Consider the following 57,671-nt stretch of genomic DNA (forward strand, 5'->3'; position numbering starts at 1 on the left):
GAATGATCACATATCCGGGAAGGGCTGTCAAAGTGAAAAGCCTTTGACAGCCCTTCCCGGATATGTAGATAAAAAGCCATGGAAGTTTCGCCCCAAAAAATGAAAGGGTATGGATAAAGATCATAAAAGGTAGAGCTGAAAACAATTGCTTTTGATTTTACACAATAATCAGGACTTGACTAAAAACCTTCACCGTCAACAACCCGAATGCTGATTTTGAAGCGCCAGTTTTAGATAGCGCCGTCATTACCCCAGAAAAAGCAAAAGTGGGGGACAAAATTACCGTTAAAATTAAAGCGCATGATGCTAAATCAGGGATTATGAATGCTTATGTCTTTTTATATAACCCTGAAAATGAGGAAAATAAATATATTACGCTAGATTATAATCAAAACACGGATGAATGGATTGGGACATATGTCGTTCAATTCAATGACAGGCCGGGAACATGGACATTATCCGATATCTATTTAGAAGATAGTGTTGGTAATTACGCCTATACATCATCTGAGGCAAACGTAAAAGTGGAGAATCCAAATGGGGACTTCACTGCCCCAGTAATCAGCAAGATTGAAGTTTCTCCTGCAACGATTCAAGTGGGAGAAAAAGTGACCATAACGAGTGATGTAACGGATGATAAATCCGGTGTAAGAGAAGTCATCGCCAATCTATCACATCCTTCAGGAGCATCAAAATATATAACGATGCGATACAATGCCACAACGAAAAAATGGACAGGCAGCTTTGAAGCGCTTGAAACAACGGCACCTGGAGAATGGTCGATCAATATTTCGGCATCGGATCAGTTCGGTAATTACTCTGATATGACTTCCGATCAGCCTTTTACTGTTGTAAATCCTGATGGAGATTATACTGGTCCAGTCATTCAAGGGGTAGATATCAATCCAAACGAAGTCAATGCCGGCGATCAAGTAACGATTACCGCGGCGATTGATGATGACAAATCCGGTGTTGGCTGGGTACAGGCGTATGTTTCCTATTTGGGTGAACTTACGTTTAAAAAGGACAGTACATCAGGAAAATGGGTGGCAACGGCCAAAGTACCGACAAACGTACCTGACAATGAGGAAATCATGATTTATGATCTTCTTGCTTATGACTTAAAAGGAAACCTTACACAGCAATGGGTAGGTCAATCTTTTATCGTTCATAACGAAACAGGTGACTACACGGCTCCAGTGGCTGATTCAATCGAAATCACTCCTGCAGAAGTAACCGCGGGCGAGAAGGTCCATATTAAGGCGAAAATAACAGATGAGCAGTCTGGAGTGAAGCAAGTCATTGGCTACTTTGGTAATGAATACGAAAATAGAGCTGTTGACTTTAGCTACGACGAAGCATCTGGCTTATGGGTGGCCGATTATACAACAAGTGTTAATGAACGGCCTGGAACTTGGGATCTCAACCTTGAGGTCTGGGATAATAATGAAAACTCTGATTTTATCCGTTCGGATAAATATGTAACCATCAATAATCCTAACGCTGATGTAACAGCACCAGTGATTGACGCGGTGGAAATCACACCATCAACGGCCAATGTGGGCGATGTCGTGACCATTACTGCTGACGTAAAAGACAATGAATCAGGTGTCCGTTACGTAAAAGCCTATCTAAATCCAGTGGCTGGCAATAACTATAATCAATTGTCCGTTCCATTAACTTTTAACGAAGAGCTAAATAAATGGGTTGGAACTTACAAAATCAGTGAGACAGTCCAAGACGGATTATGGAATGTAGATGTTATGGCTGTAGACCATTATGCGAATTCCGATTATTATAGCGGCGCAACCTTCAACGTCACTAACCCAGATGGAGATTTTGAAGCACCATATTTAAATTCGTTAAAGGTGTCCTCATCTACTGCTAATGTAGGGGATACGGTTACCTTTGAGGCAAAAATTGCAGATTCGAAATCAGGAGTCAAATCGGCAAGCATTAGACTTGGATTAGAAGAATCCAATAACGATATCACGCTGCCTTTGACCTATGACAAAGAAAAAGATGTCTGGTCCGCCAGCTATCAAATCCCGGCATATGCACGTGCGGGAGTCCAGTTTATCAGTGTCATGGTCGAGGATAATGCTGGAAATCAAAATGATATTAATCCATATCAATCATTAGTGATTTTAAATGATAATCCTGATAAGGAAGCGCCGGTAGTGGGAGAGGTCTCCTTAACACCAGACCAGGCGGCAGAAGGCGACACAGTCGAATTTAAGGTGAAGCTTGAAGATTCCTACTCAGGTGTTAAAAATGCAGCAATCGAATTATCCTATCCTGACAGCGCTGCTGCAGGGGAAGGCAACCCGGATCTAAGACATATTGATTTAACCTATGATGCAAATCAAAAGGCTTGGGTTGGAACGTACACCATTAAACCGACAGACAATCTTGGAGACTGGTTTGTGGATGTAATGGCAGAGGATATGGCAGGCAATTCGACATATGTATTGTCGCCTAAAAAGCTTGTTATTGTAAAAGCAGCGGAAGGCCCTGCTGCACCAGTTGTTAATGAAGTAACCGACAAGGACACTTCTGTAACTGGTCAGGCAGCTGCTGGATTAACTGTGGAAGTTGTGGCGAATGGCTCAAAGCTTGGCTCAGTGGAAGCAGGTACAGACGGCAAGTTCACAGTTGCGATTCCAGGACAGGCGGCTGGCACCGAATTAACGGTAACGGCAACCAATAAAGCTGGAAAAGTAAGTAAAGCAACAACAGTGGTGGTAAAAGATGCAACTGCTCCTGCAAAACCAGTGGTAAAGGAAGTTTCTGAAAAGGACACTTCAGTGACCGGTACGGCGGAAGCTGGTTCAGTGGTGGAAGTGAAGGCCAATGGCACAAAGCTTGGCTCAGCGGAAGCAGGTTCGGATGGCAAGTTCACAGTTGCGATTCCAGTACAGGCGGCGGGCACTGAATTAACAGTAATCGCTACCGATAAATCAGGAAATGTCAGTGAAGCAACAAAGGTAGTCGTAAAAGATACAACAGCTCCTGCAAAGCCAGTGGTGAATGAAGTAACTGATAAGGACACTACGGTAACTGGTACAGCAGAAGCTGGTTCAGCGGTGGAAGTGAAGAGCAATGGCACAAAGCTTGGCTCAGCAGAAGCAGGTACAGACGGCAAGTTCTCCGTCACCATTCCTGTCCAAAAAGCGGGTACTGAATTAACGATTACGGTTACAGATAAAGATGGAAACGTAAGTGAAGCAACAAAAGTAGTCGTAAAAGACGTTACCCCTCCAGCATTACCGGTAGTCAATGAGGTAGCTGAGAAGGATACGGCAGTAACGGGTAAAGCGGAACCTGGAGCAGTAATTGTTGTTACGCTAAGCGGGTCGACACAATTGCTTGGTTCTGGATCGGCTGGAGCAGACGGAAAATTCGCCATTACCATCCCGGTTCAAAAAGCAAATACCCAATTAGTAATCTCCATTTCCGACCAAGCCGGTAATTTTGGAGGTTCGGTGACCGTTACGGTCTCTTCTGCAAAACTCTCAGGCTGGGTGAAAGACAATAAATCTTGGTATTACTATGACCCTGCAACCCATGTCAAGAAAATTGGCTGGTTTAAGGATGGAGTAGTATGGTATTACTTTAATAAAGATGGCGTTATGCAAACTGGCTGGCAAAAAATCAGCACCGTCTGGTATTATTTCAATAGTGGCGGCGCCATGCAAACAGGCTGGTTAAAACTAGGCACAACCTGGTACTACTTTAACAGCGGCGGCGCCATGGTAACCGGATGGCTGAAGAGCGGTGCAACCTGGTATTATTTCAATACCAGTGGTGCGATGCAAATTGGCTGGCTAAAGAGCGGCGCTAGCTGGTATTACTTTAACGGCAGCGGTGCCATGGCAACCGGCTGGGTAAAAATCTCTGGAAAATGGTACTATTTTAATAGTAACGGAACTTTAAAATAAACGACGAGCTCCCTTGGTCATTTTGGCTAGGGGAGTTTTTTGCGTTGATTTGGAGTCCGACGGTCTACATTTTACCGGTCACTTCTGAGTTGGCTCACGTAGGGCCTTAAAAAATTGATGAAGGATAAAAACATTCAAGTTATGGAAAGATTAGATTTGAATTAATAATGTAAAAGGGTTGTGAAAGCATGTATAACCAATTAGTGGAACTACATAAAAGCCTTAACCAAATACAGAAAGAATATTGGCTTCATACTGATTTATTTTCCTTTCAATGGTGGGTTATTGCGGTTGTTAACTTCGGGCTATTTTTCCTATTCCTATTACTCATTGACCGACAAAGAATATTATCCATCACGATTGCCTTTCTTGTTGCCTTTATTTTAGTTGGTACTTTGGATGAAACAGGAGTTAAATTCAGCTTGTGGGAATATCCCCACCAATTATTGTTTTTTACAGCAAGATTTAATGCTGCAGATTTTGGAATCGTGCCGAGCCTTGCCGCACTGCTTTACCAATATTGCAGTAAATGGAAGCCTTATATCATTGGCAATCTTCTTTTATCTGCCCTAATTTCCTTCGTAGGGGCACCTATTTTTTCAAAAATAGGTATATATAAGCTCTTGCACTGGAACTATCTCTACTCCTTTCTAGTTAGTCTTGTAAGCTTGATGGTTATTAAGGCAATCGTGGATTTGATTGTAAAAAAGAGTAAAAAGTACAATTAACACGATTATAAAAAATGGCTTCATTAAAAATAAATAAGAAAGTGCAAATAGCTCATGAAAGGGCTTCCCTTTGAATATATTTTTTTCGTATGTAATTAAGAGGGGGCTGGGTCTTATGAGCTGGAATCAAGGAAATGCCAATTCAAATAGGAACAGGAAAAATTCAAATAGGCAGACAAGTGTAAGTCCGACAGAGAATACTGAAAACACGGTTCAAACCCACGTGCATGAATTCACCGCTAGTACGAAGTTAGCAGAGGAAGATGATGATCGGCATAATCACCGTTTTGCAGGCGTGACCAGTGAAGTGATTCCGATGGGAGATAGTCATGTTCATAATATAATGGTGAATACGGATTTTTTAGATCATCATCACGAAGTCGCGATTACAACTGGTCCTGCTATTGATATTGGCGGAGGAAAACATATACATGTAGTACAGGGAACGACCACACTTGATGATGGCCATGTTCATGACCTATTTTTCACTACTTTAATCAACTCGCCGCTTGTATGAAAAAAACCAGTCCCCAAAGGTTCAAGGGGACTGGCAATTGATTTAATTATACACATAATCATATTTAGAAGAATGATAATGATGGAACTTGTGGTTCGCATCGAAATAATCCATCGACACCTGGAACGCTTTCTTCGTGCTATCCCAAAACACGAGCACAATGACATCGGCAGATCCGTTCGCCAAATCTTCTGCGCCGAAATCATCAGCCGCCCAGTTCAACGCCTTATAGGTTCCAGGACCGCTGACCTTCAACGTATACAGCCAATACTTTTCGCCCTCAATTCCAACCAAATCATGATACCCGGCACCCAGCCGTGACTTCAGGTCAGACTGCGTCAACCCCACATCAATCCACTTTTTCAATCCCTCTATAGCTGAAACAACATCCGCATTGCCAGCCAGCGTCATCCGGCCGTTATCCATCAAATAATATCCATCAGCAAAATTCTGCCGCAACATCCCGCCATCACGCAAACTGAAATAATACCAGCCCGAGCCAATCCACTTCCAACCCTTCGCCATTGCGCCCTTCGAATCCAAGTAATACCAGGTTCCTGACACCAGCACCCAACCGGTCTTCATCTGTCCATGCTGATCGAGGTAATACCACTTACCGCCATCCAGCACCCAACCAGTCCTCATCACCCCATGCTGATCGAGGTAATACCATTTGCCGCTATCCAGCAGCCAACCGGTCTTCATCGCCCCATGCTGATCCAGATAGTACCACTTGCCACCATCCAGCACCCAGCCTGTCTTCATCACACCAGCATCATAAAAATGCCACGTTCCACCCTCAAGCTTCCAACCTGACGGATTCTCCTCCGCCGAAACCACACTCGGAAATACATGCAGCAGCACAAGAGCCGCTAGTACAACCAATAACTTTTTCATTTTAAGCAAACGAACCCACCTCACGTTTCTATTACTGGTTTAGTCTTAATATTAGTTCCAAGTCTCGTAATTCCTTCCAGAATCGTCAGACAAAAACTGCATCCTAAATTTAGCTAGAAACTAGCAAAATTAGATTTTTTCCGGGGAAATATTACAAAAAAGGTCAAAAATTAGGAATGATACATAGATGTTCTATGTATTTGTGTGATACAATTACCAAAAAATGTAGGGAAGAGTGATTTTAATGAAAAAAAGAATAAAACCTCTTTTAATAACATTATTAGTCCTATTTGCTGTGTTTATATCAGGTAAATATTTATTGGATTTAGTGTTTGCAGGTGCATGCGGGAATCAAATTCAAAAAAGCGTGCCATCCCCAGGCGGAGATAAAGTAGCTTATGTCTTTTTACGAGACTGTGGAGCCACAACGAATTATTCGCCGCAATTGTCGATTTTAAAGAAAGATGAAGATCTTGAAAATGAATCAGGAAATACATTTAAATCGGATAAAAGTTTTTCGATTGAATGGCTAAATGAAAGTACTCTACAGGTTACTTATAGTAAATCCTCCGAAACATTCGAAAAGGATACTAGTGTAAATGGCGTAAAGATTAAATATATCGAAGAATAAATATTTAAAAAGCCAGCCCTCACTTCGGGGCTGGCTCTGTATTCATATTGTCGCCTTTTGATAGATTAGAAAATACCTCAAACAGCTGTGTGATATAACTAGTAAGCTCGAAACCATCTTCTGTAGCAAACTCAGATAATAACAATTTATTCTCCTTCATTAGCCATTCCCCCTCGATTTCTGAACTATCATCAGTATCGACAAACTAGTAGTCTCTTATACATGGAGTTATTCTACAAAATAAGGGGCGCATTCTACAAAATTCACTGGGTATTCTACAAATTAAAGTGTTCATTCTACAAATTTCTCCCCTATTCTACATTTCCTCACCATCCGAATAAAAAAACCCCTCAAAATGAGGGGCGAAAAGGGAATAACTCTTGGTATCTATATGATTACCATTCTTGCAGAATTTTATACCAGCCATTTAAAGAAAATATAGGAAATATTGTAAAAATGTTGAATATATTAATGTGCTTGATAAAAACTTGTAAGGGGTGTCAGGTTGAGTAAACTATCTTTAAAACCAATAGACAAAAAGAATTGGGAGGAAGCGATTCAATTATCAGTCAAAGAAGAACAGCAATCATTTATGGCATCTAATCTTTATTCCATAGCAGAAGTTCAATTTCTGGATAACTTCTATGCGAAAGGTATTTATTTGGACAACCAAATAATTGGATTTACGATGTTCGGGATCGATCCTGATGATGATAATTATTGGATTTACCGCCTAATGATAGATAAGGAGTTTCAAGGGAAAGGGCTGGGGGTTAAATCGATCCTTCTAGTTATTAATGAGATTAAGCGCATGAATAGGGCAAACAGATCCTCTATCATGATTGGTTACCATCCTGAAAATCTAGCAGCAAGATTTGTCTATCAAAAGGCGGGATTTATCGAGACGAACCTTGCATCTTGGGGCGAGCAGCTTGCCATGTTTTCATTGTTAAAGGGGGAAAACTAGATGAAAAGGTTTTTACACTTGGGGTGGGTTCTATTGCTGCTATGTACCATTCTAGCAGGCTGCAACAATGAACAGGCAAAAGGAACCCCCAAAAAAGAGAAGGCACCACCTGCTGCCCAAACTCCTAAGGAGAAGAAGAGCAGTGAGCCAACGGTAGAAAAAGGGACGCCTGAATGGGATATGCAGCAAATCGTGAAGTCCGTGAATGACAACGATCAGGCTTTATTTATGAGCTATCAAAATAAGGAAAATGCTGTTTTTTACAAGGAGCAGCAGAGATGGATTGAAGAGGCTGTGTTTAAGAAAAAACAAGGCTACGAATTATCGGTACAATTATATAATTTTAATAAAGTGGACGAAACCAATGGAACAGTCAGTTTTAGTGTGAGAATGAGCCATCCGCAGCAGGGAGAAAATACGAACATCGTGATCTATCAAATGATGAAGGTTAACGATAAATGGATTCTTAATGATGTGCCATTTGAAAAAATTTCATCCGATTCGGGTAATCTGACGGTTCATTTCATGAAAGGACATGAAACTGAGGCACAACAAACGTTGAAGGATGCTTCTGATATTGTCACTTTTTATTCGAAAAAGTTTAACTGGAAACCAAAACCGATTTCGATAAAAATCTACCCATCTTCCGATGAAGCTTCAGCTACTGTTCCATGGATTGGTTTAAGCGGATGGAATGAGATTGGGGAGTCGCTAAAAATTACCTCAGACCGATCTGAAAACATTTTTCGTTTCTTAGCCCATGAACTGACACACAAAATGGTGGGGGATTTGACCAACGATAATGCGACGGTTTACATACAAGAAGGATTTGCGACTTATTTACAAAACACCGTTGTACGGGATAAGTCAGGCAATGTTACTTATGATCCAAAACTGGCGGCAGAGAATGCAGCTAAAGCCATTGAAGTCAAAAAGTCGGTAAAATCAATTGAAGAACTTGGAAAGATTGATTACACAGATCCTGATTTGTCAATGTACCGAGATGGATTCTTACTATCCCATTTTTTGATTGAAACAAAAGGACTGCCTGCCTTCATGGAAATGCTTCACTACCTAACAAAATTTGAGTATATCGATAAACGCAGTGAACATAAAATGGATATATGCCAGGTCCGGACTCTAGAGGCCATCGAGAATGTATATGGCCCTGCAGACAAGGTTTCAGCGGATAATAAGAACTATTATTTAAATGGACAATGATTAATGAATGAAATATTTAGAGGGCTTTTCTGCATCATTGCGGGAGGGCTTTTTTTAATAAACAGATATGGTAGTGTGAATAATAAATTATATGTTCTTAAGGGGAAATGTAAATACGGAGGTAATTAGATTGACTATGAATAACTATAGATTGGAATCCACGGAAATTACAAATTTGTTTATCCAATATATTATGGATACCGCATCCATTTGTGTTAGTAAACATGTGTTGGCAACAGTTAAGGATTCAGAGGTTTGTTCGCTTTTTGAATTTTCTTTGGAGGTATCTGAAAAGCATGTGAAAAAATTAAAGGATTTTTTCCATGAAGAAAATTTCCCTATACCGGATGGTTTCAAGGAAAAGGATGTAAACCTTGAAGCACCCCCATTATTTGTAGATTCTTTCTGGTTATATTATCAACACACAATGAGCCATATTGGATTAAGTAGTTACGCCCTTTCTTTTGGTAACACCGTACGTCAAGACATGCAGGATTATTATTACCAATGTAATGTGGATGCGATGGAAGTATACAAAAAATGTGTTGCCGCTCTTCTATCTAAAGGACTTTATGAAAATTCTCCTTATTATTCCACCCCTTCAGAAACTAAATATGTTAAAAATTTGGGCTATGCATTAGATGTGATTGGTAAGAAAAGGCCTTTAAATTCAGCAGAAGCTGGGAACATTTTTTTTAATTTAACAAAGACCCGTCTAGCAAAGGGAGTATCTCTTGGATTTAGTCAAGTAACTAAAAATAAAGATCTGCGAAAATACCTTGAAACGAACATACGTGATATAAATAAGAACTATGGGCTTTTTTCTTCATTGTTACAGGAAGAAAATCTTAACGTTCCCATATTATTGGATACAAATGTAACGAATTCAACAGTTGCCCCTTTCTCGGATAAATTGATGGCTGTTATAACGGGGTTTCTGACCCAATCAGCCATATCCTATTATGGTACTGCACTAGGTTCTAGTATGAGGATAGATTTAATAGGTCATTGTGAGACAGCCATTCTAGGATTATTGAAACAATTAACCAAATTCGGAAGTGTAGCCCTAAATAATGGCTGGATTGAAAAACTACCCGAGGCAAATGATCGTAAGGAATTACCTATTAATTAATGAAGACCAGGACTGTGTGGGAGTATCCAATTAAGTAGTGCATATTAAAAAAGACTGCTAAAGGGCAGTCTTTCTGTCTTCATAAATTTCAGGCTATGATTGTAATTTTTTCAATCCTTTCAATGCCTGTTCCCAGTCATTTATGTTTGATCCATCCTTTTGTGGTTTCTTAGGTGCCGATTCTTTGTTCAAGCGAACTTTACCGCTCTTCCAATATAGTTTACCCATCCAATAAACAAGCGTTCCGACCATCATAATCGGTAGAAGGGGAAGAAAGCCGATGGAGCTAATGATATATCCCAGCCATTTTTTCTTACCCAGCCTGCGAAGGTACCAGCCAACTACTAAAGTTAATAGAGTAATGGAAACGAGTAAAACACTGAAAAAAGTTAATTCAAAATCATTAATCCCCAACTTCACACTCCATTGAGAAACAATGGATCCTACATTACCTGGTACCAGCTCTTTCACATCAACTAGTTTTGCTTGCAGGCCAGACTCCAAGGTATTTATGAAACTAGTAGCGTTCATTACTTACTTTCCTTTAGCAAGGCAAACTCACGTTCTACAGCTTCTTGTAATTCCAAGTTTACCGTTGGGGCAGAAGGGATAAAGTAGGAAGCAGCCGAAGCCTGTGCCTCTAATTGTTGGACATAATCTTCTACTCGGCGGAATCCTTTCAAGGCGTTGTCCGTACTGAAGGAAGCGACCGCTTTTTGCAGCTGCTGTTGTGCCTTTGCCGCATGTGCACGTGAGATTAGCACCAGCCGTCTGTTCGATAATTCGTTGTATTTTTCAACCAATGTATCAATTTGTTCACGAAGAGCTAATGTCTGTTGCTTCATTGCCGCATGCTGCTCTTGAAAGAGTTTCAGTTTTGCTTCTTGCTGTAATTTTTCTTGAAGAGCCAGTCTTGCAATAGTGTCTTCACCTTTTTCAACTGCAAGCTCAGCTTGGCGAGTACGTTTTGCCACCACTGCTGAGGCCTCTGCGACAAGCAGCTCATGACGTTTTTCTAAGTACAGCTGATGGCCTAATGTTTCCTTGGCCTTCTCAACCTGCTCGTCCAATTCACGCATATACTGATTCAATAGACTGATTGGATCTTCCACCTTATCCAATAATTCGTGTAAGTCCGCCATTACGATTGTTTTTACTCTATTAAAAATACCCATTTTACTTTTCCTCCTTAGTAATATTCTTTTCCCATGCATCTAAAATTTGTGAGTTGCTGCTTGCAGGAGCTGCTGTATAGCCGATTGGGCTGTACCCCTTTTGTTTAGAGGAACCTGCTTTCTTAAACAACCAGTAAGCACCCGCCCCAATCGCCAGAACCGGAAGGGCTGCCTTTAAGGTTGCTGCAAGGCCGAGACCAATTAATCCGTAACCCGCCCACTTCTTCCAAACTTTATCTCCGGCATGTTTGCGAAGGGAGATACCGAAGAGTGTAATACCTACACCAACAAGGATTCTTGTCCAACCGAAATCAAAGCCATGCTCATGCATCCCGCCATGTCCCATCATGCGATGACCCCGGCCGCCTTGCATCATCCCTTGACCGGCGCCGTCCTGGACTATCCCAGGACCTTGACCGCTCTGCATCATGCCTTGTCCAGATCCTCCCTGCATCATGCCGTGACCGCCAAAGTGACCAAAGTGCCCGATGCCTGGAAGGAGATGCGAACCAGCCCAGATGGCAGCTGCACCGACTGGAAGCCAAAACAACCATTTTTTCTTCATTGTGTAATTCCTCCAAAACTGAAATGTATATGTTTTTTTGTTGTTATCTCGCTTACAAGGTTGATTATGCCTATCCACCCTTAACTTTTTCTTAATAAAAAATAAGTTTTTAAAGCTTCTGCTTTTTTTATAAAAAGGAATTCATGGTGAAATCTGTAAACAGCAGTAATTGTAGGAGGAGGGAATGTTTGAGGGACAGGGTTCAATAATATAAGTATTATTAATACAAAAAAGCGTGAAAATTCCACGCTTATCATTGTCTTTTTTTAAATTGTAAATTTCCTTTACTTAACAGAATAAGTCCATTAATCCGCTCTTGTTAAAGGGGGCAAGAGTTAAGATTCAAGAAATTTCGACTTGAATCATAATTTTGGTGACGTAATGTTCCTTATGATTCATTACAACGGTATCATAAATATATTCTTCATAAACATAATCACCTAAGGCTAAATTTAAACGTTCCATCTCTGAAAAAAGCAGCTTATATGTTTTATGTATTGTTTTCTCATCCCCAATATGAAATCCAATAAGAAAATCACCTTTCACAGCCTGAAAATAAGGATATCCCACCTTTGGATGCGGCTGCTCAATATATAAAAAGCTATAATTAGAGAATTCTCCCTTCAATACGTGCTCCCGTTTCGTAATACCACCTATTGGATATCCTGAATCAAGATGAGATACGTTCAATTCATTAATAAAATCTGAAATAACTTCTATAAATTCTTCATCTGTTACATTTTCAATGTTTTTGCTTAGATAAAGTGTTGCTTCCGGTAATTGTTTAAGCGTAATTCCTTGAAAATCAAGGTGTGATGCTTCTTCCATTAAGGCAATTTTTGCATCAATCATTCTTTCCTTCATTTCAATCTCCTTACGTTTTTTCACAATCTCTTCTTTTTTTTGATGCATTAATGATAAGAAACTTTCAGGAGATTTATTTTGTGTATATTGTTGAATATCGTTCAGCGACATACCAAGTTCCTTTAATAAATCAATCACAAAGAAAAGCTCTATTTGGTGAATGGAGTAATAACGATAACCTTTTTCATTTTTCCATATGGGAGACAAAAGTCCAATTTGATCATAATAAAAGATTGTCTGTTTGTTTACCTTACAAAGCTTCGCAAATTCCCCAGTAGTTAAATACTTGCCATGTTTTTTATCCATTTTTTAGAGCACCACCCTTGACTATATAGTTACTATATACACTAGCATGGATAGTGTAAACAACCGAAAATAACCCAAATTAATTTAAGTAATTTGTATTGTTAAGGAGAATGGAAAAGATGAAGACTCATAAAGTCACCTTAGGATTGTTATTAATGAATTTATTCATAGCCTTTTTGGGTATTGGTCTTGTCATTCCAGTCTTACCCACGCTGATGAATGAATTAGGCATTACTGGAACAACAGTGGGTTATTTAACAGCAGCATTTGCCATATCTCAATTGATTGTGTCACCATTCGCCGGGAAAGCAGCAGATCAATTCGGCAGGAAAATTATGATTGTTATTGGCTTATTTATTTTTGGTATATCAGAATTCTTATTTGGGATCGGAAAAGGAATCGAAATGCTATTTGTTTCCCGCGTTTTAGGGGGAATTAGTGCTGCTTTCATTATGCCGGCAGTTACAGCTTTTATTGCTGATATTACAAATTTGGATACCCGCCCGAAAGCACTCGGGTATATGGCAGCTGCCATTAGTACAGGATTTATTATTGGGCCGGGTATTGGCGGGTTCTTAGCGGAATTTGGAACACGTATACCATTTTTCTTTGCAGGAGCACTTGGTACCATTGCGGCTATACTTTCTATTCTTTTATTATCTGAGCCGAATCGTGGAGAAGATCACAATGAACAAGTCCCCGACGGTAAGATGGGTTTCAAACGGATTATTGACCCAAAATATTTCCTTGCGTTTATTTTAATTTTTATTGCCTCATTTGGTTTAGCAGCTTTTGAATCGTTCTTTAGTCTTTTTGCGGACCATAAATTTCAATTTAAACCGTCCGATATTGCCATTGTTATCACAGGTGGTGCAATTTTTGGTGCAGTTTCACAAGTCCTATTATTTGATTGGCTTACAAAAATTTGGGGCGAAATTAAACTGATTCGATATAGCTTAATATTATCAGCCGTACTTGTCTTTTTAATGACTGTTGTTCATTCATATTTCTCTATTTTACTTGTTACATTTCTTGTTTTTGTAGGATTCGATATATTCCGGCCAGCCGTTACTTCATACCTTTCAAATATCGCCGGGAACGAACAAGGTTTCGTTGGTGGAATGAACTCTATGTTTACAAGTTTAGCTAACATTAGTGGGCCAATTATAGGGGGTATATTATTTGATATAGATATTAACTACCCTTACTACTTTGCGACTGTGATCCTATCTCTGGGAATAGTTATCACATTATTCTGGAAGAAGCAGACAAGCGATTCTTCAAATGAAGTGAAGACTCGTGCAGCTAATTAAGCAAATTAAAATAATATTAGCGGCATCGAATTGGAATAATAAGCATGGTAAGGGGGTGAATAGGTTGGAAAAATTAAAAAAGAACTTGGAACGGAAAAACACGGCCGTCATCGTCGTGGATGTGCAAAATGATTATTGCCATCCAAGTGGAGCGATTGCCAAAAGCGGAAGCGACGTCAGCGCGGTCAAAAAAATGATGCCTGGATTGCACAGCTTGTTGGATGCGGCAAGAGAGCACTCCGTTCCGATCATTTTTTTGCAGACGAATCATGAGAAGGCGACTGATTCCGAGGTTTGGCTTTCTCGCTTTCCGGATGGTGTCAATCCGATTTGCCACACGGGGAGCTGGGGAGCGGAATTTTATGAAGTTACTCCGGAGCCGAATGACATCATTGTGAAGAAGCATCGTTACAGCGGGTTCGTTCATACTAGGCTTGAGTCCATATTGCGAACTCTTAAAATCGAAACCTTGATTTTAACAGGCGTCAGCACGAATCTTTGTGTGGAATCAACCGCCAGAGACGGGTTTATGCTGGATTATCGAATCGTGCTCATGAAAGATGCCTGCGCGGCTTTTTCACAGGAAGAACACGATATGACCTTAAAAACTGTGGATACCTATTTTGGAATGGTGGCAGATACGGAACAGGTTGTTTCCTTTTGGAAGATGCATGCAGCCCAATCTCCCCAACTTATGACTTAATCGGTTGATGGACAAAAAACGACCATGCTAATTTGACAAGCTCCAACCATTCACAGAAATGAAGACCGCTTTTCGCCTTAAATGCAATCATAAAGATATAAAAAAATGAACCTTAGTGGCAGAGACATTTTCAGTCTCTGTCTTTTTTTTTGTGGTCTGAAACCGGCTAAATCTGAAGTCTGATATAAAAATCAAGCTCCAGCACAATGATTGAAGCATTAGAAACAAAGTAATATGAAATCAAGAAAGAAAATACCCTGCGGGGGTACCACAAAAGTTTACGGTAATACCCAAAAAGAGTGCGGTTTTTATCCTAATCTAACTTAGTAAAATGTAACACATAATCAGGAGGAGGAATTTAAAATGAAAAGGTTTGTAGCACGTTTAGTTGTTTATGTATTGTGTTTCGTTGTGTTTGTGGGAGGGATCGGATTTTATGGCTTTAAGCGGCATCAAAAAGATTTTTACTTAAATGTCCGCCATGAGCCGGTGCCTTCGCTGCAAGCAGTGACTGTCCCTAAGTATGACTCCCATAAACCTACTGTGGCCGTTGTTATGGCAGATTCATCAATACCAACGGAAGATTTCGATTTTCTCATTCCATACACACTGTTTTCGATGACGGATGCCTACAATGTATATGCTGTTGCACCGGACAAAAACATCAAGTCTCTATCAGGTGGTTTGGATGTGGTCCCGCATTACTCTTATAAAGAATTAGATCAATTATTAGGGAAGAGTCCTGATATTGTCGTAGTCCCGTTCATGCCAATTGTTGATGAAAAAAAATATCAACCAACTCGTGAATGGATTCAGAAGCACTCGAATGAAAAAACCACTTTCTTGAGTATTTGCGGAGGTTCACAGAATCTTGCTGATGCTCACCTTTTAAAAGGAAAATCAGCTGCCTCGCATTGGCAAGCGATTCCGGGATTGAAAATCCAGTATCCTGATACACACTGGGTAGAAGACTTGAGGTATGTTCAAGAGGGGAATGTTTTAACCACTGCTGGTCAAAGCGCAGGAATCGATGGGGTGCTGCATTTGATAGCTAAACAGTTAGGGGAACCGATGGCAGCAAAAATCTCGAAAGAAATCAATTATCCTTCTTACCACTTTGTTCAAAATCCAAAGGTGAACGACCCTTTTTACATGGATATTAAATTTGCAACATATTGGCTAAATCTTGGATTCCATTGGAATAAGAAACAGATGGGTGTATTACTTTATAAGGGTATGGATGAATTAGCTTTATCTTCTATCTTTGATTCTTATGGAGACACCGGAACGACACAGATATCAACCATTTCAAATTCAGATGCTCCTATAGCCACTAAACATCATCTTAATATCGTGGCGCGGCATCAAATTTCGAATGCACCAAAATTAGATAAAATGATCATCCCTGGCAGCACAGTTAAATCACTCGCCGAGGCAGATATAAAACGTTGGAGTGAAAAAGGCAATGCGAAAAAAACACTTTTGATTCATAGTGATTCACCAAACCGATTTGTATTTGAAGCACCATTAGAAGACTTAGCTAAACAAGAAGACGTTATAACTGCCAAGCATGCGGTAAAACGATTTGAATATCATGAGAATGGCATCCATCTTGAGGGCAAACCATTTCCTCTTGAAACATACGGCGGTCTTCTTTTAACCGTTTTACTATCTTTGTTTACCGCTTTCTGCATTGACAGACGATTCATTATGAAGAAAACCATTTTCAAATCGTATAACAAGTCGGTTAATTGAACGGTTTCCGAAGGGATGAACCGGTGATCAGCTTATCCTATAGAAAGGGTAAGCTATTTTTTTGATCTCTTCCTAATTTAATTAAAGCAACAAAAGAATGGATAATAGTGACTGTTCATTCTCTTTTACTGTATGGGGTAAAGGTAGGTATAGCAGCATTAGCTCCTTATCATAAACAGGTCATAAGGGTTCTAGTTGAAGTAACATCATAAATATGCAGGAAAGAGGGAAATATAAGGAAAAAATAAGGAGCTCCTAATAATGATAAGGCCCTCTGACCATATACAAAAATTAATAAATGAACAGTATAAAACAATTGATGATGCTCATTCTAGATTAACCGAAATTTGGCTAAAGGACATTCTATTCTCTTTCGGTTGGATGACAACATTGCTTTTAACAGTGGTTCCGTGGATAGTATGGTTTATTTTCAGGGATAAAGAGAGTTCAACCCGCTTAATATTAGGTGGCTTGTGGGCAATGCTTATATCTTCATGGTTGGATTACGTTGGGGTAGCTCTGGGACTTTGGAGATACTATAATAAATTAATTCCGTTAATGCCTGACTATATTGCATGGGATTTTGCACTTATGCCAGTTACTATTATGTTCTTTTTACAAATCAAACCTCAGGTAAGTCCGATAATTAAAGGGTTAATCTTTTCAGGCATGACAGCATTTATAGCAGAACCTTTTTTCTTATGGTTAGGTTACTATAAATATCCTGGGTGGAACTCAATTTTTTCATTTCCATTCTTTTTTGTCATTTATCTTATTGCTCATAAATTGGCTCACAGTTCAGCAATTAAACCCCTTTTATAAAAAAAAAAATTATGTTACAACAGAGGATATAATTACGAGTGCAATAGTTAAGTTCTAAGCTGTCATTTTGACAGCTTTTCTTTTTGCACAAATGGTGCACATAAGTGGAAGAACTTAATAGAAGGTATTGGTATTGTAATACCAGAATATAAATATAACACTCTAAAAACTAGGGTTAAGGAGGATTCGTAATGGATAAAAGAGTTCTATTCGACTTTGAAATTGAGTTTACGAATGGCGGTGGAATTCAAGGGCAGGAATTCCGCCTTGATATTGATGGAGATGACATTTCTGATGAAGAGTTAGCTAGGTATATTGTAGAAGATATGCGGTTGTTAATGGTTGGTAAGGTAAGGATACTTAATAAGAAAATCATAAATGAAAAACATAAAAGAAGACCTGCTGACGACAAATAAATGTTGTCTCACTACAAGGAGGAAAAAAACTGTGTTTAATAACAAAAGACCTAGAAGAATACTTTTAGATCTGGCAGTTACTTTAGATGGATTTATTGAAGGCCCAAAAGGTGAAGTAGATTGGTGCATTATGGACCCTGATATGGACTTTCATAATTTCTTAAATCATATTGATACTATTTTTTATGGAAGAAAAAGTTATGATTTATGGGGGCAGTATACCCCTGATATGGAAGTTTCTGATTCAGAAAAAGAAGTTTGGGAATTGGTACATAGTAAAGAGAAGTATGTGTTTTCCAAAACACAAAAAAAGTCGGAAAATAACGTAACATTTATAAATGAAAATATTGTAGAAGAAGTAATGAAAATAAAGAATAAGCCAGGAAAAGATATTTGGCTTTATGGCGGGGCGAGTCTTATTACAACCTTTTTAAATCTAGGGCTTGTTGATGAATTTAGATTATCTGTTCACCCAATTATTTTGGGGGAAGGTAAACCCTTGTTTATTGATATAAAGCAGCGGGTGAATCTAAAACTGGTTGAAACAAAAAGGTTTTCTTCAGGTGTTGTTCAATTATGTTATCATCTTGATGAGAATCTAAAGTGAAAATTTATAGCTAATTCCTCTTTCGGGTGTTAAAGCTAAAGATGGTGCTGCCAGTCATGGCAGCACTTTTGTTATTTATCCCTATTATTAAAACTCTAATTTTAAAATAACTACATAAAAATGGTTCTTTTTGGTTGATTACGGTTGTTTTAAAACCATTTATTTGTCTTATCCATTTTGGAACTAACGTGATACTAGGCACTTTTCTGGCGTCTAATTTTGGCATAATTCTTGAATATATGGAATTGTACAAAAAATAACCGAGGGGTGTGATTAGATGAATAGCTTCATTATCTCCATTTTATCGTGCTGGCTGGTATTAGCTTCTCTTAATATCGGAACAGTGGTAAAAGCAGAGGAATACAAGGGCGTAAAAGGAAATTTACTCATTGTTGGCGGAGGCTTGGGTGAATCCAATCGTGAAATCTATCAAAAGTTTATTGAACTGGCTGGCGGAGAGACAAAGGCAAAAATCGGAATTGTTCCAGTTGCGAGTGCTGCATTGAAATCTTCGAGGGATTTTAAAAACAGCTTGATGAAGTATGGAGTACCTGCTGAAAGGATTAACATCCTTCCGATTTCGAATCACGATTTTAGTGATACTTCGGAGGATGAATCGAAGTGGAAAGACCAATTGGATAGCAGAGAACTGGCTGAGGAAATTAGTCAGTTAACAGCTGTGTGGTTTGTGGGAGGCGATCAACTTCGAATCACTGAAACTCTTCAAAAAAAGGACGGAACCAACTCCGGGGCATTAGATGCCATATGGGATATATATCGTAACGGTGCTGCCCTGGGCGGAACGAGTGCTGGTGCAGCGATTATGAGTAATGTAATGATTGCTGGAGGTGATAGCCTAGGGGCATTGAAGCAGGGGGTTGTAACAGAGGAAGCTAAAACAGGGAATCAGGAATATGAGCCCTTATTGATTAAAAAGGGGCTGGGCTTTTTTCAGCATGGAATTGTCGATCAACATTTTAATGAGCGTTCACGCCTTGGCCGCCTTATAGTAGCTGCCTTAACACAAGAAAAAGAAACATCGACTAACTTTGCTTATGGTATAGACGAAGATACAGCCATGGTAGTGAATAATCAACTGAACACAATCGAAGTGGTTGGACGAAACGGTTTAGCTGTTGTGGATACTGGTAAAGTCAAACAAAACAATGACACGGGACTAGAAAACATTCGTTTTAGTTACTTGGCTCCGGGTGACAAGATTCATTACGACACGAAAACCTTTGATGTCTTAGCAAGTAAAGATACCACGAAGGGATATGAGTATTACTCTTTTCAAGCTCTCCCAGCGACTGGCGTATTTACACCGTATGGCAGGCTGAAAAATTATTTAACGTATTCGCTTGTCGATAATGAAAAAATGGATTCGGTGAGTAGCTGCCTGTATGATCGTTCTGGAACCGGTTATAAGCTGATTTTTAGAAAAACTAACGAAACACAGGGATATTGGGGGTATACGGACGGGCAAAAAGATGATTACTCTATTGTAAATATAGCGATGGATATCGTACCTAGTAAGCTTACGTTCAAGGCGAATCCGGATACAAGTACAACCTACCATCAATCAAACTTTGAAATTCCCAAAAAGGTTAAACATGAAGATATTAAAGGAAGTCTGGTCATAACAGGCGGGGCGCTTGGAAGCAGTAATCGTGAGTTATATGAAAGGTTTATTGAGCTTGCGGGGGGAAAAGACAAGGCCAGGATCGGAATCATACCGGCTGCAAGTGGAAAGTTGACTTCCTCAAATGACTTTAAAAAGGACTTGATCCAATATGGAGTAAAGGCGGAATCCATAGAGATTTTACCAGTTTCCAACCATAACTTTAAAGGAACGAAAGAGGATGAATCGCTTTGGAGTGAAAACCGCAATAGTCTTGAACTTGCTGAAAAGATAAAGGGATTAACTGGTGTTTGGTTTGTGGGAGGAGATCAGACATTAATCACTGGCTCGCTTCTTAATGAGGATAAATCCAACTCTCAAGTATTAAATTCGATTTGGAATATTTATAAAAATGGGGCGGTCCTTGGTGGAACGAGTGCTGGGGCGGCCATCATGAGTGGAATCATGCTTGCTGGGGGTGACAGTTATGGTGCGCTAACGAACGGCATTACAAATCATTATGATGGAATGACACAACAGGAAGGCGGACCATTATACTTGGAACAAGGTCTTGGATTTTTTCAATATGGTATCGTGGATCAGCATTTTGATAACAAGGCAAGATTAGGCCGGCTTGTTGCAGCCTCCTATGAAATGGGTGATCAAAATCAGTTTGCTTACGGTGTGGATGAGGATACTGCCTTGATCGTAAATAATACAACGAAGAAAGCGGAAGTAGTGGGAAGAGGCGGTGTTACGCTCGTTGACCTTTCAAAGGTCCAAGCTAATCCACAAATTCCGAGTCGTTACAAAAATGTTGTTATTTCGTATATTGTTCCAGGAGACACGGTTAATTTACGGACTAACGAGATTTCTATTTTCGAAGGAAAGGAGGCAACGAAAGGCAAGGAATATTATAATCAAAAGATTGCACCGAATTCTGGTGTGCTTTCACCACATGGGCTGCTTTCTCATTTCATTGCTTATGATTTAGTAGACAATAGGGGTGTAAATCAAGTAAAAAGCTATAGCTTCAACAATGGAACAGGATTTGAAATGACCTTTAGAAAGACACCTGAAACGAATGGATTTTGGACATATAAGGACGGTCAAAAGGATGATTATTCTTTTGTGAAAGTATCACTTGATATTGACCCTATCAAGGTGATAGAGAGATAGTACAAAACGGTATTCTTTTCTAGAGGGTAAAGGAAGAGAAGGGCAATCGTAATCATTGTCCTTTTCTTTTTATGTTTCCTTGATATCGGTTTATGAAGGAGAAAATTAATATGAATTCATAAATTGATGAGGGGCTCCATGATAGAGTGTTTTGTTGAATGGAGGGTAGTTTGATTGGTATTTTATCACAATGGGAGAATCAAGTAACTGTGGATAGTGGGCGAAGAATCTTCGATCGCCATAAATCACAGCGGTGATTGCGAGCTCAGCCTCTCGTTGAAAGATCATAAATCGATTCTCGGCGGTATGCTCATCGAATTCTCCGCCGCTTACATACACTTTCCCTTTCATCATATAGTGCCCGTTTTGTGAAATCCATTTAGCTAGAAACTCGTCCCGTAAAAGTTTATTAACCACAGGATAATTGTATTGATAACCAATACTCAAAAATAAATCACCTGTTTTATCAGAATGTGTCAAAGTATACCTTCGACCTTCAACGGGCAATAAATCTGTGGCAGGGGGTAATAAGGAAACACTTAACTTTGAAGGATTAAACACGCTGATAAAAAGCACTCCCTTCTAAATTAAACCTACACTGATTCAAGGAAATCTGCCGAATCAAAGTCACATTATTCAGTATTAAACCGAGGGTTTGTACACAGGATATAAAAAAAGTATGTGTGTCATATCAGAAAGTACCGCTTTTATTAATGTATTACTTTCCCCCGTTATTATTGCAAATGGACAATATTAATTTAGCTGTCTTTTCACTAAGAAATTATGGTAGGAAGGAATGTTTATAGTGGACGTAAACAAAGTAATAAACACATTAAATAATTTTTTAAAAGGACAATATATGGGTATCCATGCATACGAACACCATATCCAGAAACTAACCGATCCTAATATAAAAAATGAATTTCAGAGAATTCAACAAGATCATAAAGACCATGCACTAAAAGTAGCAGAGAGAATTCAAAACCTAGGAGGAACCCCGGTAGATGATGAAGGGTTAATTGGTTCAGTCCAAGGTTTTTTTGGCCAATTTATGATTCCTGATAGTACGGATGGAATTATCCAGAGCGCATTAAAGGGAGAAGACCATTATGGGATTCAAGTTTCAGAAGAGATGGTCAAAGGAGATTTAGATATTGAAAGCAGGCAATTAATTGAAGAGATATTAGATAAGGACAGAGAGCATGTTAATTTCTTAAATCGTTTAGTTCACTAATAACAATTTGGTAGAAAAATAAGATGCTTGAGGTTTTGGTTCATTAATGCCTCCACAAGATAGCGGAAAAAAACCACAGTCTTAAGGACTGTGGTCTAAAAAAAACTACGATTCAAAAGTCCCCTTAACGACCGGAACTCCCCGTTCAACCATGATTTGCCCCCTGGCGATAACCGTCTGGATGTTGAGCGTCTCTTTGTCTAACATAACAAAGTCAGCATCTTTTCCTTTTTGGATGGAGCCTTTATGAGGCAGTTTTAAAACTTGTGCCGGATTGGATGTAATCACCTGGATTGCCTGCTCTAAAGGAATGCCTTCCTCAATAACGGCATCACGCACTTCTTGAAACAAGGAGGACATTTTTCCGACCTGCAATCCGCTGAACTCCCCATTGTCGTCAAAATAGGGGAGGCTGGCCTGACCATCCGATGAAAAGGTAATACTGCCAATCGGCACTCCCTGCTTCAGCATGATTTTTAGTCCTGTCGAACACTTTACTTCTCCTTCTTCTAAAAACTGTGGAATCGTACTGGTGGTAAAGTCGACATAGCAACCCCTTTTGGCATAGGAAATCCCGGCTGTAAACAGCTCCATATTCCTATTAATGTGAGTAGGATGAAAATGACGGGCTGGTATCTCTGTTTGATCAAGGATTTTTTCCAGCAGTGATAATTTTTCTTTCCCATCCCCGACATGAATCTCCAATAGTCCGGCTTTTCCTGATAAAATACCGCCGTTCCTTGCGGCTGTGGCAATCCTAACCAGCTCTTCAAAAGTTGGCTGAGAAGAACGATGATCGGAGATGGCGATTTCCCCGACACCGATAATTTTATCAATTAAGATAATATCGTCCTCGATTCGGTTTGTTAAGGTCTTAACAGGAACTTGATACGACCCGGTATGAATATAACAGGACACACCTTCTTCCTCAAGGGCGCGTGCTTTTGCGAGCAGACTTTCCATCCTTCTAGTCGTTCCGTCTGTTCCCAGCACCCCGACTAGAGTGGTGACCCCGCTAGTCGTAATATCCGATAACATTAATTCCGGGGTACGCGTTTTAAAACCGCCTTCACCGCCTCCGCCAATGATATGGACATGGGCATCGATAAACCCTGGTACAACAAACTGTCCTGTGGCATCAATGATCTTTATCGGCGCAAATTGGACTGGAATTTCTATTTGTTCAGCCACATAAGCGATTTTATCTGCAGCAATGAGTACATCCTTGACTCCTAAATAATGGGGTGCATAAACTTCGCCGTTTTTAATTAACGTTAACAATTGCTTTCTCTCCTTAATTCTTTACTGCTTTTTTAAAATGGCCCATATCCCGTTAAGTATGCGATTACAACAGCTGCTAATCCAATTACATATTGAATGAGAATCAACGGTAACACCCATTTTGCCCACTTCGTCCATGGAATTCCTGCAATCGCCAATCCGGCCATTAACGTCCCTGCTGTAGGGAAGATGATATTTCCGATTCCATCAGCAAATGAGAACGAAAGGACAGCGGTTTGCCTTGATATATTTAATAAATCGGCAAGCGGCGTCATAATCGGCATCGTTAACATTGCATGACCGCTTCCGGAGGCTAAAATGAAATGAATGAGTGCTTGGAAATTATACATGCCGATGACGCTTAAATAGGCAGGCACATCCTTAATTGCCTCTGAGATTCCAAACAGCATAGAGTCTACAATCGATCCCTGGTTTAGGACGACAAGCGTGGCACGGGATAAACCAATCACAAGCGCCCCGCCAATTAAGGCCGCAGAACCGCTTGTAAAGGAACTAACCATTTTATCAACAGACAATCTGCCGATCAATCCAATTACAACTGTCAGTGCCACAAACAAGGCGGCTATTTCTGTAATGTACCATTGATATTTAATGACACCAAAGGCAAGGACCACATAGTTTAAGAGAAAAGCTGTTAAAATCAGTTTGTGCTTCGTCGTCAGCTTAGCGGTAGAATTTAATAGTTCTGAAGCACTTTCTTTCGAATAATTTCCATAAAAACCAATGGAAGGATTCTTTTTTACTTTCATCGCATAACGATAGACAAAGATAACAGATACAAGGTAGACAATGACAAAAAGGACCAACCTGTAGCCGATTCCTGAAAACATTGGCAGCTCCGCAATCCCTTGGGCAATCCCAACGGTAAAAGGATTCATAACAGCTGTCGTAAATCCGGCAGAAGCGCCCAATAGCACCATAGCTGTCCCTGTTAAGGTGTCAAAGCCAAGCGCCAGCGCAAGGGGAATCAACAGCGGGATATAGGCTAGGGTTTCTTCTGCCATCCCCATTAATGACCCGCCAGCTGCAAAAAATAACATCATTATTGGGATTAGTAGCTTTTCACGTTTGGATAATTTTCTTGCCATCGTGGTAATTAACACATCGACAGTGCCTGTTGCACTTAAGACCCCAAAAAAGCCCCCGATGATTAAAACAAAGAAAACAATATTAGCGGCCTCGACCATTCCAGTATGAACGGCTTTAATCATCTCAAAAGGCCCAACCGGAGTGGCATCCTTCCATTTAAATGTACCCGGGTCGATGACGGTGCGTCCATCCACTTCAACACGGGTATACTCACCCGCAGGCACCAAATAAGTTAGAATCGTAGCAATTAGTAAAATGCCTAGTAATAGTGCAAAAACATTAATTTTCCGCTGCTTCTTTTCCATTTTTTCTCCCGATGGAGTCACTTCTAATTTCCTTGCATTTTGACTCATACTATCTCTCCCTTTGTTCTAGTTTCCATTCTAAAATCACTCATAATAGCGTTTCCATTTTGGCAAACCTTTGAACATCCCCCTTAATTGCTGCTCCTTCCGTGTGAAATTTCAAAAACATTGCTGAATTTTTAATGCCTGCTCTTATAAATGCAAGTATTGTGCCAGTTTAAAAAACGGTTCTGCTTGGTTTTTTATTCAATCTTCTTGTTGTTTTTGGTTGTTATTAGTTCTTTATGGGGGTATGATTGAACCAATTAAAAAATAGAGGTGGGTTCATGAATAAGCCATGTATAACATTGATAGCTGGAGGAGCGACTACCAGAATAGGACTGCATGAGCAGATTGAACAATTGCTCGGTGACTATGCAGAGATCAAAAGCTATGCCGTTGATGAAGGATTGCCAGCTCAAATAAATGAATCAATTATATTATTTTCCTCAGAAGCTATTAAATCGGAAGTAAATGCCCAAACTGCCATTCTATGTGACCACTTTATTGTCGGAAAAAGAACAATTCATCATGAATATATCGATCAGCTTTTGCAAATTCCAAGTCACACCAAAGTCTTGCTAGTAAACGATAACTACTCTGAAACGATTGATTTCATTGAATCCTTATATCAGCTTGGAATTGATCATATACAGTTTGTCCCTTTTCGAAAGGAGCAAATTTTTTATGAAGGAATCGAAATTGCAGTTTCTCCTGGGGAAACGCACCTTTGTCCGCACTTCATCAACCAAGTAATCGATGTCGGTGTCCGACTTTTTGACATGATAACCATTTTGAAATTGGTGGAATTTTGCAATTTAGGCACCGATATTTTTTCAAGAATCTCGGGAAGATATATTCGAAATATCATTGAACTCCATAGAAAATTACTCATCGCAGATCAAAAAACGAATCAACTAAAGGATCATTTACAGAAGGTCGTTGATTCCGTGGATGACGGAATCCTTGCAATTAATCAAGATCAAGAAGTAACGGTCTTTAATCATCGGTTAGAGGCTCTGCTCCACCTATCAGTCCAGGAAGTGATTTATCAACCCGTAAAAAAAATTCTGCAGCAGGAATTGGTGGACTTTATCTTAAACAGCAAGGAAACTAGTTCATTTTTTAATATCAAGGGTGTGGATGTGGTTGTTTACCGATTCCAAATGAGTACGGAAAATACAATTGTCGCTACATTTAAAAGCGTCAATCAAGCGTTTGAAATTGAAAAAACAGCCCAAAGGCAATTAAAAATGAAAGGATTTACAGCCAAATATGATTTAAACGATATCATCGGGGAGCATCCCTCTATTATATATAGTAAACAAATTGCCAAAAAACTGGCATTGTCCGAACACCCGGTTTTTATTCATGGGGAAACTGGGACAGGTAAAGAGCTCTTCGCTAATGCCATGCACCTTCATTCCATGAGGAAAAATGGACCTTTCCTAGCGGTCAATTGCAGTGCCTTAACTGAAAGTTTGCTGGAAAGTGAATTATTCGGGTATGAGGAAGGGGCTTTTACTGGGGCGCAGCGGGGGGGAAAAAAAGGACTCTTCGAACTCGCCGACAACGGAACTTTGTTTTTAGATGAAATCGGGGATATCAGCATGACACTTCAATCCCATTTATTACGAGTCTTACAAGAAAGTGAGATTCGTAGAATTGGAGGAGATAAAATCATTCCGATTAACGTTCGTATAATTAGCGCTACTAATAAAAATATCCAAGAAAAAATTCAAGAGGGTACGTTCCGGTCAGACCTATTTTATCGCCTTAATGTCCTTCATTTTTCCATTCCGCCTTTAAGGGAGCGCAAAAGCGACCTTCCCTTGCTCGTGCATCATTTTATCAGGAAAAGTGGAAAATGGGTAAAAATGGAGCAGGGAGTCATGGACCGCCTGCTGCAGCATGAGTGGCCAGGAAATATTCGTGAGTTAAAAAGCAGCATTGATTATATGTTGACTGTATGCGAAAACAATCTCATCACCGAAAAGGAAATTCCGATGAACAGCCTGCTGCACCATGATCATTTTGAAACCGTATCAGCGCCGCTGGCCGAAAGTGTACTAGAAAACAGTGAATATTTGTATATTTTAGATCTAATAAAAAAATGCAATGAAACAGGAAAAGCAGCAAGCCGCGATTGGATTTCCCATCAAAGCCATAAAGAAAATCGGCCTCTATCACCACAGCAGGTTAGGAAAAGACTGGATTTTCTGGAATCAAACGGCTTGATTGTGAAAGGCAAGGGACGGGCCGGGACAAAGATTACAGCCAAAGGAGCAGTTATGTTAAGTTAATCGGTAAAATAGGAAGGGCCAGGGGTGCTTGACACCCCATTCCTTCTATGATTCTGGATAGTAAACAATCATACTTAATCTTGTAAGATCATTACTTGGATTTGAATAAGAATGAGGGTTGTCAGCTTTGAACTTAATAGAATCACCTGTTTGTAAAATATGTTCCTTGTCATTAACAGTCAGACAAAGAATTCCATTAAAAACGGTTATACATTCTATGGCGCCGGAATTATGAGGATTTGCTATCAAACTAGCTGAAGGCTCCATTTCAACTGAGTACATTTCAAAAGGCTTTTGATCCTCGAAACTAAAGTAAGGAAAAAGACGATACAAACCTTTATCTTCTAAGAGTGGGTCAATATTTTCTTTTCTAACAATTTCAGTGTCAGGAACTTCGTACTTCATTAGAGAAGTAAACGGTATTTTTAATCCATCAGCAATTTTCCATATTGTCGTTATAGTTGGGTTGGACTCTTCTTTTTCAATTTGCCGTAAAAGGCTTTTACTCACTCCAGTTATGATCGACAAATCCTCCAAACTCAATTTCCTTTTTTCTCTAATCCTTCTCAAATTATTTGATATAATTCCCTGAATTTTTTCCAAATTTAGAAACCTCCCGTTGTACAATATAATAACCATATTGTACAATAAAATAAAACAATATATTGTTCGTTTTGTTCATTATAATAATTTTATCATTATTACTAAGATTGTGGGTGATGTTTTGATTCGGAATCGTATTCATTATAGTTGGATTATTTTAATCGTTTCTTTCTTCTCTATTATTGCAGCTGGAATTGTAAGGTCATCTTCAGGGGTCTTCATAGAACCTTTCGAGAATGAATTTGGCTGGGACCGTTCTGTTATTTCACTGGCCTTTGCTGTTGGTTTATTTTTGTATGGGATATCAGGTCCTTTTATGGCAGCTCTAATTGAAGTATTTGGTATAAAGAAGATCATGGTGTTATCAATGACAACCTTGTTGACCGGTACTTTGCTTACCTTTATTATGCAACAGTCGTGGCAACTGATTATCATTTGGGGCATTATTATAGGATTAGGTTCAGGGGTATTTTTAACTGTACTAAGTCCATATATAGCGAACCGATGGTTTGAAAAAAGAAGGGGACTGGCAACAGGAATATTAACAGCAAGCACAGCTACTGGTCAATTAATACTGCTCCCCATTTTAGCGATCATTATAGATCACTATTCGTGGCGTTGGGCGATTGCCCTAATTATGATACTTAGTGTTATTATGCTAGTAATCATTTTATTTTTTATGAAAAACTCACCAAAAGAAGTTGGTATTCTACCTTATGGTCTTGAAAAGGAAACAGAAGATGATATCGTTGAACAGAAGAAAAATCCGATTATTATTGCTTTCAACGGATTATTTGAAGCAGTAAAAGTGAAAGAATTTTGGTTGTTAGCAGGTAGTTTCTTTATTTGTGGACTTTCAACTAGTGGATTAATTGGCACCCACTTTGTATCTTTTTGTATCAGCTTCGGTATACCTTTGGTAACAGCCGCATCGCTGCTTTCATTTATGGGGGTTTTTGATTTAGTAGGAACAACCCTTTCTGGTTGGTTGTCAGATCGCTTTGATAATAGATGGTTATTATTTTGGTACTACGCCTTAAGAGGTGCATCCCTTGTTTTACTTCCGTTGGCGTTATCTGAAGGTTCCTATACGTTACTAGTTATTTTTGCTATATTTTACGGATTAGATTGGATTGCAACTGTACCGCCAACGATTGGAATATCAAGGCGAATTTTTGGAGTTGAAAAGAGTGGAATAATATATGGATGGATTTTTGCTTCGCATCAGGCAGGTGCAGCAGTAGCAGCCTTTGGTGGTGGACTGACCTATAAAATATTCAATTCTTACACTTGGGCATTTTTCTTGGCAGGAATATTTTGCTTATTAGCAAGTTTATTTGTCATTGTCATTAAAAAGCAAACATCTGAGATAATCGTTAAAGAGGATTCTTTAAAGATATAAATTCAATTACATCAAAGATCGGATGAATTACCTAAGGAGTGGTAAAAATGGCGCGTGTTTTATTTATTAATGCCGGATCGGAAGGACATATCAATCCAACGATTGGGGTTGTGCAAGAGCTTATTTCACGCGGTGAAGAGGTCGTGTACTTTACGATAGAAGCTTTTCGAGAGCGAATGGAGAAGACGGGGGCTACTGTAAGAACATTAGACGGGCAAAAATTTATAAAAGCTTTTATCTCAGGTGGAAGAAATTATTTACTTGAAAGAATTAATGGTCTTTTACATACGGCAGATATTGTCATTCCCAGCGTGCTTGAACAGATTGAAGGAGAACATTTTGATTACATTATCCACGATTCCATGTTTGGTTGTGGACGGCTGCTTGCCCAAATCCTTAAGCTCCCGGCCATTAATTCTTGTACTTCCTTTGCACAGACAAAGGAATCCTTTGATCAAATGTTAGAACAGCTTTCAAAAAACATTCCTGCTGAACGGCTTAAAGTAATAAACGATGAATATCAAAGCCTGACAGCAAGCTGTGCAGAAAAATATGGAGTCGAGATTCATTCTCCTTACGAAGTTTTTTGTAATCCTGCACCACTTACCATCGTTTATACAACTCGGGAGTTTCAACCTTTTGGAGAAGCATTCGACCAAACTTACAAATTTATAGGTCCATCCATCTCGACACGATTCACTCAGGAAAACGTTGACCTAGCAGCAATCAAAGGAAAAAGCCTAATTTACATTTCACTGGGCACTGTTTTTAACCAAGCAATTGATTTTTATAAGCTTTGTTTTGAAGCATTTGCGAACAGTGATCATACCGTGGTCATGTCGATTGGGGAAAAAACACATCTCGCTGATTTGGGGGAGATTCCTAATAACTTCATTGTAAAAAATTATGTTCCTCAAACGGAAGTACTGAAGTTCACTAAATTATTTATCACCCATGGTGGAATGAATAGTACGAATGAGGGTCTCTACTACGGGGTTCCGCTAATTGTCATCCCGCAAAGCGCGGATCAGCCGATTATTGCCAGGCAGGTCGCCAATATCGGGGCAGGTATTCAATTACAAATGCAAGGTTTGACGGCAAACCAACTGCATGAAGCCACAGAACATGTATTAAACGATCCATTCTTCCAAAAAGCTGTTATAACTATAAGGGAATCCATTCGAAAAGCGGGTGGGTATCAACAGGCTGTTGAGGAGATTTTTGAATTTAGAAGAAAGGAATTTTAATAAAAGGACAGAAGGACAGTTTAAACTAACGAACTGTCCTTTGTCTAATGGTATGACTAGATTAAACTTCATTCTCTCTCTTAGTGACTACTGTTTCATCACCACATCGGTTACATATATACCAAGTTGCGATATATCCCCATCCATCGGGTCTCTGATTTGTTTTTTCATAATCATGACCTTTTAATTTACAGATGATTTTCGCTAAAACACCCATCCTAAAAACCTCCTTCAATTAAAAGTTAATTTTCTATTTTTTTCATCTATATGCTCTAAGGCTTGTAATCGTTGTTTTAAGTTTTTACTACAATCATTACAGGGAAGTAAATATTTGGTTTTTTTGTTTATTCAACTAAAGTCTCAGGATACTAGAAGAAGAGAGTTGGAGAATCAGAAGGCGTCCTTTTTTTAGATATCTAGATTAAAAATGCAGCTTTCTTTTGGACAACCATTTGTTTCAAAGCATTAAAAAAAGTAGGAACAAATATTTTCCTACTTTAAAATCCAAACGATGGAATCATACGGTTTCTTATTCAACTATTTTGCAAAATTGGATATTTATTAGGGGTTAGTTGACCATAATCCTGCCGTTTTTACAAACACTCTCGGATTCAGTTTCAGCCCTGCTACGGGAAGCTCTGCCAGGTCTTCCGGATGCATAACATTTTCAGGATTTCCGCTGATAAGATTCGTTTCTTTAGCCAAATCAGTTACAACTGTACTTGGTGTTAATGCCGTGACACGGATATTATGCTTCCTTACCTCAAGCATAAGCGATTCCGTAAGTCCTAAAACGGCAAATTTTGACGCACTGTAAGCACTTGTCACAGGGGCACCTTTTTGGCCGGCACTTGATGATATATTGATTATATCCCCTGATTTTCTTTCAATCATGTCAGGTAAAACAGCTCTCGTTACATTGTACACACCCATCAGGTTTACCCGGATAATGTTTTCCCATTCCTCAGGGCTTAATTCAAGAAAGCCTCCGAATTTTGCGATGCCTGCATTGTTGATGAGAATATCAATTGAATCAAGATCCGATTTGATATGCTCAACAGCATGGCGGACTGCATCAAAATCGGTTACATCTGCTGTTGCAGCTGAAACTTTAACATCATATTGCACTAGCTCGGCGGTTACCTTTTCAAGATTGGACATGGTTAATCCAATTAATCCTAGATTAACTCCTTCTTTGGCTAAAGCAATAGCAGCAGCGCGTCCAATTCCTCTGCCTCCTCCGGTAATTAAAGCCGTTTTTCCTTTTAATGAGATCATTGTACCATTCCTTATAAAAAATTTGGGGTAATCCAAAGACTGCAAAGATTTTTAAAACCCTTGCAGTCTTTACCTTTTTCTTAGAATCATTTTTTATTCAAGATTGGTAAACCTGTAGCAGAGTATAGGAAATGAATCTTAATGGAAGCATAAAGCTGGAGTGCTACCAGGATAGATTTGTTTATAAAAATTCATAGTTTTAACAAAGGAGCTAAGGATTATGGCAAAGACTTTTAGAGATATGGTGACAGAAGCACGAAATAACGTCCAAGGGATTTCATCTCAAGAGGCAAGAGAAAAAATAAAGACGAATCCTAACACATTGGTTATTGATGTTCAGGATGCAGCGGATGCAGGTGCATGCGGACTTATCCCAAGCAGTGCTAATATTTCACTAGGAATGCTCCCAATAAGAGCGGACTTGCTGGTACCAGAGCATCTGCGTGATGAGAGATTAGCGGATAGAAAACGTCCTGTTATAATAACCTGTGGAGCGGGCGGACAGGCTGCGTTAGGTGCCTATATCTTAAAACAGATGGGGTTTGAGGATGTTGCTTTTATTGAAGGGGGAACAACTGCTTGGAAGGAAGCAGGATTTGAAGTTGAGTAGGTTTTTAAAAAAAGAATTCTATGATTTTAAGGAAAAAAAGAGAAAAGGCGAGCATGGTATTGCTCGCCTTTTTGTATGGTCGAGATTGATTTAAATTGAAAACTAAAATATCCATATAAAGGTTAATGGGAAAAAGTGTATCCTTCAAATACTTTTAACCCTTCGACATTTAAAACTTGTTCTACCACGACTGGTTTATTTGGACTTTTTTCGATAACTTCTTTACATGAAATCATTATATTACTGCCTGCAATTTCAGCTAGTTGATCATGTGATACACTGTAGACTATTTTCCCTAAATTAGACCATACCATTGCTCCAGTACACATTACACATGGTTCGCAGCTAGTATACAAAGTATATTCGTTTAGATCAAAAATGTTGTTTTCAGAGCAAAAAGTACGTATAAGTCCGATTTCCGCATGATGTGTTGGATCACAAAAACTATTTATCTTATTTTCACCATACATGACAATTTCGTTATCTTTTACTAGGATAGCACCGAATGGTTCATTTCCTTCTTCTCTAGCCTTTAAAGCCATTTTAATAGCTATTTCAATAAATTGTTCATCTTTTGTCATAGAAAGCACCTCCAGTTCGATGCAATTATAACGGAAATTTAAGAAGTTTGAAAATGAGTACCGCTGATGAATTTTAATGAGCCCCCTGCGTATTAATGTATAAATACGTCAATTTGTTGGAGAGGGGAAAATTTATGGCTGAAAAAGGTTGTATAAAATGTGGAAGTAAAGATGCCGGAAAAAAGGAAGTTGCAATGACGGGAACAGGATTATCTAAAATGTTTGATATTCAACATAATACGTTTATTGTTGTTTATTGTAATAACTGTGGTTATTCCGAGTTCTATAACAAGAAGTCTTCTACGGCATCAAATATACTAGATTTATTCTTCGGTTCATAAAAAAATAAATGCAGATTACAAATGGGGCATTACTGATACAGCGGTTATGCCTTTTTCTTATTTGGCGTATATATTTGCATATGAGTGGACATTTAATCTACTTCATTAATCAAAAATTAGGTTTTCTTATCAGCAAGTTTATCCCATACAAAAAGCTCTTTAATGAATAAATTAAAACTAGATTAAAAAAATCTTTTAATCTAATTAAATTTTAATATAAGGGAGTTTTTTATCTAGAATGAAATTAGGAAATGACTATCTCTACATTGGTGACGGATTCGACAACACCGTGAAGACTTTTGACGCGGAAACGGGAAGGTTCCTTGGGAGATTTGTTGTATCAGGTAGCAACGATGACGAATTGCATGGTCCACGAGGGGTTATCTTCGATCATAATGATAATCTTCTAGTTACCAACCAAAACGTCGAACAAACCGATAACGGGAACGTGTTGAAGTACGAAGGACAAACTGGGGCCTTCTTAGGGCAACTCGTCCGTTCTAACGCACCAGGAGCTCCGTTCGCGCCGCGTGGCATTGTTCTCTCGAAGAACAATATCCTTTATGTTGCGGATATTTTTTCTGACCCTGTCACTGGGCAGGGGGAAGTGCGGACGTATAATGGTAAAACTGGTGAGTTTTTGGGGAACCTCGATCATTCTGGCTTCAAGGAGCCCTTCAATCCACGGGGTGTGGTTTTCGGTCCAGACGGCCTGCTATATGTATCCGTCGTTGACCTATCAGAATTCCCGAATGGGCTTAAAGGCTGGGTGCTGCGCTTCAACCCTAAGAAAAAGAAATTCCTTGATGTGTTCATTAAGAGCGACGAGATCAACAACCTCCACCGTCCAGAAGGCTTAGTCTTTGGTCCCGACGGAAACCTTTACGTCACCAGCTTTAGAGACCTTGATGATCCGAATGATACTGACAAAATCTTGATCTTTGATGGCGATACGGGCAAGTTTATCAACAAGATTGACCTCTATGCACCAGGACAATCACCTGCCTTCGCACAGGCACTCTTGTTCGGGCCGAACGGAAAGTTGTATGTCCCCATTACGGGCCCTTCCGACGACAAACCAGATGGAACGAGTGTCCCAACGGGAGAATTTACCGGTTCTGTACGACGCTACAATGTCGATTCCAAGAAGTTCATGGAAATTGTGCCTCCTTTTAAAAAGGGAGGACCATTAGGGGTGCCGTGGTATCTGACATTTGGAAATACGAATCCTGCAACACTAGCTTACGGGCATGACCAGGAAGAAAGCAGCGACCATCATCATCATCATCCACATCATAAAGAAAGTCATAACGAGAGTAGCGACTAATTTTTTAAAGTCAGATTGACCGTTTCTTTGTTAAAAGGGAACGGTCAATTTATTTTGGATAGATAAACCTTATTAAACTCCTCCAAGTAATGAACAACAGAGAAATGATAATGTCCTGTTGCTTCTAGGACGATAGGTGGTTTCTTACCTGTTTCTCTCATTATGACTTCCAGAAACTCTACAAGTAAATCAAGACCTTCAATAGTATGAGAAACTTTAAAACTCTTACGATATGGTTTGCCTTTATCTTAAAATGCCTGAACTTGACTTTCCCCTTTTGAAACATCCAGACCAAAGACTGATTCATTTCTAAATCTTCCTCCTAAACTAGTAAACTAGTAATTTGCCAGTACCCCTAAGGTCACCCAGAAATATTTTCTGGGTGACCTAATAATATGATAGAGGCAGGATAGTGTAATAGATAAAAAACATAATATAAAGGCACATTTTTTTTTAAAATGTGCCATGTAATCATTTCTTTTCGGACATGCCTTCATAATCTAGTAGCATGAAAGGAGATAATAGATTTGAATAAAAAACATGATAAAAAGATTTTTGATTATATCATTATTGGAGCAGGAACAGCAGGAGGAATTATTGCAAAAAAATTAACGGATAACCATCATACTAGTGTTCTAGTTCTTGAAGCAGGAACCAATATGACTCAAGAACTAAGCAGTCCCAGTATTCTAACTGCAATGTTGAATTCCACCGATAATAGACATTCTTTTAATATTACGACGAATTTTGAGCAACAAATTGGCCGTCAGATGATCACATCAAATGGACGAGCCATCGGTGGAAGTTCAGAACATAATTTTATGTTTGCAGTACGAGGAAGCAGAGAGTTATATGATGCATGGGCACAAATGGTTGGAAATCAATGGAGTTACAATAGTCTTCTTCCTTTATTTAAAAAGAATGAAACCTATACTGGAGCAACACAAAGCCCGGAAACGCGGGGCTTTGAAGGACCTATTTTTATTAGACAACAAATTACTCCAAACGGTGGATTGATCAATACCCTTGCTCAAGCAACTTCCGAAGTCTTTAATGTCCCAATTGTGGAAGATTATAATACAGGAATAATGGATTGTACCTTTTTAAAAGGGCAATATACCCAAAAACCGGTAGATGGTACCTTCGTCCGCTCATCAGTCGCAACAGGTTATTTAAATGAGCATGTTGTCACCCAAGGGAATGAGTCTCAACCTGACGAGTTTGGAGTGAATGGTAGAAAATTATTAATTTTATCTAAAACCACAGTTAATAAAATACTATTTAAACGAAAAAATGGGGTCAATACTGCTGTTGGGGTTGAATTTGTTCGAAATGGGGTTTCGGAAGTTATGTATGCAAGAAAGGGGGTCATTGTTTCAGCAGGGATGTTTTCATCTGTTATCCTTCAACGATCTGGAATTGGAAAGCCTGCAGATTTAACTAGAGCAGGTATACAAACCTTGGTTGACAATCCAAATGTTGGTCATAACTTCCTAAGTCAATTTGCTGTTGGGTTGGGTGTTAGAGTGAAAACTAACAGACTTCTCCCGATATTGTCTGCGGATCCCGATGAACCTACGGCTCTCGGCGCATTTAAGAGGCAGGATAATCCTATTGGAGGACGCCGTCTGCAAATAATTGGTGTTCCGGTGCCAACTTTTGTACCGGTTCAGGATGTGCTTATCAATGGTTGGCAGTTTAACCCACAAAATCCAACTAACGTAATGAGTTTTGGAATTGCAGATCTAAATCCTAGAAGTAAGGGATCAATAGTGATTTCACACAGTGATCCAGAAGCGTATCCAACACTTGACTTAAATCCGTTGGCTTTCGATGATGACGTAAATTACATGGTTGATAAATATATTGAGACGTATAATATGGTCGTCAGGGCTCGTGAACTTGATCCGACAGGCATTTTTGAGGTTGTTTATCCTGAGGAAAATATATTCACAATGACAGATGAGGCTACAAAACGAGCAACCTTAGCCTCCTACGTCAGGGCTTCCTTATTAAACTTTGACCATTTCGGTGGACATTGCAAAATGGGAAGAACGATTGCTGATGGAGTTGTAGATGGATTCCTAAATGTTTTTGGAACAAAAAATCTTAAAGTAGCTGACCTTTCCATTGCTCCAATTTTACCTGATGGGAATACAGTTTTGGGGGCAGAAGTGATTGGTTTAAATGCTGCAAGATTCATTCAAAGTGATCGGAACTCTATCGTGTTTGATGATGATGATTTTGAGGATATGGTAGATTCTGATGAAAGCAGCGACCATCACCAACATCACCATTATGAGGAAAGTAGTGACGAGAGCAGCAACTAGCATTTAAAAATACTAGGAAAGACCGTTTCTAATTTTGTTAGGGGCGGTCTTTTAGAACCCAAAACCGACAGTATAGTCTGGACGGGAGAAGATGGAGGTTCTGCAAATGTTCAAAAAGTGGAATATTGAACGTTTATTAAGCATGTATTTTCAATCTCCCTCAAGTGTCTAACTTGAGGGCTTTCTATTTTAGAGAGGCCATTTCCTAATTTTTTGTTAGTTGATTTTAGTGTTATTCCCGCCTTGCTTGCGGCATTGATTTTTGGCCCGAATAATAGCCTAAAAGAGTATAATTATAAGTGTGAAATGAATCTGCTTTTACAGCATGCTAGTCTAATAAGGGTATTTTAAACAATAATCGTTCAACAAATTCCGATAGGTAACAGCAGCTGGTGGTACCGGTGGTGGAGGAATAAATGGAACCATAATTGGTTTATGCCATGGATGATAGTGGTGCAAAATTATGTAATAAACCATTAATATCATCCTTTCATTCAAAGTTACAGTAATTTATGAGTGTTCACCCAACTATGATTGGATGGATGCCTAGATTATAAAATTACTTATATTGATATAAAACGGGGGATGGGACTAACCTTGAAAAAAAACAAGGAATCCTATTATTTGAGGGATCCTTGTTTTTATTGTTAAGCATTAATTTTCCACTTCACTTATAAACGCATGCGTATTCCCTTCTGTATCTTTAAAGAAAGTCATCCAAGTTTTAATTCTCCCCATTTTGGCTACAATATGTGGTTCGTCAATAAAGGATACTCCATCCCTCGTAAATTTTTCATAGGTATCCTTAATATTCTCAACTTGAAAGTATAGGACAGAGCTTGAATGTGAATAATCTTCTTTTTCAGGCAAACTTAGAAGAATTCTTGTTCCATTACAATCAAAAAATGCCATGGTTTCTGTTGAAAAAAGTAGTGGCAGTCCAAGTGCCTTATAAAATGTCACTGCCCTGTTTATGTCTTTAACAGGCACCCCGATTTGATTGATCTTTTGAATGACGCTCGTGTTCATATAATCCCTCTCCTTTTGTTAATTTTCTCATAATGAGAAAAGACTATCTTATTAATTATTACTTTCTATTTTTTTCATATGGAATCATCGCAAAAGTGAAATCGTTCCTTTAGTAACATTATAAATTACAAGATGGAATACAGTTAATATAAATGTGAAATAAAGTAAAATCTGTAAAATGAAAGAAGAGAGATGGAAAATCCATCTCTCTAACAATAAAAACTAATGTATCCAAAGTTTAAATAGTCCTTCAGTTACCCCTAAGTTGTACATATAAAATATTCCAAACCCAATGCTAATCACACCGGTTATTCTGGTAAGTGTTTTATTCAGCGTTACTTTTTTGGCACTGAAAACGAATGGAATCCCAATGATGGTGGTAAAGAAAAGCATTCCAATAATGGTTCCTGCACCAAATATAAGGATATAAATAGCTGCTTCCCAAACACTTTTAACGGTACTCATCGTTAATAGAACCATCGCTCCGCTACCAGCAAGACCATGTACTAAGCCAATCACCAAGGATTTTAAATAGGAAACATGTTTATGTTGGTGTTTATGCTCATGTGTACCACGATGTTCATGAGTATGGACATGTTTATGGTTTTCTCCATCGTGATCATGCTGATGTAAGTGGATATTTTTAAAGGAAAGGATCGTTGATGTGCCAAGATAAACAAGCATGATACCTACTAAAAACTCTAATGACATAGCCCATTTTTCAGGTATTTCACCCTTCATAAAGATAAGAATGATGCCAATAATAAATAATGTAGCAGTATGACCTATTCCCCAGAATACTCCTGCTAAAGACGAGCGAAGTAATTTTTTACTTTGACTAGCAATCGTAGACACAGCGATTACATGGTCTGGTTCTATTGCATGCTTGATACCAAGCACAAATCCTAATGCTAGAATGGATAGAAAACCTACCTCCACTAATTTTCCTCCTAAAAGTTATATATTGATAAATAACCTGCTTTCTTAATAGTATCATAGAAGTAGATTGGTAGTTTGTTTATTAACAATATTTATTTAATGAGAGGAAAGAAATTTTAAAAATTAAATTCTATCCCGTTTTCTATATAGAGGGTGTTATGTAATCCAGTTTGGTTTACCAGATATGCAAATATATTTTTGGCTGTGCTTCTAATAATTACGCTCAGACCTAAGTTGTTAAACACACGTGCATAGCAGCGGATGATCAACTGATCATTTTCCTTTAACAGCTGATAATAGACTGTTTCTTTCTGTGTTTTTGAAAAACAGTGGATAAATAGATATTCCTCTGTTGGTACGATTCCTTTTATCAAAAGTTCTTTTTGAACAATTCGTTGGATTTCCGCGATTTGTTTTTCTGATAAATTTATTCTCATACCAGATTCACCATCTTTTTTTAAAATTAAGAGAGTGGCGATTTTGACCACTCTAATTTATAGAATTTTAACACATATCCTCTAATTCTATGAATGGGGCAGGGAGGAAAAGCGGTGTCTATTTAAACAAGAACGTCTTTCCTGCTTCATCAAATGCCTGCTTATAATCAAACGCATAAGGCGTTGGTCCATGCTGAATATAATAGTTGTATCTTTTGAAAGCCTCCTCCCAAGATACATCCTTCACCTTTTCCGTCCACCACACCACATATGTAGGTGGTTTTTCCTGTTGCGGTTCAATCCACTTGTTCCTGTCTCGTATAGCGTTCTTATGTCGCCCTGAATAGGTAAAGGAATATAAAGTTTGCAGGCTTTTCCATACAGTCAGTGTAAGAATGGGGGCACCTTCCCCCTTGATCGTTTCCTCAGGGAATGGTACTCCTTCTGGTGAAAACTCCTGTATAAGCTGCCCTGAAATAGCGGCCTGTTGAACGATTTTGTATCCCACTTCAAAAAATTCACGAGAAGCTGGATGTTCATAAGGATGCTTTAGCCTGCCAACAGTATAGATCGCAACAAAAGTCATAATGATCTCCTCGTTTCCACTTTTTACCTACATATATTCGAGAGGGACTGGACTAATTCCATTTTTAGAGGTATATTCTACAAATTTGAGGTGGTATTCTACAATTTTTGGGGAGCTTTCTACAAATTTAGAAGGGTATTCTACAAAAGTTATCCCTCATTCTACAAATGAGGGATAGGTTCTATAAAGGGAGAGGGTTATTCTACAAATTTAAGGTGGTATTCTACAATTTTAAGGGAGTTTTCTACAAATACAGGAGGGTATTCTACAAATTTGAGGTGGTATTCTACAATTTTTGGGGAGTTTTCTACAAATTTAGAAGGGTATTCTACAAATAAAATCCCTCATTCTACAGATGCTCAATATAGCGTAAAAGCTTGAAAGCTTGATATAAAGCAAAGTAAAAAGGGATTTTTTGGGCAAAAATAAAAAGCATTCCTCATTACAAAGAAATGCTTTTTACTTTAATTAGCCTTGTGCCAGCGATTCTCGGTCTATGACTTCGGGCTGTTTTTCTAACCATCCATGTTTCACCATAATATTGAAACAAAGGGCACCAGCCTCTATCGCATGTGTAAATACTTTCGTGTAATTTAATATGATATCCGATCTCAAGCTGGAACCAATTCCTGCACCATAATAGGAAAGGGCAGCATTTACTAAAAAGGCGGCGTGAAACATAAGCAATTTGTCTGAAAACGGACTGACCGTAGATTCCATGATCTCAGCATCCCAATTCTCAGGTGTTGGCAAATGATCTTGTTTTAATATATTGCTAAAACTTTCAGCATCTTTGCCTGCTAATTTAACGTTCTTCACCATAAAATCACGAACATCTTCCGTCTTCGCCACCTGACTAAAGGCCAAACTTAACGACCTAATAAATCCAGTTTTCTTGGAATTAAAAAAAAGGTTGCTGACTTCTGAACTATTGAGCGGTCTTTTGTTTCCAATTAAATTTGAAATGATCCCTGTTGAGCTCACAAACTCCTTCCCAAAGGGTGAAGGAATAGAAGGAACCCTAGAAAACTTTGGCTGTGTTTTAGCATAATCGACTATTTTTTGAAAAAAGTCCTTAGCCGTTGCCGCACATTCAAAAAAGTAATTTTGGACATCAGGCCTCTCGGAGTTTGTTATCGCAAGGCTATAAGCAGTTATCCCATGTATCGTCATTATGTAAGAGTAAAAGAGTAAAAATTGATCAGAAAATAACCGTGGAGCATCAAGATTTACATCATCCTCAGTAAATCCCATTGGGACTTGGAAATTGTCACTTTTCAAGAATTTAGTAATTTCAGTGATATGGTTTTCCGCTAACTGCAATCCGTATTCTAAAATAGGTTTAATATCTTTGTTTTCAACAATTTTAAGAAAATATTTGTAAACACATATCGCCATACTATCGCCCGAATACTGAAGCCAAAGAGCAGATACTTCTGCAGCAGTTAAGGGGTTTTTCTTTGACTTACTAAACATTCCCAAAAGAAATACCTCCAATTTTCCCATTGTTATCCTGAGATTATTTTATGACATTGTTTAGGATGTATACGAAATAAACGAAGGGATTTTTAGTTCAGAATGCTAAAATCTAATCATTTAAACCTTTTCCATCGAGAATTTGCTGAACATATTTTTCAACCCTTGAAACTCGTGTTTTGGATTGTTTAGGCTGTGAAAAGTGAAGAAGGTAGGCCCTTTGGCGTCCCGGCGTCAACTTTTCGAAGGCCGTTTTCAAGGCAGGGATGTCATCGAATTTATTTTGAAGTTCTTCAGGAATTATGTATTCAGTCGTCTTCTTGAAATCCACTTCCAAACCGGATTTTTCCACTTCAACGGCTTCATAAATATAATCTTTCAAGATTGTTTCCATATTCATGATTTCTTGAAGGTTGGTGAACCGAATCTGGCGCGCCGCCTGAACATTCTCCGTTTGTTGGATTAGAATCCCATGGGTATCCTTTAACAAAGCACCTTTGTGAAACAGAAGCGCACAATATTCTTTAAATCCATGTATTAGAACGATGTTTTTATCTTTAAACGTGTAACAAGGATGCATCCACTTAAATTCTTCGGTCAGCTCACAGTCAAGAACGATAGCCCGCAGCTTTTCATACTCTTCTTTCCACTTCTTTGCTTTACTTAAAAATTCATCAACCTTCGGATTCAATTTACTATTGGTCATCCAGGACACCCCTCAACATTACTTCCGCCAAAAAGTGGAACAGTCTGCCTTATCCAAAATATTAAACTCAATCATTCTCTCAAGTAAGGAGAAATCAACCGGACTGCTCCATGGGAGACGTACCAGCCCCTTGGTGTGACCATAGCCAGCCTGGACAATTTCTTCAGAAAAACGTGTGATTCCTGCCTCTTCCGGGGCAACAGCCAAATGCTGTTTGGCAACGCTAAAGCCAATAATATAGGTCCCGTGATCGGTAAACATAGGCTGATTCCACTTAATTTCTGGCACTAAATGCGGGTATTTTTTTGATACCCATCCTAAAATTTCTTCCGTTCGCTCCCGATGCTGCGGGTTATCAATACGCGCTAAAAATTCTGCAAAAACTTCCATCTTGTTCCCTCCTAAAATGTTGTTGGAATAAAAAAGAGGATACAGTAAACACTATATCCTCTTATCTTTAATCTAAACTATTTTAGTTATATTATCTATTCAACTCTCGTTGTATTTCCGGATGATTCATAAGGATGTCATTTCCATAATAATAACTAACAGCCAGTGCAACCACTAAACCGATATAGATGAAAAATAACTGCGCTTTCGTTTTTATATCCGTTTTGTAATAGGTTTCCGTTGTCCGTACTTCTTTTTTATACGCTGCTACCTTTCCTTCCAATTGCTTGAGAATCTCTTCAATCACTTGCTGATTGTTGCTGCTATCTTCATCACTTATAGAAAAAGTACCGGACAAGTGCTGAAGATAGAGCTCTTTTTTCATTTTTCCAATTTCCGAACTCAGTTTAGTTAATGTTTCAATAATATCGCGGTTCGTGATTTTCCATTTTGCCTTGCCGGCCATTTCTTGGACTGCATCCAAATCATGGGATTCCATCTTTATTTTTTCTAGTAAGTGTTCGAGTTCTTGGACTTCCATTTGGTCGTCCTTTAAACGTTTTTGTTTTTTATATAATTTGTACCATTCCATTGAGCCTAGGACGGCGATAAAGAATCCGAGGAAACTAATATTCATGACGGAATAGACCAATAATAAGATAATCCCTAATCCCCACAGCTTAGTACTAATCCCTGCGGCAATTCTTCCGCCATCTAATGGCGTGATGGGGATTAAATTAAATAAATTGATCATCGCGCCCAAAATAATGAGCAGGCCCCAGAAGGGTTCATGTGTGTATAAATACAAAGGAATGGCGGGCAAAAATGATAACAATCCAAATAAAGGGCCCATGTAGGCGACATATCCCTCATCTTTTGCATCTTTTGGCATTTCTTTCATTCCAATAACGGCCCCCATAAAAGGAATAAATACAGCCGGGCTGACAGGCAGTTTAATCCTTTTAGCCGCATAAGCGTGTCCCATTTCATGAACAAACAACAAATAGACTAAAGCTACTGCGAACTTCCAGCCAAAAATTATGGCATAGGCTCCGAGCGTAATAAACATGCTCAAAAGCGTTTGCAGTTTAAGAAATTTAAAAACTACTAATATATATTTTAATTTGCCTAATAAGATCGCTCCGATTGTACCTAATACTCCCAAAGTGGTTTTCTTGTTTTTCACATAAACATCCCCTTTTGTGAAGAAAATGACGCTTATATCTATTATACAAGAAAATATTGGCAAGGGGCTTTAGAAAAATTTTTGCATCGATAATCCAAATATGAAGGGATTTTTGGGGGAAATGGAAGGTTTTTAATCTTTGTGGAAGTACTTCTCACTTTAAACAAGTGATTAAATAAACTATAATTATCGTATAATAGAAAATAAATAACCTTAATACAATAGATATAGTAGTATTTGAGACAGTAAAGGTGTGTTAGTAGGTCGCGCCTTAGTTTGGTGTGCCTCTGCATCTTTCTGCAAATTTCAGGAGAAAAGGTTGGTAAAAATGATGAGCATAAAAGAAACGAAAACAGACGTCATTTTAATCGGCGCCGGAATCATGAGTGCAACTTTAGGGACACTCTTGAAAGAATTAGCACCGGAAATGGAAATTACTATGTTTGAAAAGCTCGCCAACGCTGGAGAAGAAAGCTCTAATGAATGGAATAATGCGGGAACGGGGCATGCGGCACTTTGCGAGCTTAACTACACCGTCGAAAAACCAGATGGTTCTGTAGATATTAGTAAAGCTATTAATATTAATGAACAGTTTCAGGTTTCCATGCAGTTTTGGTCTTATCTTGTTAACAGCGGGCTGATCAAAAATCCAGAGGACTTTATCAGACAATTGCCTCACATGAGTTTAGTGCATGGGGAAGAAAATGTTTCTTTTTTAAAGAAACGGTTTGAAGCAATGACAAACAATCCTTTATTTAAAGGGATGGAATTTTCCGATGACCATGACAAACTAATCGAATGGATTCCGCTTATCATGGAAGGCCGTACATTGAATGAACCAATTGCAGCAACCAAAATCGACTCAGGAACAGATGTTAACTTTGGTGCTTTAACACGCATGTTGTTCGACCACTTAACGAAGCAGAATGTCGAAATCAAATACAATCATCAAGTTGATGATATTAAACGCACTGAAGATGGTTTATGGGAATTGAAAGTTTGGAATATGGCTACAGGAAACATCGAACGTCATACTGCCAAGTTCGTCTTTATTGGCGGCGGGGGCGGAAGTCTTCATTTATTGCAAAAAACCGGTATTCCGGAGTCAAAGCATATTGGCGGATTCCCAGTAAGCGGACTATTTATGGTGTGTAACAAACCAGAAGTTGTCGAGCAGCACAATGCAAAGGTATACGGCAAGGCCAAGGTTGGCGCACCGCCAATGTCTGTACCGCATCTTGACACCAGGTTTATCGACAATAAAAAATCGTTGCTATTTGGACCATTTGCCGGCTTCTCGCCAAAGTTCTTAAAAACGGGCTCTATGATGGACCTGGTAACTTCCGTAAAACCGGATAATCTCGTCACAATGCTGGCTGCCGGTGCCAAAAACATGGGATTGACTAAATACCTGATCGAGCAAGTGATGTTATCGAAAGAACAGCGCATGGAAGAGCTGCGAGAGTTTATCCCGAACGCGAAAGCAGAGGATTGGGATTTAGTCGTAGCAGGACAGCGTGTGCAGGTTATCAAAGATACCGAAGCTGGCAAAGGAACGCTTCAATTTGGTACAGAAGTAATCACTGCTGCTGATGGCTCAGTCGCTGCATTACTAGGAGCATCTCCAGGTGCTTCCACCGCCGTTCACGTTATGCTTCAGGTAATCAAAAAATGCTTCCCAGAACAGATTACAGAGTGGGAAGGGAAAATCAAAGAAATGATACCTTCCTATGGCGTGTCACTAATGAAAAACCCAGGGCTGCTGGAGGAAGTTCATACTTTCACAGAAGAAGCGCTAGGACTGCGTGAAAAAGAATTGGTCTTAAGTTAAGTCGAGATAAAGAACCTTTAATCTTATTTTGGATTAGAGGTTCTTTTTTTATTTGTGGTTAGCGAGGGTGTGGTTGCTTTATTTTAAGTAAAGGGTTAGGTAAATTTGTAAAAAACCATATCGCTTATCGTGTTGAAGGACATTTTTGGGGTTCGGTAAGAGGAGAATGTCCTTCATGGTATGGATGAAAGACAGTTTGCGGGTGAAGATAGGGTAAAATGTCCTTCAAAGTAAAAGCGAGCCAATTTAGGAATCCTCGCCACTGGTTACATTTGAAACTTTTATTTTTCCAGAATTGATATTAGTGAACGAGTTTACGCAGCCATCGCCAAAATTAAAATTGCCGCCGATGATTGTGCTATTGGCGGTATGGCTGTTTTGATAAGTTGCACCGAAATTAATGTTGGCATTATTAATCAGCGTTCGAACCTTAAATTGGCCAATATTGATTGAGCCTGCCATTTCTATCACCATCCTTATTCCATATTATTTTAAAATAAGGCTTGTGATTGTCCACATGCCCAGCAAAAGGTTAGTATGTTACTAACCTTTTTTCAACTTCTTCACAATCAGTAACAGAAAGAATAATAAAGGTATGTACCCGTAATTTATGAAAAAGGAAATTTTCCCCGTAATATCGAGGAGGATATGAATTTGCTGCCGTGTCTTAAAAAAATTAATGGCGATTAATACGGCGATTGTAATCAGAAGAACCCCATACTTTTGCTTTAGATTCGTCACCCTTTTTAAAGTCCGGCTGGCACACCATAGGCTAAGGCAAACACTTGGGAGAATCACTAGATTCCAATTGGCAATGCCAATGAGATCAAATCTCTCCACAAAAGGCAGTTCGACTATTTTCCACATCGTCAAAGTGGGCCAGATGAACCTTTTCAGCTGTCCTTCTGAAAAATAAGCAAACGTGATTACAGAAAGATAAAGATATATTAAAGTGGTCAAAGCCACACCATAATGCACCCATTTCTTTGATTTTTGCGGTTCTTTGATATATGGATAAACAAACAATAGAATCTCATAGCCAAGGTATGTAATGGACATTTGATATGATGCCTTGACCAATTCTATTATCGAGTGATCAAAGATGGGAAGTAAGTTTTTAAAATCGCCATAAGGCAGGGTAAACAAAAAAGTGAAGATTAAATAGAAAGGGAGAATCGTTCCGAAGAATGCCACCCCTGTCACAGTCCTGAACCCTCCAAATACAATGTAAATGGCTAAAGCACAAAAAGCCAGGGCATACCAAAACGTATCCATATCCTGAAATACCCATACTTGAATAACCTCAATAAATGATCTAAGTGTGGTGATCATGATCAGGATAAAATAAAGAACGAATGGGAGCGACAGCAGTTTGCCAATTTTCCTTCCAAATACGAGAGTATTGGCTGTAATGATATCTCCATTAGCCATTTCAACAATCTTGTACATGATCCAAACTATGACATGGACACTTAAACCGCCTATAAGAACGGCAATCCATCCATCATATCCTGCAAATCGAGCAATTATGCGCTGAAAACCAAGAACTCCTACGCCAAACTGCATTTGGTGAATGATAAAAAAAGCTAAAAAGGGCGATACTTTTACTTTTTCAGGTACAGGATGTTCCATAGCACTTCCTCCGGTTCCTATTCGTTTATGTTTTTTGTCCTTCATGTACGACGAATAGGGGGTGTGTCCCTATAGCTTCTTCATTTATATTTTCCTTGTATGGAAGAATTATCAATCATGTTGTCTAACAAACGGCTTTTTTCTTGTTGCGGAGCAGTACAAGAAGGAATTTTATTATTTATTTGGAATAGGAATAAAATTAAAATCGCAACACATCTCCTTTATTTCGGAGAAAAGTAAGCCTTTAAAATTGTGGCTTTTCTACAACAATGAGGAGACGACTACGAAGGGGGAAATGTTCAATGAAAAAACGAACACTTGGTCAGAACGGTCCTCTGGTTTCTGAGGTTGGTTTAGGCTGTATGGGGATGTCATGGCTATATGGTAATGCTGATCGAAGCGAAAGCATTGCAACAATTCATACGGCACTTGAGCGAGGCATTACACTTTTTGATACAGGGGATTTCTATGGCGATGGACACAATGAATTACTTCTACGTAAAGCATTCCAAGGAATCCAACGGGAAAATGCGTTCATTTCAGTAAAATTCGATGGTAAACTACACTCTCAGGGCAAGAGTCATCAAGAGAGTAATAATCACCCTCATACAATAAAGAATTTCCTTGAGGATTCCCTGCTGCGCCTAGGTGTTGAATACATCGATCTTTATCAACCTGGCACAGCTTGCATCGATCCAAACGTACCAATAGAAGAAACGGTTGGTGCAATGGCCGATATGGTAAAGAAGGGATATGTTCGGTACATTGGTCTTTCAGAAGTAGGAGTGGATACAATTCGCCGCGCACACGCTGTACATACGATAAGTTGGCTGCAAATGGAGTACTCACTATTTAATCGGAGCATCGAATCCAATATTTTGCCCGCTTTACGGGAATTAGGCATTTCACTTTCGGCCTACGGTGTACTCTCAAGAGGGTTGTTGAGCGGTACATGGTCAAAAGATCGGGCGCTAGATTTGGATGATAAACGCAGTAATGGTCCGCGGTTTGCTAGCGAAAATCTCCAAAAGAATTTAGCCCTTGTCGAAGCACTGCGTACCATTGCTAAAGAAAGGCAAGTAACGGTTGCGCAACTTGCCATCGCATGGGTTCTATCTCGGGGTGAAGATGTTATCCCGTTGGTTGGGGCAAGAAAGAGAACACAACTTCAGGATTCAGTCGGTGCACTTGAACTAAATTTAAGTCCAGACGATCTTTTACGGATTGAAGAAGCCGTACCCTCAGAACTTGTCGCTGGTGAATACTTCCCGGTACCACGGGAAAAATGGTTCTTTTAAATAGTAATGCTAAGGAGAAAGTATGGCTCAAGATGGGATTGTTTTAGTAGTTAGTGTTTCAATATTCAAAGATGAAGAAGTATTAATAATTAAAGAAAATAAACCAAGTGCATTGAATAAGTGGAATTTTCCAAGTGGAAGAATTGAATCTGGTGAAGACGTTTTATATGCAGCTAAAAGGGAAGTAAAAGAGGAAACAGGATTAGACGTGGAACTTACTAGTTCTACTGGTATCTATAACTTTATTAGTAGTGCAGAGAGTCAAGTAATTCTGTTTCATTTTACGGGTAAAGTCACAGGTGGTTCATTAATAATTGAAGAAGATGAAATTATAGACAATAAATGGGTAAAGGTGAATGACCTCGCGGACTTTGATAATAAAGAGCTACGTGATCCGAGTGTAATAAAACAAATAGTAAATAATTTAGTTCATAAAAATTTCTATTCAATAAATATTTTTAATCAACAAATTAGGTAAATAAAAATCCTTGTTCAAACCACGGCGTTTCTACAAGAAGTGGAGACACATTTTTGTTATTTTATAAGGCTGCTATTTACCCTGCATAATTGTGCACCAATTGTCGGAAGGATCCATTTAGTTTCTGCTATTCTTTGGATGAAGGGAGGTCAGAGGATGGAGTTATTGAAGAACATGAATGAGGCATTACAGTATATTGAAGAAAACCTTACTCAAGATATCGATTTTAAAGAAGTGGCAAAATTGGCTTTCTGTTCTGAATACCATTTTAAACGAATGTTTTCTTTTCTTGCGGGGATTTCACTATCCGAATACATTCGAAGAAGACGTCTTACGATTGCAGCACTAGAACTAAATAAAAGTAACTCAAGGATTATTGATGTTGCTATTAAATACGGATATAGTTCACCAGATTCCTTTACCAGAGCTTTTCAAAGTTTGCATGGTGTAACACCATCAGAAGCTAGAAATAATGGCCAGGTATTAAAAGCCTATCCACGAATGACCTTCCAATTATCCGTTAAGGGAGGAAATGAAATGAACTACCGAATTGAAGACAAAGAGGCATTTAACATAGTGGGTATCATGAAAAGGGTACCGATTGTTTTCCAAGGCGAGAACCCGGAAATCAGGGCTATGTGGAAAACATTGAATCCGGAAAAGATAAATAAACTAATTGAATTATCTAATGTTGAACCAAAAGGAATCATTCAGGCGTCTACTAACTTTTCAGAAGGCCGTATGGAGGAAAAAGGTGGTCTGGATCATTATATTGGTGTGGCAACAACTAAAGAGTGCCTAGAAAATCTTCCAAAACTAAAAGTTCCTGCCTTAACTTGGGCTGTATTCGAGTCAACAGGTCCTTTTCCAAATGCACTGCAGGAAATATGGGGACGTATTTATTCTGAATGGTTTCCGTCTTCAAACTATCAACAAACAGAAGGACCAGAAATTTTGTCAATCAAAGACAGCGATTTAACTTTACCAACTGTAAAAAGCGAAATTTGGATTCCAGTTTTGAAAGAATGATTTCGCAGGGAAAAAATAAAAAACCACTCAGAGTGGTTTTTTTTAATCGCGCATTGCGCCTGCCTCTCGGGAAGTCATGGCACCTTGTCCCTGGCTTACATCTGTTTGAATTTCTTGTTTTATCTTTTGCGCATCAGTTCCAGCAGATGCTGTTGCTGGCTTCATATTAGACCCCATATTACTAGCTTGTTGATTCTGTTGCATACAAGTCCCCCTCAACTTATGATTTAACAAACTTATTATTTACAAAATGGCACTCGGTATATGAGCGTCACAGGAAAAGAATTATTTTCCTATTAAAAGGCGAGACTAATGGATATTATGCGCATTTTTAATAGGGGAATGTAAGTATGATCGTATTTTCTTTTTCAATTGTCCTTTTTAATAGCGTTGCCTATAAAATGAAAAAACAGCTTACCAAAAATCAAATTGTTCATATCTGGGCGTTTTCGATGATATTGGAAATTCTGTTTGATATATTCATCGATGAAAAAACAAATGGATACTGGTATTTTTGGAGAGGAATCGATTGGACGAATATATTAGCTTATACGATTCTCATTCCGCCTGTGTGTGTGACATTTTTGAACTGGTATCCTTTTAATGGGGCGATGTTTAAAAGGGCACGGTATATTATCTTTTGGGTTATTTTCCTATTGCTGTATGAATTATTGGCACTACTGCCTCAACCTTGGGGATTTTTTTATTACGGCTGGTGGAACTTGTTATATTCAGCTAGCCTTGATCCTATTTTGCTAATTATTTTACTGGGTTACTATAAATGGATCTGTAAAATTGAAAAAGGTTAAACAAAAAGGACTGCCAAATTATCGGCAGTCCTTTAAATGTTGTTACTTTGTTAAGCTCTTTTCTTAAAGCGTCCTACTAGAGGTACTACAATGATACCTGCTACTGCGACCTGCAAAATGTTGCCGGGGACGGAGCCGAATGGCTGTACCCAGTTACCGTAAAGGATTACTTCGGCAAAATAGTAGCCAACCACTTTAATGATCAGTGCAGTTGCAACTGCTAGAGTGTGAACAACGACTCTGTTGCCAGGTACTTTTTCGGAAATGAGTCCAACTACGAAGCCCATTGTACCAACGATGACAAAGGTAAACGGTGACCAGATGGCCCAACCGGAGATAACATCAAATAAGCCCATACCGAAGGCACCAGCGATGGCACCTGTTTTTTTGCCGTAAACCATGGCTGCGATAAAAAGAGGCACGTTACCCAGATGGATGAGACCTCCGTTACCCATTATTGGGAGCCGTATGTTGATGAACATTGTGGCGACAAGGGTTAACGCGATGAAAAGTGCATTGATGACGATAGCTCTAGTCTTTGATGATTCTGTTGGTGTGAATGTTGTATTCATATAATTAACCTCTTCTTTTTTGTTAAAATAATATCATATTATCAGACATTTAAAAATACATAATTTTATTATTGCCAAAAGCGTTAAACAAATGAAAGTATCATATATCCTTGATGTCTCATTGCCATCACAGCCCCTTTGTATGAATGAGATTTGTCCTTAAGAAGGACTTTTCCAATTTTTAACGAACTCCCTATAATAACCTTTACAAAGATTGGGTGGTTATTATAGGGACTCAAATGAATGCAGATATTGATGACCAAATTAAAAAAAGTATAACCGAGAAACTTCGGACGGCTGGTTGTGTTTTTGCGGAAGAAGAGGCGCGGCTTCTTATTTCTGAAGCGCAGACATCGGATGCCCTCTTCGATATGGTTAGTCTTCGAATCACAGGCACCCCGCTTGAACATGTCCTTGGATGGGCGGAATTCTGCGGCAACAGGATAGCAGTTGACCCAGGAGTTTTCGTACCCCGCCGCCGTACCGAGTTCCTTGTCCAAAAGGCAACAGCCCTTTCTGTACCTGGTGCTATCGTCGTTGATCTTTGCTGTGGTTCTGGAGCGGTAGGTGTTGCGATAGCAAAAGCCCTGGGATCAATTGAGCTGTATGCAGTCGACATTGACCCAACCGCAGCAAGCTGTGCCCTTCGCAATGTCACAACTGTTGGCGGCTTTGTTTTTGAAGGTGATCTTTACGAGCCGCTGCCTGCTAAGCTACGCGGGAAAGTCGACATCCTAGTAGCAAACGCCCCTTACGTACCTACCGAGGCAATCCAGCTGCTTCCCCAGGATGCGCGTCTTTATGAACCAATGGCAGCGCTTGACGGAGGAAATGACGGACTTGATATTCAGCGGAAAGTAGCGAAGGAAGCATCCCTCTGGCTCGCTCGTGGGGGGCATCTTTTAATAGAGACGAGCGAAAGGCAGGCACCCAAAACTATTGAAATCTCCACACAAAACGGGCTAATCCCTCAGATGATTCGCAATGATGACTTGGATGCTACCATTGTTATTGGAACTAAACTCTAGAGCTAAAGAAGAAATACGAGTATCCTGCAGCTATTTTGTTTAATACTTTTCATAAATTTAGCAGATATTAAAACAAAAAATGTTGAATAAGGGTGTTCCTATTGCGCGTTGCTCTGTGCTTAACTCTTGTTTTTTGCTGCTGGAAATTTGGAGATATAAAAAACTGGAGAAATTATTACCCCACTATTTTATATCTGATTTTACTTAATTTGTTATATAGCTACTTTGTTGGCGAGAAAAATGTTCTATGGAAACTGGAACCTGATTTCTTATTAAACACTACCTTTTCATTTTTGATTCAAAACTTCATTAACTTTCCATGTATCGTCATTCTGTTTTTGACCTATTTACCTAAGTCTCCAAAGAAAGTAATAACCTATTTATTCATTTCGGGATCCATTCTTGCTGGTATTGAAACAATAATGTTTCTTGCTGGAAAAGTCTCGTATCATAACGGTTGGAATTTTTGGTGGTCTGTAGCCTTTAATTTCTTATGGGCGATAATGCTGAGATTTCATTACCTAAAGCCTATTCCTGCTTGGGTGGTTTCGTTTTTATTTACGGCATTTTTTATCATTTACTTTCATGTTCCATTGCCTAAGCATTAAACAATTGCCAAAACTTCGACATTCTTCCACCGTTTTTAGATGAAAAAAACCGTAATGATAAGGGTCGAAGCCATATTAATTAAACGTTTGATTAATGACGAAAAATAGGGAATCCAATTGAATTCTGACAGTACATTAGAAATTTGTCATTTTTACTTGGTTGATGTTGATTTTTAGGATAATTCTTCAAACAATTTTCGCAGGGGTTTTGTCCCATAAAACCTTAAATAGCACGGTCATTAACGAATGTAATCAAACGATTATTTAGTATAGCACATACGGAATTTCATCGAATATGCTCGATGGGTGTAGAAAAATCAATGCCATACGATTTTAGGGATATTTTTCAACAAATTTTTTGCCTTCCCAGGGACAGAAAGCCCCATTTAAACGTGTTCTCGGCGATTTTAATCAAACGTCTGATTAAAATCGAATCAGGTAGGAAATGAATCGGGTTCTGTCAGTTTACGGAATTTTACCAGCTCAGAAAGGATCGTTAAGATGTTAAAAGAAGTTTGTGTTGAGAATTTTACATGGGTTCCTCAAGCGATTGAAAAAGGGGGCCATCGCATAGAGCTTTGTGACAACCTCGCTGTTGGCGGCACTACCGTCAGTCATGGGGTGGCTGCCCAAACGATTTCCTTTTGTCACTTGAAAAATATTAAAGTAATGGCCATAGTCAGGCCCAGAGGCGGAAACTTTATATATTCGAAAGAGGAAATAGAGATCATGCAGAATGATATCATCCATTTCAAACAGTTAGGAACAGATGGGGTGGTGATCGGCTGCTTAAATGATGCAGGCTGGATTGATGAGGATGCTATGCTTAACCTGTTGGAATCTGCGGAAGGGCTGGATGTTACCTTTCATATGGCATTTGATCATATTTATCATGAATACCAGTTTAAAGCGATTGATTGGCTTGTGAAGCATCGGGTGAATCGAATTTTAACACACGGAGGGTCAAGCCCTAAACCGATTGAAGCTAACCTAAGCCGTTTGAAGGAATTCGTAGATTTTGCTGCGGACAGAATCATTATTCTGCCTGGCGGGGGAATTACAGATAAAAATCTAAATCATATTGCAAGTGTATTAAATGTTAATGAAGTACATGGAACCAAAATTGTGGGTGAGCTTAGTTAGAGGAAAAACCCGACCTTCCCACTAAGGGAAACCGGGTTCTAACTTGGCTGCACGAGGTTACTTTCCCCCAATCCGAAAAAGCATGGTTAACTGTTTGGCAAGATATTGCGGCGTATAAGGCATATCGTTACGCAGCCAAGCCACAATCGTACCGATAAGGGCAGAAGAACCGTACCAGATAGCCACATCCCTTTGGACATCGCTAGAAGCACGGAAGGATTTCTCCGTTCTCTTTGTTATGGCTTCTGTAAGGATTTTTAATAACCGCTCTGTAAAAATGGGCGTCCTTCTGGTACCAAGAACCACTTTATAGAATTTCCCATTCCCGGCTATATGCTCAAGCAGGCTTTCGAGCATCAACGAATCAGTTTCACCGGTGGATTCCTTATCAGTTGCACTTCTCATAATATCCTCAATATCCTCGGCCATTTCTTGTGCCATTTTCTCCATCATGTCTTGAATATCACGATAGTGAAGATAAAACGTAACACGGTTGATCGTTGCACGCTCCGCAATTCGGTTGACCGTTATTTTATTGAGCTCCATCTCCTGAAGCAAATCGATCAAAGCATCCTTTATTAATTGGCGCGTCCGCAGTATTCGCGGATCGACGCGTGTATTTTCATGATCCGTCATGTCTAATCACCTTTCCCTCTAATTGGAAATTTACAATTACTCCAGTTGTGTCTATTATCTTCAGCATTAACAACATAACTTACAAAAATGATAACTAATATACACTTCGTCAGGAATTGTCTGTTGTCATTGCCAACTATCTAACTATAATATAATTTATACCATGTTAATTATTCAACATGTTGTAAAAAAGTTCACATAAATGTTAGAAAGGATGGAAAATAGATTGAGCCATAATTCTATAACAAACACCAATTCCATAAAAAAAGGTCCTATCATGTTCATTTTGATATTGGGGGCTTTCATAGCAACCTTAAACCAAACGCTTATGAGCGTCGCCGTTCCTGAACTGATGGTTGACTTTAAAATCTCAGCCGCAACCGCACAGTGGTTAACAACAGGTTACATGCTGGTAAATGGGATCTTAATTCCGATTACGGCCTATTTAATGCAGCGATTTACCACCCGCGAGCTTTTTCAAACTTCCATGTTTATATTTTTGGCTGGAACCATCGTTTCAGCTTTAGCAACTGGCTTTCCGGTCTTATTAACCGGACGTTTGATTCAGGCGGCAGGTGCTGGAATCATTATGCCGCTGCTTACGAATGTCATTCTGACACTTTTCCCTGCTGAAAAAAGAGGTGCAGCCATGGGGATGGTCGGGCTTGCGATCATTTTCGCTCCTGCCATTGGACCGACACTTGCCGGCTACATTATCGAAAATTACAAATGGGAGACCATGTTTTATGGAATGATTCCATTTGCTGTCCTTGTCATAATATTGGGCTTCATTTATCTCCGAAATGTATCAGATCGAATTAAGACAAAATTTAATGTTCTGGCTGTCACCCTCTCAACGATTGGTTTCGGGTCATTGCTTTATGGATTCAGCCGGGCTGGAAGTCTTGGATGGACCGATTTAGAGGTGATAAGTACCATTTCTGTTGGTGTCTTGGCCCTTGTCCTTTTTTCATGGAGGGAATTGAAGTCAAAAAATCCACTGTTGGATTTACGTGCGTTTAAGTACAATATGTTCACCTTAACGACTATTATCAATATCGCGGTAACAATGGTGATGTATGCAGATATGATGCTGCTTCCACTATACCTCCAGAATGTCCGTGGATACACAGCAATTGAATCTGGTCTCCTGCTTCTTCCTGGTGCGCTGATCATGGGCTTTCTGATGCCGGTTACCGGCAAGCTATTCGACCGCTTTGGCGCAAAATGGCTGTCAGTGATCGGAATGGTCATTACCATTGGCACCACACTTGGTTTTACCAACCTGACTGACTCGACGAGTTTCAGCCTGCTGGTTCTTATGTCAACCGGGCGCCGAATTGGAATGGCCTTGATGATGATGCCGATTCAGACCGCTGGTTTAAATCAACTGCCACCGCAGTTAAATGCACACGGAACGGCTATATCTAATACCATCCGGCAGGTTGCTGGTGCTGTCGGTACGTCACTTCTGGTTACGGTTATGACCGACCGGACAAAGTCGCATCTGCAAGATATGATTCCGACTGCAGCTTTGAAAGGCTTGACCCAAGGTCAGATGATTAAGGAAGCCTCTATTCAAGGTATTAATGATGCCTATCTTGTCATTGTTGGGATCGGCATCATCGGATTGCTGCTTTCCTTCTTTATCAAGAAGGGTAAGCAGGCTTCCAAAGTGGAGTCCAAGGCTCATTTAAAAAAGGCAATAGCAAACGAAGCTTAATGGGAGGAACCAATATGAGACTTGAAAATAAGGTAGCGGTAGTAACAGGTGCTGCATCTGGGATGGGTAAAGCGATTGCGATTCTTTATGCAAAAGAAGGTGCGAAAGTAGTGGTATCTGATATCAACCTTGAAGCAGCAAATCAAACAGTGGAAGAAATTAAGTCAAATGGCGGAAAAGCCATTGCGGTGATGGCCAATGTTTCGAAAGAAGAAGATATCAAAAACCTGATTGACACTGCTGTTCATATCTTTGGAACATTAGACATTTTAGTCAATAATGCCGGCATCATGGATAACTTTGAACCTGCTGGTGATATAGAAGATGAGAAATGGGAGCGTATTTTTGCTATTAATACGACAAGTGTTATGCGGGCAACACGCAAAGTCTTGCCGATCTTTTTAGAAAAACAATCCGGCGTGATTATTAATGTTGCTTCGGCCGGCGGACTACAAGGCGCGCGAGCTGGGGCTGCTTATACCGCTTCTAAGCATGCCGTGGTTGGTTTTACAAAAAATACCGGATTCATGTACGCAGAAGAAGGGATTCGCTGTAACGCGATTGCACCGGGCGGAGTGGAAACAAACATCGGTTCATCCATGAGTGGGATTAACGAATTCGGCATGGGCCGAATTCAAGCGGGACTAGGAATCAATCCACGTGTCGGAAAACCAGTGGAAATTGCCAATATCGCTCTTTTCCTTGCTTCTGATGAATCAAGCTTTGTGAACGGAACCGTGATTACCGGGGATGCAGGCTGGACAGCTTATTAATTTTACGTTAA

58 protein-coding genes and 2 pseudogenes are annotated in these 57,671 nt (G+C 39.2%); 33 read left to right on the top strand and 27 right to left on the bottom strand.

The genetic code is table 11. From position 1 onward, the window contains the following. Window positions 1-266 precede the first annotated feature (266 nt). From PH210_RS22150 to PH210_RS22160, 3 genes are all read left to right on the top strand, one after another. Window positions 267-3,941, top strand: a complete 3,675-nt coding sequence (locus tag PH210_RS22150; protein ID WP_289988535.1) for an Ig-like domain-containing protein — start codon at window positions 267-269, stop codon at window positions 3,939-3,941. A 188-nt stretch (window positions 3,942-4,129) separates the two neighbouring features. Continuing rightward, entirely contained in the window at window positions 4,130-4,669 is a 540-nt protein-coding gene (locus PH210_RS22155; RefSeq protein WP_289988536.1) for a CBO0543 family protein, read from the top strand. Window positions 4,670-4,784: 115 nt separating this feature from the next. Beyond that, window positions 4,785-5,186 carry a YmaF family protein gene (locus PH210_RS22160; protein ID WP_289988537.1) on the top strand — a complete coding sequence of 134 codons (402 nt, stop codon included), beginning with the start codon at window positions 4,785-4,787 and terminating at the stop codon, window positions 5,184-5,186. Window positions 5,187-5,228: 42 nt separating this feature from the next. Here the strand turns inward: PH210_RS22160 and PH210_RS22165 are convergent, their stop codons facing one another. Continuing rightward, complete coding sequence (locus PH210_RS22165; protein WP_289988633.1) at window positions 5,229-6,083, bottom strand: hypothetical protein; 855 nt, start codon at window positions 6,081-6,083, stop codon at window positions 5,229-5,231. A gap of 244 nt (window positions 6,084-6,327) precedes the next feature. Here PH210_RS22165 and PH210_RS22170 point away from each other — a divergent pair, with 244 nt between their 5' ends. Further along, window positions 6,328-6,714 (top strand): hypothetical protein, encoded by a 387-nt coding sequence (locus PH210_RS22170; RefSeq protein WP_289988538.1) that lies wholly within the window; start codon window positions 6,328-6,330, stop codon window positions 6,712-6,714. 19 nt (window positions 6,715-6,733) lie between these two features. On the opposite strand, the gene PH210_RS22175 is transcribed toward PH210_RS22170, so the two are convergent. Beyond that, complete coding sequence (locus PH210_RS22175; RefSeq protein ID WP_289988539.1) at window positions 6,734-6,874, bottom strand: hypothetical protein; 141 nt, start codon at window positions 6,872-6,874, stop codon at window positions 6,734-6,736. 345 nt (window positions 6,875-7,219) lie between these two features. Between PH210_RS22175 and PH210_RS22180 the strand changes: the two genes are divergently transcribed. The 3 genes from PH210_RS22180 (at window position 7,220) to PH210_RS22190 (ending at window position 10,034) form a co-directional block, all read left to right on the top strand. Further along, window positions 7,220-7,681, top strand: coding sequence for a GNAT family N-acetyltransferase (locus PH210_RS22180; protein ID WP_289988540.1), 462 nt, complete (start codon window positions 7,220-7,222; stop codon window positions 7,679-7,681). Next, on the top strand, window positions 7,682-8,902 hold the full coding sequence (locus PH210_RS22185) for a M1 family aminopeptidase (protein ID WP_289988541.1): 1,221 nt from the start codon (window positions 7,682-7,684) through the stop codon (window positions 8,900-8,902). Window positions 8,903-9,038: 136 nt separating this feature from the next. After that, window positions 9,039-10,034, top strand: a complete 996-nt coding sequence (locus PH210_RS22190) for a DUF3231 family protein (protein WP_289988634.1) — start codon at window positions 9,039-9,041, stop codon at window positions 10,032-10,034. Between the two features lie 93 nt (window positions 10,035-10,127). Here PH210_RS22190 and PH210_RS22195 read toward each other — a convergent pair whose 3' ends face one another. The 4 genes from PH210_RS22195 to PH210_RS22210 form a co-directional block, all read right to left on the bottom strand. Continuing rightward, on the bottom strand, window positions 10,128-10,565 hold the full coding sequence (locus PH210_RS22195) for a hypothetical protein (protein WP_289988542.1): 438 nt from the start codon (window positions 10,563-10,565) through the stop codon (window positions 10,128-10,130). After that, window positions 10,565-11,209: a PspA/IM30 family protein gene (locus tag PH210_RS22200; RefSeq protein WP_289988543.1), complete on the bottom strand. Its 645-nt coding sequence runs from the start codon at window positions 11,207-11,209 to the stop codon at window positions 10,565-10,567. Before PH210_RS22200 ends, PH210_RS22195 begins: the two co-directional genes overlap by 1 nt. Window position 11,210: 1 nt before the next feature. Then, complete coding sequence (locus PH210_RS22205; RefSeq protein ID WP_289988544.1) at window positions 11,211-11,774, bottom strand: hypothetical protein; 564 nt, start codon at window positions 11,772-11,774, stop codon at window positions 11,211-11,213. A gap of 342 nt (window positions 11,775-12,116) precedes the next feature. Beyond that, window positions 12,117-12,944 (bottom strand): MerR family transcriptional regulator, encoded by an 828-nt coding sequence (locus PH210_RS22210; protein ID WP_289988545.1) that lies wholly within the window; start codon window positions 12,942-12,944, stop codon window positions 12,117-12,119. A gap of 119 nt (window positions 12,945-13,063) precedes the next feature. On the opposite strand from PH210_RS22210, the gene norA reads away from it, so the two are divergent. The 7 genes from norA to PH210_RS22245 all read left to right on the top strand — a co-directional run bounded on the left by norA (window position 13,064) and on the right by PH210_RS22245 (window position 21,360). Beyond that, window positions 13,064-14,257 (top strand): multidrug efflux MFS transporter NorA, encoded by a 1,194-nt coding sequence (gene norA / locus PH210_RS22215; RefSeq protein ID WP_289988546.1) that lies wholly within the window; start codon window positions 13,064-13,066, stop codon window positions 14,255-14,257. A 64-nt stretch (window positions 14,258-14,321) separates the two neighbouring features. After that, window positions 14,322-14,960 (top strand): cysteine hydrolase family protein, encoded by a 639-nt coding sequence (locus PH210_RS22220; protein ID WP_289988547.1) that lies wholly within the window; start codon window positions 14,322-14,324, stop codon window positions 14,958-14,960. A gap of 363 nt (window positions 14,961-15,323) precedes the next feature. Continuing rightward, complete coding sequence (locus PH210_RS22225) at window positions 15,324-16,715, top strand: DJ-1/PfpI family protein (protein ID WP_289988548.1); 1,392 nt, start codon at window positions 15,324-15,326, stop codon at window positions 16,713-16,715. 261 nt (window positions 16,716-16,976) lie between these two features. Further along, entirely contained in the window at window positions 16,977-17,537 is a 561-nt protein-coding gene (locus PH210_RS22230; protein ID WP_289988549.1) for a CBO0543 family protein, read from the top strand. A gap of 191 nt (window positions 17,538-17,728) precedes the next feature. Next, the gene (locus PH210_RS22235) at window positions 17,729-17,953 is read left to right on the top strand and encodes a cyclase (protein WP_289988550.1); all 225 of its coding nucleotides are present in this window, start codon (window positions 17,729-17,731) and stop codon (window positions 17,951-17,953) included. A 31-nt stretch (window positions 17,954-17,984) separates the two neighbouring features. Next, the gene (locus tag PH210_RS22240; RefSeq protein WP_289988551.1) at window positions 17,985-18,560 is read left to right on the top strand and encodes a dihydrofolate reductase family protein; all 576 of its coding nucleotides are present in this window, start codon (window positions 17,985-17,987) and stop codon (window positions 18,558-18,560) included. A 277-nt stretch (window positions 18,561-18,837) separates the two neighbouring features. Beyond that, on the top strand, window positions 18,838-21,360 hold the full coding sequence (locus PH210_RS22245) for a cyanophycinase (protein ID WP_289988552.1): 2,523 nt from the start codon (window positions 18,838-18,840) through the stop codon (window positions 21,358-21,360). Between the two features lie 105 nt (window positions 21,361-21,465). On the opposite strand, the gene PH210_RS22250 is transcribed toward PH210_RS22245, so the two are convergent. Further along, entirely contained in the window at window positions 21,466-21,936 is a 471-nt protein-coding gene (locus PH210_RS22250) for a staygreen family protein (RefSeq protein ID WP_354670007.1), read from the bottom strand. A gap of 220 nt (window positions 21,937-22,156) precedes the next feature. Between PH210_RS22250 and PH210_RS22255 the strand changes: the two genes are divergently transcribed. Continuing rightward, the gene (locus PH210_RS22255) at window positions 22,157-22,594 is read left to right on the top strand and encodes a ferritin-like domain-containing protein (RefSeq protein WP_289988554.1); all 438 of its coding nucleotides are present in this window, start codon (window positions 22,157-22,159) and stop codon (window positions 22,592-22,594) included. A 105-nt stretch (window positions 22,595-22,699) separates the two neighbouring features. Here the strand turns inward: PH210_RS22255 and iadA are convergent, their stop codons facing one another. Together iadA and PH210_RS22265 are read right to left on the bottom strand one after the other, a co-directional pair. Beyond that, window positions 22,700-23,875: a beta-aspartyl-peptidase gene (gene iadA / locus PH210_RS22260; protein ID WP_289988555.1), complete on the bottom strand. Its 1,176-nt coding sequence runs from the start codon at window positions 23,873-23,875 to the stop codon at window positions 22,700-22,702. Between the two features lie 32 nt (window positions 23,876-23,907). After that, window positions 23,908-25,338 carry a YfcC family protein gene (locus PH210_RS22265; RefSeq protein WP_289988556.1) on the bottom strand — a complete coding sequence of 477 codons (1,431 nt, stop codon included), beginning with the start codon at window positions 25,336-25,338 and terminating at the stop codon, window positions 23,908-23,910. 278 nt (window positions 25,339-25,616) lie between these two features. Between PH210_RS22265 and PH210_RS22270 the strand changes: the two genes are divergently transcribed. Continuing rightward, the gene (locus tag PH210_RS22270; RefSeq protein ID WP_289988557.1) at window positions 25,617-27,632 is read left to right on the top strand and encodes a sigma-54 interaction domain-containing protein; all 2,016 of its coding nucleotides are present in this window, start codon (window positions 25,617-25,619) and stop codon (window positions 27,630-27,632) included. 45 nt (window positions 27,633-27,677) lie between these two features. On the opposite strand, the gene PH210_RS22275 is transcribed toward PH210_RS22270, so the two are convergent. Further along, window positions 27,678-28,235, bottom strand: a complete 558-nt coding sequence (locus tag PH210_RS22275; RefSeq protein WP_223594741.1) for a helix-turn-helix domain-containing protein — start codon at window positions 28,233-28,235, stop codon at window positions 27,678-27,680. A gap of 121 nt (window positions 28,236-28,356) precedes the next feature. On the opposite strand from PH210_RS22275, the gene PH210_RS22280 reads away from it, so the two are divergent. Both PH210_RS22280 and PH210_RS22285 read left to right on the top strand, forming a co-directional pair. Then, window positions 28,357-29,637: an MFS transporter gene (locus tag PH210_RS22280; RefSeq protein WP_289988558.1), complete on the top strand. Its 1,281-nt coding sequence runs from the start codon at window positions 28,357-28,359 to the stop codon at window positions 29,635-29,637. A gap of 47 nt (window positions 29,638-29,684) precedes the next feature. Further along, window positions 29,685-30,884, top strand: a complete 1,200-nt coding sequence (locus tag PH210_RS22285) for a macrolide family glycosyltransferase (RefSeq protein WP_289988559.1) — start codon at window positions 29,685-29,687, stop codon at window positions 30,882-30,884. Window positions 30,885-30,945: 61 nt separating this feature from the next. On the opposite strand, the gene PH210_RS22290 is transcribed toward PH210_RS22285, so the two are convergent. Further along, the gene (locus tag PH210_RS22290) at window positions 30,946-31,101 is read right to left on the bottom strand and encodes a hypothetical protein (protein ID WP_289988560.1); all 156 of its coding nucleotides are present in this window, start codon (window positions 31,099-31,101) and stop codon (window positions 30,946-30,948) included. Between the two features lie 344 nt (window positions 31,102-31,445). After that, a complete protein-coding gene (locus PH210_RS22295) occupies window positions 31,446-32,162 on the bottom strand; it encodes a 3-ketoacyl-ACP reductase (protein WP_289988561.1) in 717 nt (238 codons plus the stop codon). A 220-nt stretch (window positions 32,163-32,382) separates the two neighbouring features. Here PH210_RS22295 and PH210_RS22300 point away from each other — a divergent pair, with 220 nt between their 5' ends. Continuing rightward, window positions 32,383-32,772 carry a rhodanese-like domain-containing protein gene (locus PH210_RS22300; protein ID WP_289988562.1) on the top strand — a complete coding sequence of 130 codons (390 nt, stop codon included), beginning with the start codon at window positions 32,383-32,385 and terminating at the stop codon, window positions 32,770-32,772. A 122-nt stretch (window positions 32,773-32,894) separates the two neighbouring features. Here PH210_RS22300 and PH210_RS22305 read toward each other — a convergent pair whose 3' ends face one another. Then, a complete protein-coding gene (locus PH210_RS22305; protein ID WP_289988563.1) occupies window positions 32,895-33,353 on the bottom strand; it encodes a nucleoside deaminase in 459 nt (152 codons plus the stop codon). 134 nt (window positions 33,354-33,487) lie between these two features. Here PH210_RS22305 and PH210_RS22310 point away from each other — a divergent pair, with 134 nt between their 5' ends. Both PH210_RS22310 and PH210_RS22315 read left to right on the top strand, forming a co-directional pair. Next, the gene (locus PH210_RS22310) at window positions 33,488-33,694 is read left to right on the top strand and encodes a zinc ribbon domain-containing protein (protein ID WP_289988564.1); all 207 of its coding nucleotides are present in this window, start codon (window positions 33,488-33,490) and stop codon (window positions 33,692-33,694) included. A gap of 238 nt (window positions 33,695-33,932) precedes the next feature. Then, window positions 33,933-35,021 (top strand): Vgb family protein, encoded by a 1,089-nt coding sequence (locus PH210_RS22315; protein WP_289988565.1) that lies wholly within the window; start codon window positions 33,933-33,935, stop codon window positions 35,019-35,021. A gap of 71 nt (window positions 35,022-35,092) precedes the next feature. On the opposite strand, the pseudogene PH210_RS22320 reads toward PH210_RS22315, so the two are convergent. After that, window positions 35,093-35,311: pseudogene (locus PH210_RS22320) on the bottom strand (IS110 family transposase); the annotation flags it as partial. Between the two features lie 237 nt (window positions 35,312-35,548). Here PH210_RS22320 and PH210_RS22325 point away from each other — a divergent pair. Together PH210_RS22325 and PH210_RS29795 are read left to right on the top strand one after the other, a co-directional pair. Continuing rightward, on the top strand, window positions 35,549-37,351 hold the full coding sequence (locus PH210_RS22325) for a GMC family oxidoreductase (protein ID WP_289988566.1): 1,803 nt from the start codon (window positions 35,549-35,551) through the stop codon (window positions 37,349-37,351). Window positions 37,352-37,549: 198 nt separating this feature from the next. Continuing rightward, window positions 37,550-37,621: pseudogene (locus PH210_RS29795) on the top strand (riboflavin transporter FmnP); the annotation flags it as partial. 384 nt (window positions 37,622-38,005) lie between these two features. Here the strand turns inward: PH210_RS29795 and PH210_RS22330 are convergent. From PH210_RS22330 to PH210_RS22365, 8 genes are all read right to left on the bottom strand, one after another. After that, window positions 38,006-38,380 carry a VOC family protein gene (locus tag PH210_RS22330; protein ID WP_289988567.1) on the bottom strand — a complete coding sequence of 125 codons (375 nt, stop codon included), beginning with the start codon at window positions 38,378-38,380 and terminating at the stop codon, window positions 38,006-38,008. 222 nt (window positions 38,381-38,602) lie between these two features. Further along, window positions 38,603-39,319 carry a HoxN/HupN/NixA family nickel/cobalt transporter gene (locus PH210_RS22335; protein ID WP_289988568.1) on the bottom strand — a complete coding sequence of 239 codons (717 nt, stop codon included), beginning with the start codon at window positions 39,317-39,319 and terminating at the stop codon, window positions 38,603-38,605. 116 nt (window positions 39,320-39,435) lie between these two features. Next, complete coding sequence (locus tag PH210_RS22340) at window positions 39,436-39,756, bottom strand: hypothetical protein (protein ID WP_289988569.1); 321 nt, start codon at window positions 39,754-39,756, stop codon at window positions 39,436-39,438. A gap of 118 nt (window positions 39,757-39,874) precedes the next feature. Beyond that, entirely contained in the window at window positions 39,875-40,342 is a 468-nt protein-coding gene (locus tag PH210_RS22345; RefSeq protein WP_289988570.1) for a DUF3291 domain-containing protein, read from the bottom strand. Between the two features lie 468 nt (window positions 40,343-40,810). Then, window positions 40,811-41,818 (bottom strand): DUF3231 family protein, encoded by a 1,008-nt coding sequence (locus tag PH210_RS22350; protein WP_289988635.1) that lies wholly within the window; start codon window positions 41,816-41,818, stop codon window positions 40,811-40,813. A 112-nt stretch (window positions 41,819-41,930) separates the two neighbouring features. Further along, complete coding sequence (locus PH210_RS22355) at window positions 41,931-42,524, bottom strand: YdeI/OmpD-associated family protein (protein WP_289988571.1); 594 nt, start codon at window positions 42,522-42,524, stop codon at window positions 41,931-41,933. 18 nt (window positions 42,525-42,542) lie between these two features. Continuing rightward, window positions 42,543-42,914, bottom strand: a complete 372-nt coding sequence (locus tag PH210_RS22360; protein WP_289988572.1) for an iron chaperone — start codon at window positions 42,912-42,914, stop codon at window positions 42,543-42,545. A gap of 91 nt (window positions 42,915-43,005) precedes the next feature. After that, entirely contained in the window at window positions 43,006-44,100 is a 1,095-nt protein-coding gene (locus PH210_RS22365; protein ID WP_289988573.1) for a site-2 protease family protein, read from the bottom strand. A gap of 331 nt (window positions 44,101-44,431) precedes the next feature. Here PH210_RS22365 and PH210_RS22370 point away from each other — a divergent pair, with 331 nt between their 5' ends. Further along, window positions 44,432-45,931: a malate:quinone oxidoreductase gene (locus PH210_RS22370; RefSeq protein ID WP_289988636.1), complete on the top strand. Its 1,500-nt coding sequence runs from the start codon at window positions 44,432-44,434 to the stop codon at window positions 45,929-45,931. Window positions 45,932-46,177: 246 nt separating this feature from the next. On the opposite strand, the gene PH210_RS22375 is transcribed toward PH210_RS22370, so the two are convergent. Beyond that, on the bottom strand, window positions 46,178-46,393 hold the full coding sequence (locus PH210_RS22375; RefSeq protein ID WP_289988574.1) for a spore germination protein: 216 nt from the start codon (window positions 46,391-46,393) through the stop codon (window positions 46,178-46,180). 81 nt (window positions 46,394-46,474) lie between these two features. Then, entirely contained in the window at window positions 46,475-47,563 is a 1,089-nt protein-coding gene (locus PH210_RS22380) for a GerAB/ArcD/ProY family transporter (protein ID WP_289988575.1), read from the bottom strand. A gap of 302 nt (window positions 47,564-47,865) precedes the next feature. On the opposite strand from PH210_RS22380, the gene PH210_RS22385 reads away from it, so the two are divergent. The 3 genes from PH210_RS22385 to PH210_RS22395 all read left to right on the top strand — a co-directional run bounded on the left by PH210_RS22385 (window position 47,866) and on the right by PH210_RS22395 (window position 50,368). Further along, window positions 47,866-48,861 carry an aldo/keto reductase gene (locus PH210_RS22385; protein ID WP_289988576.1) on the top strand — a complete coding sequence of 332 codons (996 nt, stop codon included), beginning with the start codon at window positions 47,866-47,868 and terminating at the stop codon, window positions 48,859-48,861. A 22-nt stretch (window positions 48,862-48,883) separates the two neighbouring features. Beyond that, window positions 48,884-49,339, top strand: coding sequence for an NUDIX hydrolase (locus PH210_RS22390; RefSeq protein WP_289988577.1), 456 nt, complete (start codon window positions 48,884-48,886; stop codon window positions 49,337-49,339). Between the two features lie 156 nt (window positions 49,340-49,495). Then, window positions 49,496-50,368, top strand: a complete 873-nt coding sequence (locus tag PH210_RS22395) for an AraC family transcriptional regulator (RefSeq protein WP_289988578.1) — start codon at window positions 49,496-49,498, stop codon at window positions 50,366-50,368. A gap of 42 nt (window positions 50,369-50,410) precedes the next feature. Here the strand turns inward: PH210_RS22395 and PH210_RS22400 are convergent, their stop codons facing one another. Next, on the bottom strand, window positions 50,411-50,572 hold the full coding sequence (locus tag PH210_RS22400) for a hypothetical protein (protein WP_289988579.1): 162 nt from the start codon (window positions 50,570-50,572) through the stop codon (window positions 50,411-50,413). Between the two features lie 146 nt (window positions 50,573-50,718). Here PH210_RS22400 and PH210_RS22405 point away from each other — a divergent pair, with 146 nt between their 5' ends. Further along, a complete protein-coding gene (locus tag PH210_RS22405; RefSeq protein WP_289988580.1) occupies window positions 50,719-51,177 on the top strand; it encodes a hypothetical protein in 459 nt (152 codons plus the stop codon). A gap of 50 nt (window positions 51,178-51,227) precedes the next feature. Here the strand turns inward: PH210_RS22405 and PH210_RS22410 are convergent, their stop codons facing one another. Beyond that, window positions 51,228-51,698, bottom strand: coding sequence for an ECF transporter S component (locus tag PH210_RS22410; protein WP_289988637.1), 471 nt, complete (start codon window positions 51,696-51,698; stop codon window positions 51,228-51,230). A 290-nt stretch (window positions 51,699-51,988) separates the two neighbouring features. Here PH210_RS22410 and PH210_RS22415 point away from each other — a divergent pair, with 290 nt between their 5' ends. The 3 genes from PH210_RS22415 to PH210_RS22420 all read left to right on the top strand — a co-directional run bounded on the left by PH210_RS22415 (window position 51,989) and on the right by PH210_RS22420 (window position 54,528). Then, the gene (locus PH210_RS22415) at window positions 51,989-52,777 is read left to right on the top strand and encodes a putative protein N(5)-glutamine methyltransferase (RefSeq protein WP_483312138.1); all 789 of its coding nucleotides are present in this window, start codon (window positions 51,989-51,991) and stop codon (window positions 52,775-52,777) included. 92 nt (window positions 52,778-52,869) lie between these two features. Then, window positions 52,870-53,385 (top strand): CBO0543 family protein, encoded by a 516-nt coding sequence (locus PH210_RS29800; protein ID WP_354670009.1) that lies wholly within the window; start codon window positions 52,870-52,872, stop codon window positions 53,383-53,385. Between the two features lie 501 nt (window positions 53,386-53,886). Next, the gene (locus tag PH210_RS22420) at window positions 53,887-54,528 is read left to right on the top strand and encodes a copper homeostasis protein CutC (protein WP_289988581.1); all 642 of its coding nucleotides are present in this window, start codon (window positions 53,887-53,889) and stop codon (window positions 54,526-54,528) included. A gap of 57 nt (window positions 54,529-54,585) precedes the next feature. Here PH210_RS22420 and PH210_RS22425 read toward each other — a convergent pair whose 3' ends face one another. Further along, the gene (locus tag PH210_RS22425; RefSeq protein WP_289988582.1) at window positions 54,586-55,164 is read right to left on the bottom strand and encodes a TetR/AcrR family transcriptional regulator; all 579 of its coding nucleotides are present in this window, start codon (window positions 55,162-55,164) and stop codon (window positions 54,586-54,588) included. A gap of 277 nt (window positions 55,165-55,441) precedes the next feature. Between PH210_RS22425 and PH210_RS22430 the strand changes: the two genes are divergently transcribed. Beyond that, complete coding sequence (locus tag PH210_RS22430) at window positions 55,442-56,887, top strand: DHA2 family efflux MFS transporter permease subunit (protein ID WP_289988583.1); 1,446 nt, start codon at window positions 55,442-55,444, stop codon at window positions 56,885-56,887. A 14-nt stretch (window positions 56,888-56,901) separates the two neighbouring features. Beyond that, the gene (locus PH210_RS22435; protein WP_289988584.1) at window positions 56,902-57,660 is read left to right on the top strand and encodes an SDR family oxidoreductase; all 759 of its coding nucleotides are present in this window, start codon (window positions 56,902-56,904) and stop codon (window positions 57,658-57,660) included. Window positions 57,661-57,671: the final 11 nt, after the last annotated feature.

This window comes from Paenibacillus sp. BSR1-1 (genome assembly GCF_030403775.1).
GTDB lineage: Bacteria > Bacillota > Bacilli > Bacillales > Cytobacillaceae > Neobacillus.

Excerpts from the sequence above, each read along its gene's own strand:
- PH210_RS22415 (WP_483312138.1), top strand. The coding sequence starts at position 51,989 with ATGAATGCAGATATTGATGACCAAATTAAAAAAAGTATAACCGAGAAA.
- PH210_RS22310 (WP_289988564.1), top strand. The coding sequence starts at position 33,488 with ATGGCTGAAAAAGGTTGTATAAAATGTGGAAGTAAAGATGCCGGAAAA.
- PH210_RS22370 (WP_289988636.1), top strand. The coding sequence starts at position 44,432 with ATGAGCATAAAAGAAACGAAAACAGACGTCATTTTAATCGGCGCCGGA.
- PH210_RS22340 (WP_289988569.1), bottom strand. The coding sequence starts at position 39,756 with ATGAGAATAAATTTATCAGAAAAACAAATCGCGGAAATCCAACGAATT.
- PH210_RS22425 (WP_289988582.1), bottom strand. The coding sequence starts at position 55,164 with ATGACGGATCATGAAAATACACGCGTCGATCCGCGAATACTGCGGACG.
- PH210_RS22375 (WP_289988574.1), bottom strand. The coding sequence starts at position 46,393 with ATGGCAGGCTCAATCAATATTGGCCAATTTAAGGTTCGAACGCTGATT.
- PH210_RS22395 (WP_289988578.1), top strand. The coding sequence starts at position 49,496 with ATGGAGTTATTGAAGAACATGAATGAGGCATTACAGTATATTGAAGAA.
- PH210_RS22400 (WP_289988579.1), bottom strand. The coding sequence starts at position 50,572 with ATGCAACAGAATCAACAAGCTAGTAATATGGGGTCTAATATGAAGCCA.
- PH210_RS22430 (WP_289988583.1), top strand. The coding sequence starts at position 55,442 with ATGTTCATTTTGATATTGGGGGCTTTCATAGCAACCTTAAACCAAACG.
- PH210_RS22200 (WP_289988543.1), bottom strand. The coding sequence starts at position 11,209 with ATGGGTATTTTTAATAGAGTAAAAACAATCGTAATGGCGGACTTACAC.
- PH210_RS22315 (WP_289988565.1), top strand. The coding sequence starts at position 33,933 with ATGAAATTAGGAAATGACTATCTCTACATTGGTGACGGATTCGACAAC.
- PH210_RS22305 (WP_289988563.1), bottom strand. The coding sequence starts at position 33,353 with ATGACAAAAGATGAACAATTTATTGAAATAGCTATTAAAATGGCTTTA.
- PH210_RS22330 (WP_289988567.1), bottom strand. The coding sequence starts at position 38,380 with ATGAACACGAGCGTCATTCAAAAGATCAATCAAATCGGGGTGCCTGTT.
- PH210_RS22210 (WP_289988545.1), bottom strand. The coding sequence starts at position 12,944 with ATGGATAAAAAACATGGCAAGTATTTAACTACTGGGGAATTTGCGAAG.
- PH210_RS22405 (WP_289988580.1), top strand. The coding sequence starts at position 50,719 with ATGATCGTATTTTCTTTTTCAATTGTCCTTTTTAATAGCGTTGCCTAT.
- PH210_RS22345 (WP_289988570.1), bottom strand. The coding sequence starts at position 40,342 with ATGACTTTTGTTGCGATCTATACTGTTGGCAGGCTAAAGCATCCTTAT.
- PH210_RS22190 (WP_289988634.1), top strand. The coding sequence starts at position 9,039 with ATGAATAACTATAGATTGGAATCCACGGAAATTACAAATTTGTTTATC.
- PH210_RS22270 (WP_289988557.1), top strand. The coding sequence starts at position 25,617 with ATGAATAAGCCATGTATAACATTGATAGCTGGAGGAGCGACTACCAGA.
- PH210_RS22155 (WP_289988536.1), top strand. The coding sequence starts at position 4,130 with ATGTATAACCAATTAGTGGAACTACATAAAAGCCTTAACCAAATACAG.
- PH210_RS22350 (WP_289988635.1), bottom strand. The coding sequence starts at position 41,818 with ATGTTTAGTAAGTCAAAGAAAAACCCCTTAACTGCTGCAGAAGTATCT.
- PH210_RS22380 (WP_289988575.1), bottom strand. The coding sequence starts at position 47,563 with ATGGAACATCCTGTACCTGAAAAAGTAAAAGTATCGCCCTTTTTAGCT.
- PH210_RS22385 (WP_289988576.1), top strand. The coding sequence starts at position 47,866 with ATGAAAAAACGAACACTTGGTCAGAACGGTCCTCTGGTTTCTGAGGTT.
- PH210_RS22185 (WP_289988541.1), top strand. The coding sequence starts at position 7,682 with ATGAAAAGGTTTTTACACTTGGGGTGGGTTCTATTGCTGCTATGTACC.
- PH210_RS22300 (WP_289988562.1), top strand. The coding sequence starts at position 32,383 with ATGGCAAAGACTTTTAGAGATATGGTGACAGAAGCACGAAATAACGTC.
- PH210_RS22390 (WP_289988577.1), top strand. The coding sequence starts at position 48,884 with ATGGCTCAAGATGGGATTGTTTTAGTAGTTAGTGTTTCAATATTCAAA.
- PH210_RS22205 (WP_289988544.1), bottom strand. The coding sequence starts at position 11,774 with ATGAAGAAAAAATGGTTGTTTTGGCTTCCAGTCGGTGCAGCTGCCATC.
- PH210_RS22355 (WP_289988571.1), bottom strand. The coding sequence starts at position 42,524 with ATGACCAATAGTAAATTGAATCCGAAGGTTGATGAATTTTTAAGTAAA.
- PH210_RS22435 (WP_289988584.1), top strand. The coding sequence starts at position 56,902 with ATGAGACTTGAAAATAAGGTAGCGGTAGTAACAGGTGCTGCATCTGGG.
- PH210_RS22420 (WP_289988581.1), top strand. The coding sequence starts at position 53,887 with ATGTTAAAAGAAGTTTGTGTTGAGAATTTTACATGGGTTCCTCAAGCG.
- PH210_RS22290 (WP_289988560.1), bottom strand. The coding sequence starts at position 31,101 with ATGGGTGTTTTAGCGAAAATCATCTGTAAATTAAAAGGTCATGATTAT.
- PH210_RS22360 (WP_289988572.1), bottom strand. The coding sequence starts at position 42,914 with ATGGAAGTTTTTGCAGAATTTTTAGCGCGTATTGATAACCCGCAGCAT.
- norA (WP_289988546.1), top strand. The coding sequence starts at position 13,064 with ATGAAGACTCATAAAGTCACCTTAGGATTGTTATTAATGAATTTATTC.
- PH210_RS22295 (WP_289988561.1), bottom strand. The coding sequence starts at position 32,162 with ATGATCTCATTAAAAGGAAAAACGGCTTTAATTACCGGAGGAGGCAGA.
- PH210_RS22285 (WP_289988559.1), top strand. The coding sequence starts at position 29,685 with ATGGCGCGTGTTTTATTTATTAATGCCGGATCGGAAGGACATATCAAT.
- PH210_RS22160 (WP_289988537.1), top strand. The coding sequence starts at position 4,785 with ATGAGCTGGAATCAAGGAAATGCCAATTCAAATAGGAACAGGAAAAAT.
- PH210_RS22165 (WP_289988633.1), bottom strand. The coding sequence starts at position 6,083 with ATGAAAAAGTTATTGGTTGTACTAGCGGCTCTTGTGCTGCTGCATGTA.
- PH210_RS22255 (WP_289988554.1), top strand. The coding sequence starts at position 22,157 with ATGTTTATAGTGGACGTAAACAAAGTAATAAACACATTAAATAATTTT.
- PH210_RS22175 (WP_289988539.1), bottom strand. The coding sequence starts at position 6,874 with ATGAAGGAGAATAAATTGTTATTATCTGAGTTTGCTACAGAAGATGGT.
- PH210_RS22235 (WP_289988550.1), top strand. The coding sequence starts at position 17,729 with ATGGATAAAAGAGTTCTATTCGACTTTGAAATTGAGTTTACGAATGGC.
- PH210_RS22265 (WP_289988556.1), bottom strand. The coding sequence starts at position 25,338 with ATGAGTCAAAATGCAAGGAAATTAGAAGTGACTCCATCGGGAGAAAAA.
- PH210_RS22170 (WP_289988538.1), top strand. The coding sequence starts at position 6,328 with ATGAAAAAAAGAATAAAACCTCTTTTAATAACATTATTAGTCCTATTT.
- PH210_RS22225 (WP_289988548.1), top strand. The coding sequence starts at position 15,324 with ATGAAAAGGTTTGTAGCACGTTTAGTTGTTTATGTATTGTGTTTCGTT.
- PH210_RS22195 (WP_289988542.1), bottom strand. The coding sequence starts at position 10,565 with ATGAACGCTACTAGTTTCATAAATACCTTGGAGTCTGGCCTGCAAGCA.
- PH210_RS22230 (WP_289988549.1), top strand. The coding sequence starts at position 16,977 with ATGATAAGGCCCTCTGACCATATACAAAAATTAATAAATGAACAGTAT.
- PH210_RS22245 (WP_289988552.1), top strand. The coding sequence starts at position 18,838 with ATGAATAGCTTCATTATCTCCATTTTATCGTGCTGGCTGGTATTAGCT.